Annotated in this window: 56 protein-coding genes (1 of these 56 cut by a window edge); 34 read left to right on the top strand and 22 right to left on the bottom strand. The window is 72.4% G+C overall.

Annotated features, from left to right (window positions below; all coding sequences use genetic code 11):
* Positions 1-926 carry the start of an ATP-binding protein gene (locus ACIHIX_RS32425; protein WP_399962441.1) on the bottom strand. The gene continues 1,027 nt to the left of window position 1, outside the view, so only the first 926 of its 1,953 coding nucleotides appear in the window; its start codon is at positions 924-926; its stop codon lies off the left edge, out of view.
* Positions 927-1,463: 537 nt separating this feature from the next.
* Here ACIHIX_RS32425 and mscL point away from each other — a divergent pair.
* The 4 genes from mscL to ACIHIX_RS32405 all read left to right on the top strand — a co-directional run bounded on the left by mscL (position 1,464) and on the right by ACIHIX_RS32405 (position 4,648).
* Positions 1,464-1,910 carry a large conductance mechanosensitive channel protein MscL gene (mscL, locus tag ACIHIX_RS32420; RefSeq protein WP_399962439.1) on the top strand — a complete coding sequence of 149 codons (447 nt, stop codon included), beginning with the start codon at positions 1,464-1,466 and terminating at the stop codon, positions 1,908-1,910.
* Positions 1,911-2,004: 94 nt separating this feature from the next.
* Positions 2,005-2,154: a hypothetical protein gene (locus ACIHIX_RS32415; RefSeq protein WP_399962437.1), complete on the top strand. Its 150-nt coding sequence runs from the start codon at positions 2,005-2,007 to the stop codon at positions 2,152-2,154.
* 104 nt (positions 2,155-2,258) lie between these two features.
* Positions 2,259-3,023, top strand: a complete 765-nt coding sequence (locus tag ACIHIX_RS32410; protein WP_399962434.1) for an esterase/lipase family protein — start codon at positions 2,259-2,261, stop codon at positions 3,021-3,023.
* 302 nt (positions 3,024-3,325) lie between these two features.
* Positions 3,326-4,648, top strand: a complete 1,323-nt coding sequence (locus ACIHIX_RS32405; RefSeq protein ID WP_399962432.1) for a lipase family protein — start codon at positions 3,326-3,328, stop codon at positions 4,646-4,648.
* Between the two features lie 23 nt (positions 4,649-4,671).
* On the opposite strand, the gene ACIHIX_RS32400 is transcribed toward ACIHIX_RS32405, so the two are convergent.
* Positions 4,672-5,601 carry an ornithine cyclodeaminase family protein gene (locus ACIHIX_RS32400; protein ID WP_399962430.1) on the bottom strand — a complete coding sequence of 310 codons (930 nt, stop codon included), beginning with the start codon at positions 5,599-5,601 and terminating at the stop codon, positions 4,672-4,674.
* On the bottom strand, positions 5,598-6,359 hold the full coding sequence (locus ACIHIX_RS32395) for an IclR family transcriptional regulator (protein ID WP_399962428.1): 762 nt from the start codon (positions 6,357-6,359) through the stop codon (positions 5,598-5,600). The genes ACIHIX_RS32400 and ACIHIX_RS32395 overlap by 4 nt, the downstream gene beginning before the upstream one ends.
* Positions 6,360-6,496: 137 nt before the next feature.
* Here ACIHIX_RS32395 and ACIHIX_RS32390 point away from each other — a divergent pair, with 137 nt between their 5' ends.
* Entirely contained in the window at positions 6,497-7,819 is a 1,323-nt protein-coding gene (locus ACIHIX_RS32390) for an amidohydrolase family protein (protein WP_399962426.1), read from the top strand.
* On the top strand, positions 7,816-8,883 hold the full coding sequence (locus ACIHIX_RS32385; RefSeq protein WP_399962424.1) for a dipeptidase: 1,068 nt from the start codon (positions 7,816-7,818) through the stop codon (positions 8,881-8,883). The genes ACIHIX_RS32390 and ACIHIX_RS32385 overlap by 4 nt, the downstream gene beginning before the upstream one ends.
* A gap of 16 nt (positions 8,884-8,899) precedes the next feature.
* Here ACIHIX_RS32385 and ACIHIX_RS32380 read toward each other — a convergent pair whose 3' ends face one another.
* Together ACIHIX_RS32380 and ACIHIX_RS32375 are read right to left on the bottom strand one after the other, a co-directional pair.
* Positions 8,900-10,432 carry a LuxR C-terminal-related transcriptional regulator gene (locus tag ACIHIX_RS32380; protein ID WP_399962421.1) on the bottom strand — a complete coding sequence of 511 codons (1,533 nt, stop codon included), beginning with the start codon at positions 10,430-10,432 and terminating at the stop codon, positions 8,900-8,902.
* Between the two features lie 149 nt (positions 10,433-10,581).
* Positions 10,582-11,154, bottom strand: a complete 573-nt coding sequence (locus tag ACIHIX_RS32375) for a hypothetical protein (protein ID WP_399962419.1) — start codon at positions 11,152-11,154, stop codon at positions 10,582-10,584.
* Between the two features lie 192 nt (positions 11,155-11,346).
* On the opposite strand from ACIHIX_RS32375, the gene ACIHIX_RS32370 reads away from it, so the two are divergent.
* The 4 genes from ACIHIX_RS32370 to ACIHIX_RS32355 all read left to right on the top strand — a co-directional run bounded on the left by ACIHIX_RS32370 (position 11,347) and on the right by ACIHIX_RS32355 (position 14,384).
* On the top strand, positions 11,347-12,999 hold the full coding sequence (locus ACIHIX_RS32370; protein WP_399962545.1) for a SulP family inorganic anion transporter: 1,653 nt from the start codon (positions 11,347-11,349) through the stop codon (positions 12,997-12,999).
* Entirely contained in the window at positions 12,996-13,403 is a 408-nt protein-coding gene (locus ACIHIX_RS32365; RefSeq protein WP_399962417.1) for a pyridoxamine 5'-phosphate oxidase family protein, read from the top strand. The genes ACIHIX_RS32370 and ACIHIX_RS32365 overlap by 4 nt, the downstream gene beginning before the upstream one ends.
* A gap of 3 nt (positions 13,404-13,406) precedes the next feature.
* A complete protein-coding gene (locus ACIHIX_RS32360; RefSeq protein WP_399962415.1) occupies positions 13,407-13,832 on the top strand; it encodes an ATP-binding protein in 426 nt (141 codons plus the stop codon).
* Between the two features lie 201 nt (positions 13,833-14,033).
* The gene (locus ACIHIX_RS32355) at positions 14,034-14,384 is read left to right on the top strand and encodes a metalloregulator ArsR/SmtB family transcription factor (protein ID WP_329342876.1); all 351 of its coding nucleotides are present in this window, start codon (positions 14,034-14,036) and stop codon (positions 14,382-14,384) included.
* Between the two features lie 95 nt (positions 14,385-14,479).
* On the opposite strand, the gene ACIHIX_RS32350 is transcribed toward ACIHIX_RS32355, so the two are convergent.
* The gene (locus tag ACIHIX_RS32350; protein ID WP_399962413.1) at positions 14,480-14,683 is read right to left on the bottom strand and encodes a hypothetical protein; all 204 of its coding nucleotides are present in this window, start codon (positions 14,681-14,683) and stop codon (positions 14,480-14,482) included.
* Positions 14,684-14,899: 216 nt separating this feature from the next.
* Between ACIHIX_RS32350 and ACIHIX_RS32345 the strand changes: the two genes are divergently transcribed.
* Positions 14,900-15,808 (top strand): UTP--glucose-1-phosphate uridylyltransferase, encoded by a 909-nt coding sequence (locus tag ACIHIX_RS32345; RefSeq protein ID WP_399962411.1) that lies wholly within the window; start codon positions 14,900-14,902, stop codon positions 15,806-15,808.
* An 18-nt stretch (positions 15,809-15,826) separates the two neighbouring features.
* Here ACIHIX_RS32345 and ACIHIX_RS32340 read toward each other — a convergent pair whose 3' ends face one another.
* A complete protein-coding gene (locus ACIHIX_RS32340) occupies positions 15,827-16,291 on the bottom strand; it encodes a winged helix-turn-helix transcriptional regulator (RefSeq protein WP_399962410.1) in 465 nt (154 codons plus the stop codon).
* Positions 16,292-16,384: 93 nt separating this feature from the next.
* On the opposite strand from ACIHIX_RS32340, the gene ACIHIX_RS32335 reads away from it, so the two are divergent.
* Together ACIHIX_RS32335 and ACIHIX_RS32330 are read left to right on the top strand one after the other, a co-directional pair.
* Positions 16,385-16,885: a PaaI family thioesterase gene (locus ACIHIX_RS32335; RefSeq protein ID WP_399962408.1), complete on the top strand. Its 501-nt coding sequence runs from the start codon at positions 16,385-16,387 to the stop codon at positions 16,883-16,885.
* A gap of 98 nt (positions 16,886-16,983) precedes the next feature.
* Positions 16,984-17,451 carry a hypothetical protein gene (locus ACIHIX_RS32330; RefSeq protein WP_399962406.1) on the top strand — a complete coding sequence of 156 codons (468 nt, stop codon included), beginning with the start codon at positions 16,984-16,986 and terminating at the stop codon, positions 17,449-17,451.
* Here the strand turns inward: ACIHIX_RS32330 and ACIHIX_RS32325 are convergent.
* Positions 17,433-18,644: an MFS transporter gene (locus tag ACIHIX_RS32325; protein WP_399962404.1), complete on the bottom strand. Its 1,212-nt coding sequence runs from the start codon at positions 18,642-18,644 to the stop codon at positions 17,433-17,435. The genes ACIHIX_RS32330 and ACIHIX_RS32325 overlap by 19 nt on opposite strands.
* Positions 18,645-18,995: 351 nt before the next feature.
* On the opposite strand from ACIHIX_RS32325, the gene ACIHIX_RS32320 reads away from it, so the two are divergent.
* Complete coding sequence (locus tag ACIHIX_RS32320; RefSeq protein WP_399962402.1) at positions 18,996-19,676, top strand: hypothetical protein; 681 nt, start codon at positions 18,996-18,998, stop codon at positions 19,674-19,676.
* Here the strand turns inward: ACIHIX_RS32320 and ACIHIX_RS32315 are convergent.
* The 4 genes from ACIHIX_RS32315 to ACIHIX_RS32300 form a co-directional block, all read right to left on the bottom strand.
* Positions 19,666-21,399, bottom strand: coding sequence for an Ig-like domain repeat protein (locus ACIHIX_RS32315; RefSeq protein ID WP_399962400.1), 1,734 nt, complete (start codon positions 21,397-21,399; stop codon positions 19,666-19,668). The genes ACIHIX_RS32320 and ACIHIX_RS32315 overlap by 11 nt on opposite strands.
* A gap of 160 nt (positions 21,400-21,559) precedes the next feature.
* Positions 21,560-22,828: a hypothetical protein gene (locus tag ACIHIX_RS32310; RefSeq protein WP_399962398.1), complete on the bottom strand. Its 1,269-nt coding sequence runs from the start codon at positions 22,826-22,828 to the stop codon at positions 21,560-21,562.
* Entirely contained in the window at positions 22,815-23,618 is an 804-nt protein-coding gene (locus ACIHIX_RS32305) for a delta-60 repeat domain-containing protein (RefSeq protein WP_399962396.1), read from the bottom strand. Before ACIHIX_RS32305 ends, ACIHIX_RS32310 begins: the two co-directional genes overlap by 14 nt.
* 281 nt (positions 23,619-23,899) lie before the next feature.
* Positions 23,900-24,649 carry a VOC family protein gene (locus ACIHIX_RS32300; protein WP_399962394.1) on the bottom strand — a complete coding sequence of 250 codons (750 nt, stop codon included), beginning with the start codon at positions 24,647-24,649 and terminating at the stop codon, positions 23,900-23,902.
* 408 nt (positions 24,650-25,057) lie between these two features.
* Here ACIHIX_RS32300 and ACIHIX_RS32295 point away from each other — a divergent pair, with 408 nt between their 5' ends.
* The 13 genes from ACIHIX_RS32295 to ACIHIX_RS32235 all read left to right on the top strand — a co-directional run bounded on the left by ACIHIX_RS32295 (position 25,058) and on the right by ACIHIX_RS32235 (position 35,774).
* Positions 25,058-25,834, top strand: coding sequence for an ABC transporter permease (locus tag ACIHIX_RS32295; protein WP_399962543.1), 777 nt, complete (start codon positions 25,058-25,060; stop codon positions 25,832-25,834).
* Positions 25,835-25,890: 56 nt separating this feature from the next.
* A complete protein-coding gene (locus tag ACIHIX_RS32290) occupies positions 25,891-26,943 on the top strand; it encodes a glycine betaine ABC transporter substrate-binding protein (protein WP_399962392.1) in 1,053 nt (350 codons plus the stop codon).
* Complete coding sequence (locus tag ACIHIX_RS32285; RefSeq protein WP_399962390.1) at positions 26,930-27,745, top strand: ABC transporter ATP-binding protein; 816 nt, start codon at positions 26,930-26,932, stop codon at positions 27,743-27,745. Before ACIHIX_RS32290 ends, ACIHIX_RS32285 begins: the two co-directional genes overlap by 14 nt.
* 36 nt (positions 27,746-27,781) lie before the next feature.
* Positions 27,782-28,663 (top strand): TauD/TfdA dioxygenase family protein, encoded by an 882-nt coding sequence (locus ACIHIX_RS32280; RefSeq protein ID WP_399962388.1) that lies wholly within the window; start codon positions 27,782-27,784, stop codon positions 28,661-28,663.
* 22 nt (positions 28,664-28,685) lie between these two features.
* Positions 28,686-28,949 (top strand): hypothetical protein, encoded by a 264-nt coding sequence (locus ACIHIX_RS32275; protein WP_399962386.1) that lies wholly within the window; start codon positions 28,686-28,688, stop codon positions 28,947-28,949.
* Positions 28,950-29,231: 282 nt separating this feature from the next.
* Positions 29,232-30,341: an LLM class flavin-dependent oxidoreductase gene (locus tag ACIHIX_RS32270; RefSeq protein ID WP_399962384.1), complete on the top strand. Its 1,110-nt coding sequence runs from the start codon at positions 29,232-29,234 to the stop codon at positions 30,339-30,341.
* A complete protein-coding gene (locus tag ACIHIX_RS32265) occupies positions 30,338-31,738 on the top strand; it encodes an NtaA/DmoA family FMN-dependent monooxygenase (RefSeq protein ID WP_399962382.1) in 1,401 nt (466 codons plus the stop codon). The genes ACIHIX_RS32270 and ACIHIX_RS32265 overlap by 4 nt, the downstream gene beginning before the upstream one ends.
* 31 nt (positions 31,739-31,769) lie before the next feature.
* On the top strand, positions 31,770-32,594 hold the full coding sequence (locus ACIHIX_RS32260) for a DUF1684 domain-containing protein (RefSeq protein WP_399962380.1): 825 nt from the start codon (positions 31,770-31,772) through the stop codon (positions 32,592-32,594).
* A 125-nt stretch (positions 32,595-32,719) separates the two neighbouring features.
* Positions 32,720-33,808 carry an LLM class flavin-dependent oxidoreductase gene (locus ACIHIX_RS32255; protein WP_399962378.1) on the top strand — a complete coding sequence of 363 codons (1,089 nt, stop codon included), beginning with the start codon at positions 32,720-32,722 and terminating at the stop codon, positions 33,806-33,808.
* Positions 33,798-34,019 carry a hypothetical protein gene (locus tag ACIHIX_RS32250; protein ID WP_399962376.1) on the top strand — a complete coding sequence of 74 codons (222 nt, stop codon included), beginning with the start codon at positions 33,798-33,800 and terminating at the stop codon, positions 34,017-34,019. The genes ACIHIX_RS32255 and ACIHIX_RS32250 overlap by 11 nt, the downstream gene beginning before the upstream one ends.
* A 3-nt stretch (positions 34,020-34,022) precedes the next feature.
* The gene (locus ACIHIX_RS32245; protein ID WP_399962375.1) at positions 34,023-34,193 is read left to right on the top strand and encodes a phosphotransferase; all 171 of its coding nucleotides are present in this window, start codon (positions 34,023-34,025) and stop codon (positions 34,191-34,193) included.
* A gap of 48 nt (positions 34,194-34,241) precedes the next feature.
* Positions 34,242-35,087, top strand: a complete 846-nt coding sequence (locus ACIHIX_RS32240) for an alpha/beta hydrolase (protein ID WP_399962373.1) — start codon at positions 34,242-34,244, stop codon at positions 35,085-35,087.
* A gap of 156 nt (positions 35,088-35,243) precedes the next feature.
* Positions 35,244-35,774: a hypothetical protein gene (locus ACIHIX_RS32235; RefSeq protein WP_399962371.1), complete on the top strand. Its 531-nt coding sequence runs from the start codon at positions 35,244-35,246 to the stop codon at positions 35,772-35,774.
* Between the two features lie 246 nt (positions 35,775-36,020).
* On the opposite strand, the gene ACIHIX_RS32230 is transcribed toward ACIHIX_RS32235, so the two are convergent.
* The 6 genes from ACIHIX_RS32230 to ACIHIX_RS32205 form a co-directional block, all read right to left on the bottom strand.
* The gene (locus ACIHIX_RS32230) at positions 36,021-36,455 is read right to left on the bottom strand and encodes a VOC family protein (RefSeq protein ID WP_399962369.1); all 435 of its coding nucleotides are present in this window, start codon (positions 36,453-36,455) and stop codon (positions 36,021-36,023) included.
* 25 nt (positions 36,456-36,480) lie between these two features.
* Positions 36,481-36,753: a PqqD family protein gene (locus tag ACIHIX_RS32225; protein ID WP_399962367.1), complete on the bottom strand. Its 273-nt coding sequence runs from the start codon at positions 36,751-36,753 to the stop codon at positions 36,481-36,483.
* A complete protein-coding gene (locus ACIHIX_RS32220) occupies positions 36,740-37,699 on the bottom strand; it encodes a hypothetical protein (RefSeq protein ID WP_399962365.1) in 960 nt (319 codons plus the stop codon). The genes ACIHIX_RS32225 and ACIHIX_RS32220 overlap by 14 nt, the downstream gene beginning before the upstream one ends.
* Positions 37,692-37,919 carry a hypothetical protein gene (locus ACIHIX_RS32215; RefSeq protein WP_399962363.1) on the bottom strand — a complete coding sequence of 76 codons (228 nt, stop codon included), beginning with the start codon at positions 37,917-37,919 and terminating at the stop codon, positions 37,692-37,694. Before ACIHIX_RS32215 ends, ACIHIX_RS32220 begins: the two co-directional genes overlap by 8 nt.
* Positions 37,920-38,038: 119 nt before the next feature.
* The gene (locus tag ACIHIX_RS32210; RefSeq protein ID WP_399962361.1) at positions 38,039-38,200 is read right to left on the bottom strand and encodes a hypothetical protein; all 162 of its coding nucleotides are present in this window, start codon (positions 38,198-38,200) and stop codon (positions 38,039-38,041) included.
* A gap of 178 nt (positions 38,201-38,378) precedes the next feature.
* Entirely contained in the window at positions 38,379-39,536 is a 1,158-nt protein-coding gene (locus ACIHIX_RS32205; RefSeq protein WP_399962359.1) for an aromatic acid exporter family protein, read from the bottom strand.
* Positions 39,537-39,714: 178 nt separating this feature from the next.
* On the opposite strand from ACIHIX_RS32205, the gene ACIHIX_RS32200 reads away from it, so the two are divergent.
* A complete protein-coding gene (locus ACIHIX_RS32200) occupies positions 39,715-40,635 on the top strand; it encodes a glycoside hydrolase family 16 protein (protein ID WP_399962357.1) in 921 nt (306 codons plus the stop codon).
* 4 nt (positions 40,636-40,639) lie between these two features.
* Here the strand turns inward: ACIHIX_RS32200 and ACIHIX_RS32195 are convergent, their stop codons facing one another.
* Positions 40,640-41,095 (bottom strand): Lrp/AsnC family transcriptional regulator, encoded by a 456-nt coding sequence (locus ACIHIX_RS32195; protein WP_399962355.1) that lies wholly within the window; start codon positions 41,093-41,095, stop codon positions 40,640-40,642.
* Between the two features lie 79 nt (positions 41,096-41,174).
* On the opposite strand from ACIHIX_RS32195, the gene ACIHIX_RS32190 reads away from it, so the two are divergent.
* Positions 41,175-42,245, top strand: a complete 1,071-nt coding sequence (locus tag ACIHIX_RS32190) for a Glu/Leu/Phe/Val dehydrogenase dimerization domain-containing protein (RefSeq protein WP_399962353.1) — start codon at positions 41,175-41,177, stop codon at positions 42,243-42,245.
* 17 nt (positions 42,246-42,262) lie between these two features.
* On the opposite strand, the gene ACIHIX_RS32185 is transcribed toward ACIHIX_RS32190, so the two are convergent.
* From ACIHIX_RS32185 to ACIHIX_RS32175, 3 genes are all read right to left on the bottom strand, one after another.
* Complete coding sequence (locus ACIHIX_RS32185; RefSeq protein WP_399962351.1) at positions 42,263-43,516, bottom strand: sulfite oxidase; 1,254 nt, start codon at positions 43,514-43,516, stop codon at positions 42,263-42,265.
* 298 nt (positions 43,517-43,814) lie between these two features.
* Positions 43,815-44,303 (bottom strand): DUF5709 domain-containing protein, encoded by a 489-nt coding sequence (locus ACIHIX_RS32180; protein WP_399962349.1) that lies wholly within the window; start codon positions 44,301-44,303, stop codon positions 43,815-43,817.
* Entirely contained in the window at positions 44,293-45,600 is a 1,308-nt protein-coding gene (locus tag ACIHIX_RS32175) for an MFS transporter (protein WP_399962347.1), read from the bottom strand. The genes ACIHIX_RS32180 and ACIHIX_RS32175 overlap by 11 nt, the downstream gene beginning before the upstream one ends.
* Positions 45,601-45,698: 98 nt before the next feature.
* On the opposite strand from ACIHIX_RS32175, the gene ACIHIX_RS32170 reads away from it, so the two are divergent.
* The 5 genes from ACIHIX_RS32170 to ACIHIX_RS32150 all read left to right on the top strand — a co-directional run bounded on the left by ACIHIX_RS32170 (position 45,699) and on the right by ACIHIX_RS32150 (position 55,624).
* Positions 45,699-46,784: a DUF5937 family protein gene (locus ACIHIX_RS32170; RefSeq protein ID WP_399962346.1), complete on the top strand. Its 1,086-nt coding sequence runs from the start codon at positions 45,699-45,701 to the stop codon at positions 46,782-46,784.
* Between the two features lie 200 nt (positions 46,785-46,984).
* Positions 46,985-49,009 carry a DUF1996 domain-containing protein gene (locus ACIHIX_RS32165; RefSeq protein WP_399962541.1) on the top strand — a complete coding sequence of 675 codons (2,025 nt, stop codon included), beginning with the start codon at positions 46,985-46,987 and terminating at the stop codon, positions 49,007-49,009.
* 87 nt (positions 49,010-49,096) lie between these two features.
* The gene (locus ACIHIX_RS32160) at positions 49,097-49,588 is read left to right on the top strand and encodes a hypothetical protein (protein WP_399962344.1); all 492 of its coding nucleotides are present in this window, start codon (positions 49,097-49,099) and stop codon (positions 49,586-49,588) included.
* 265 nt (positions 49,589-49,853) lie between these two features.
* On the top strand, positions 49,854-50,720 hold the full coding sequence (locus ACIHIX_RS32155; RefSeq protein WP_399962342.1) for a DUF4132 domain-containing protein: 867 nt from the start codon (positions 49,854-49,856) through the stop codon (positions 50,718-50,720).
* Positions 50,717-55,624: a DNA-binding protein gene (locus ACIHIX_RS32150; RefSeq protein WP_399962340.1), complete on the top strand. Its 4,908-nt coding sequence runs from the start codon at positions 50,717-50,719 to the stop codon at positions 55,622-55,624. The genes ACIHIX_RS32155 and ACIHIX_RS32150 overlap by 4 nt, the downstream gene beginning before the upstream one ends.
* Positions 55,625-55,708 lie beyond the last annotated feature (84 nt).

Raw genomic sequence — 55,708 nt, 5'->3', positions numbered from 1 at the left:
AAGGGCACCTGGTCCGGGGCCACGCCCCCGCCGGCGCACACGAACGCGGCCGCCTCCTCGGTGAAGGGGCCCAGCAGGACGCTGGCGCGCCGCCAGACGGCACGCTCCTTCTCCTCGCACAGCGCGTAGTCGGCCCGCACGGCCGCTCGCAGTGAACGGTGGCGTGGCACCGTCCGACCGCTCGCGGTCAGCCGGCACTGGTTGCGCAGCACCAGGTCGGGCAGGTCGGCCAGCGAGCTGACGCTCAGCTGCTGTGCGGCCAGTTCGACGGCGAGCGGCACTCCCTCCAGAACCGAGCACACCTGCTCGACGAGCTCCAGGTCCGCCTTTGCGGGACGGAATCCCGCCACCACGGCACGCGCCCGGTCCACGAACAACTCGGCCGCGGGGGACGGGCGTTCGGCATCGCGGGGTGTACGGCAGTCCAACGGCGCCAGGCGGAGGACCCGTTCCTCCCCCACGCCCAGCGGGCGGCGGCATGTCACCAGCACACGCAGCGTCGGCAGGGCCATCAGCAGCCGCTGCACCAGACCCACGCACTCCAGGTGCACCGGGTCTACGTCGTCCAGGACCAACAGAGTCGTCAGGGGCGGCAGACCGGCGGCCACGTCGAAGACGTCCGTCGACCGTGACGCCGGTGCCCCGCCCGCCAGTTCCGCGAGGACGCGGCGGCCGAGGCCTCCGGGGACGGCCGCCCCCTGTCCCTTCCAGCGCACCCGGACCACGCGCTGCCACGGGCCCTCGCCCATGACCGCTGCGGACAGCCGGCTCTTGCCCACACCTGCCAAACCGGTCACGCTGACCAGCCGGTGCCCGGCCATGAGCTCCCGCAGTTCCGCGAGCTCCCTGTTCCGGCCGACCAGAGGGCCGCTGTCCGCATCGCTGGACTTGGTCGGGCCGGTCCGGCCGACGACAGATGTCCGCACTTTCACATCTCCCCGTAACGCTCTTGGCATGCAATGGAATACCGGCGCGACAGCACGGGACCGCCCAGAGAAGAACCGTCACTGCTGCCGTATCACGGCCACTCCAACGCGCCCTTGACACGCCGAGTAGCGCCGAAGAGCGCCGATTCACACCCCGCAACGAACGATCGAACGCCCATGCTTTCCATCCCTCCCAAGATGGGTGTGCGGTACTACGTACAGGGGTCGGCGGGAATTCACACGGCTACGTGTACGGACTTCCCGTCACCTGGGCCGGACTTCGTCGAGAATTCTCCAGACTCATCGGACACAGTGCACAAATCCTGCCCGGCTGTTCGGCCGGTCAAATCCGATGGCGCCAGGATCCGTATACGTACGGCGGGGCGAATTTCTTTCTCGTGGAGCGGATTTCGCTCTTTTCACTTGAACGAGTGAGGCGGTTGGACGGCGGAGAAGTGGAGCGGCACCATTACCGCCGTCGGCCGTCCGGCCGACAGGTCCCTGGTGTCCCGGCACACCTCATATCAGGAGTATTCAGTGTTCAAGGGGTTTCGCTCGTTCCTGCTGCGCGGCAACGTGGTCGACCTGGCGGTCGGCATCGTCATCGGTGCCGCGTTCACCGCCGTCGTCACCGGTTTCGTCACCGCGTTCCTCACGCCGCTGATCGGAGTGGCGACCGGCGCGGTCGGTGACTTCAGCAAGCAGGAATTCACCGTCGCGGGCACCTCATTCCCCTACGGTGCCTTCCTGAACGCCCTGATCAGTTTTGTCCTGGTCGCCGCCGTGATCTATTTCGCCGTCGTGCTCCCCGTGGGCCGACTCCAGGAGCGTTTCAACCCGGTCAAGGATGTGCCGGTCACCAAGGTCGACTGCCCGGACTGCCTGAGCACCGTGCCCGCGGCGGCCGTCAAGTGCGCCTACTGCACCGCCGACCTCGCCGGCCGCCCCGGCTTCCCCGTGCAGGCGACCGCGTCCGTCGGCTGACCCGGCCTCGCCCCGCGCGTGCGGCTCGCGCCGAGGCCCAACTGTCCCGCCCCCCGGCTGTCGGGGCGGGACAGTCCCGTCTCCGGGCGGTTCGGTGTCCAGGCGGCGGTACTGCCCGCCGCCGTGGCCGCGCACGTACTCCACCAAGGCGCTGTCCAGCGAGTACGAGGGCCGCCGCGAGCCCTCCCGCGGACGCGACCAGGTACGACGCCCACACGCCCTGCCGCGCTCCCTGACCGGCTGAGGCCGAAGGTGCGTCCGGCGACTGGTGATTCCGCCGATGTCCACCGTCTCCCGCCCCACGACATTGGTCGGGTCAAACACCCGCACCCTCGTTGGGAGGGCTCCATGAGCCGTCGTTCAGCACGTCGACTTACCGGCGCCGCAGCGGCCGTGACCGCCGTGCTCGCCCTGTTCTCCTCGGCGACCTCGGCCGGCGCGGCCGACGCGAATGACCGCACGAGCGGCATCGCCACCGCCACCGCCTCCACCAGGTCGGCCGAGGCCACCACCGGGACCCTGTCGACCAGCACACCGGTCGTCTTCGTGCACGGCTACACGGGCAGCGCGTCCAACTGGGTCACCGCCATGAGCGTCTTCCGGCTCAACGGCTGGTCCAGCTCGAACCTGTTCGCCTACGAGTACAACTCCTACGGCAACAACATCACCAACGCGCGGGGCCTGGCGACCTTCGTCGACAACGTCAAGTCACAGACCGGCGCGAGCAAGGTCGCCCTCGTCAACCACTCCATGGGCGGCCTGGTCAGCCAGTACTACCTGAAGGTCCTGGGCGGCAACACCAGCGTCAGCCACCTCGCCTCGATCGCCGGCGCCAACCACGGGACCACGTACGCCAGCGCCTGTCTGGTCTACACGACCTGCCAGCAGATGTACCCCGGTTCCTCGTTCATCGCCCAGATCACCTCGGGCGACGAGACGCCGGGGAGCACGAAGTACGCCACCTGGTACTCGCCGTGCGACGGCGTCATCATCCCGTACACCAGCACGCGCCTGGACGGCGCCACCAACAACCCCGTGGCCTGCCAGACCCACATCGGCTTCCTCACCGACACCTCGGTGCTCGGCGACATCGCCGACTTCGTCGCCTCCTGACCAAGGGGAACGGTCCGTCGACGGCACACCCCACAGGTGCCGCCGGCGGGCCGGCGGCGTTCCAGGAGCGGGCAGCGGGCATGCCGCGCGCCCCGAAGCGGCCGCATATTACTGAACCGTAACCTACCGGCGGGTACCCCGGGTAACCCGCTCGGCGCTACCGTCCTGACACCTCGTCTAAGAACGGCAACCGGAACAGCGGTGGGACGACCGCCTCCGCGCGCCCGCACCCCGCCCGACCGGCCCGTCAAGCGCCCGAGCCGCACATGAAGCTCGGCCTCCCCCAGCTCCGGAGGTCCCTCATGCCCGCACCCGTACGCCTCGCCGCCGTGGCCGTCACGGCCGCCGCCTGCCTCGGCGCCTCGACCGTCCCGGCCCTGGCCGCCGACGGCGGGGCCGTGGTCTCCCGCGGCGTCACCATCCCCACCTTCTACAACCCGCCCACCACGCTGCCCGACGCCAACGGCGCGCTCGTGCGCAGCGAACCGCTGCCGCTGGCGCTGAGCCTGCCCGGCGTCGACGGCCCGCTGCCCGGCACGGCCACCCGGCTGATGTACCGGTCCACGGACTCCAACGGCCGCCCCATGGCGGTGACCGGCGCCTACATCGAGCCCTCCGCGGCCTGGCGGGGCACCGGCCCCCGGCCACTGGTCGCCCTGGCTCCGGGAACCATGGGACAGGGCGACCAGTGCGCCGCCTCCCTCGGCCTCGAACACCCCCTCCAGCTCAACGGGGAGACCGTTTCCGTCGGTTACGAGGACCTGGCGATCTACCGTCTGCTCGCCAGAGGTATCGCCGTCGTGGTCACCGACTACGCCGGCCTCGGCGCCACGGACCGGCTGCACACGTACGTCAACCGGGTCGACGAGGCCCATGCCGTCCTGGACGCCGTCCGTGCCGCCCGCGCGCTTCCCGGCACCTCGCTCACCAGCGCCTCGCGCGTGGCCCTGTTCGGCTACAGCCAGGGCGGTGGCGCCACCGCGGCGGCCGCCGAGGTCCGCTCCGCCTACGCCCCCGACGTGGTCCTCGCCGGCACCTACGCGGGCGCACCGCCCGCCGATCTGACCGAGGTCACCAAGGCCATCGACGGCAGCGACCTCGCCGGTGCCCTGGGCTGGTCCGTCAACGGTTTCCTGCAGTCCGACCCGGCGCTGAAGCCGATCGCCGACGCCCACCTCAACGCGGCCGGCCGCGCGGCGCTGGACGACCTGTCCACCATGTGCGTGGGGGACGCGCTGTTCGCGTACAACTCGGCGCACAGCACCGCCTGGACGACCGACGGCAGGACCATCAGCGACGTCATCGCGGCCGAGCCCGCCCTCCAGGCCTTCCTCGACGAGCAGCGCATCGGCACGACCCGTCCGAGCGGGCCGGTCCGACTGGCGACGGGCACGAGCGACGACCTGGTGCCGCACGCACAGGCCCGTCAACTCGCCGTCGACTGGTGTCGGTTGGGCGGCAACGTGACCTACAAGCCCGTGATCCTGCCGAACGTGGGCCGCTCCCTCCTCAACCACTTCGCTCCCCTGCTCACCGACCAGGGCGACGCGATCTCCTGGCTGACCGACCGCCTCGACGGCAAGCCGGTGACATCGGCCTGTGGTCTGCTGCCGTTGCAGCCCTGACCGGCGGTGACGGGCCGGGCCACCTATCCGGCGGCCCGGCCCGTCACCGCGCTGTGCACGACGTACGCGGCCGCCACGTCCAGGGCCGCGTGCCCGGTGGACTTGAAGACGGTGAGCTGGTCGGCGGTGCGTCGGCCGGGGGCCGAGCCGTCGAGGACCGCGCCCAGGAGGGTGACGGCGCGGTCCGCCGGCAGGTCCTGGAGCTCGTGGGCACCGGAGGGCGGCGGGGTGCCGGCCGCTCCCGGCCACTCGGCGAAGAGCGTCGCGTCCCGGACGGTGGCGGCGTCGAGCTCATGCCCCTGGGAGGCGCCGACCGAGCTGACATGGGTGCCCGGTGCCAGCCAGTCGCGCCGGACGACAGGGCGGGTGGTGCCGGTGCAGCAGTACACGGTCGCCGCCTGCCGTACGGCGTCCTCGATGCCGTCGGCCGCGCGGCCGGCGGGGTGCAGTGCGGCCGTGGCGCGGGCGGCCTCGGAGTCGCGGCCCGCCACGGTGACGGGTTCGTCAGGCCTCAGCGCGGCCAACAGGCCGACCTGGGCACGCGCCTGGACCCCGGTGCCGACGACCACGACGGGGCCGGGGCGGGCCAGGGCCAGGGCGCTGTGCGTGGCGGACGCGGCGGTGCGCCAGGCCGTGATGGGCTCGGCGTCCAGCACCGCCAGGGGCCGGCCGTCCTCGGCGTCGAAGAGGGCGACGATGCCGCGGTGGGTGCTGCGGCCGGGGTGCCCGGGATCGGCGAAGACCGTCACCAGTTTCGCGGCGAGGCCCTGTCCGGGAACGTACCCGGGCATGGCACCCAGCAGCCCGTACGGGGTGAAGGCCGCCGTGCGCGGCGGCGCGGACGCCCGGTCCTGCGCCACGGCGACGAGCGCGTCCGCCACGGCGGCCATCAGTCGGTGCGGGTCGAGGGCCGCGAGCGTGGCGGCCCCGTCGAGAACCAGAACTTCCGTCATACGGCGGCCTCCGCGCCCGTCCGGGCGAGCAGCCCGCCCAGTGTGTCGACCGCCGAGCCGAGTGCCTCACGCACCGGGCGCAGGTGCTCGTCGTCGATCTCGGCGGCGGGCCCGACGACGGTGAGTGCGCACACGGGCGCTCCGGGGGCCGGTACGACGGCTCGGCTGACGGACGCGACGAACTGGTCGTTGCGCCCTCGCTCGACGGCGAACCCGTCGGCCTCGACCCGCTCGATGTCGGCGAGCAGACCGGCGTCACCGTCGAGCGGATGCCCTTGCGCCCGGGCGGCGTCCAGGTAGGGCCCGCGCGCCTCGGGTGCGAGCGCGGCGACCAAGGCGAGCGGGCCGGCGAAGCGGTGGGCGGGCAGCCGGTCGCCGAGCAGGGTGCTGATCATCGCCAGGCGCTCCGGCCGGACCACGTCCACCACCCGTGAGCCGTCGCCCTCCAGCACCTGGAGGTTGGCCATCAGGCCGGTGTGCGCGGCGAGTTGCTCCAGGACCGGACGGGCCAGCGAGGTCAGCGAGTTGTGGGCGGCCCGGGCGGACAGGAGCAGCACGGCCGTGCCGGGCAGATAGCGGTCGTCGGCGCGCAGCACCCAGCCGCGGCGGACCAGGTCCACCAGGATCCGGTAGGCGGTGGCCCGGTGCAGCCCGACCTCGTCGGCGAGGTCGGTGAGCCGTGGCGGTCCGGGCGCCCGGCCGACCGCCTCGATCAGGTCCAGCGCTTTGTCCACGGCCGTACGTGGCGCCTGTGCCATCGAATCCCTTCCGAACGCTGTGGGCGGAGCCTCGCGGCGGGGCGTGTCGCTCGCCGGGATCCGGAGGTAGGGTACCGCTTGTTTCACAGGTCGAGAAGCTTGTTACTTAGAGCGCAACAGATCAGGGAGTGGTGAGCTTGACGAGCGACAGGGCCGGGGCGGCGACGCCGTACGCACCGCCGGAGACGGGAGCAGTCGTCGTCTACCGGGGAGCCACCCTGTTCGACGGCACCGGCAGCCCGCCCCGCCCGGGGACGTCGATCGTGGTCGACGGCAGCGTGATCCGGGCCGTCGTGGACGACACGGACGCCGCCGCCTCCGTGGCGGGCGCCGAAGTCGTCGACCTCACGGGCCGGTTCGTCACCCCCGGGCTCGTCGACTCGCACCAGCACCTCGCCACGCCGCCCGACCGTCCGGCCGCCGAAGCGGTCCTGCGCCGTCTCGTGCACAGCGGGGTCACCGCCGTACGGGACATGGCCGACGACCTGCGTCAGATCGGCGATCTCGCGCGGGCCGCCCGGGTCGGCGAGATCGCCGCTCCCGACCTCCACTACGCGGCGCTCATGGCGGGCCCAGGCTTCTTCGAGGACCCCCGCACCCACCAGGTCACCCAGGGCGCGGTGCCCGGCGAGGTCCCCTGGATGCAGGCCGTCACCACCGCGAGCGACCTGCCCCTGGCGGTGGCCCTGGCCCGCGGCACCTCCGCGGCCGCCATCAAGGTGTACGCCGACCTGGAGGCGCCCCTCGTCGCCGCGATCACCGCGGAGGCACACCGTCAGGGCATCCCGGTCTGGGCACACGCCGCGGTGTTTCCCGCCACCCCCGGGGAGGTCGTCGCGGCCGGTGTGGACAGCGTCTCGCATGTGACGCTGCTCGCCCACGAGGCGGCGACGGCACCCTTGACGTCGTACAAGGACAAACCGCCCGTCGATCACGCGAGCCTGGTCACCGGCGAGGACGAGCGGCTCGAGAAGCTCTTCGCCCGGATGCGGGAGCAGGGCGTCGTCCTGGACGCGACCGCCGGGTTGTACGCCTCCCGCGAGTTCGCGAGCGACGACCCAAAGGCGGCCGAACGGGCGGCCCGCAACACGGAGTTGGCGATCGCCCTGACGGCACAGGCCCACCGCGCGGGCGTGGAGCTGGCCACCGGCACGGACTACGAGACGCCGCCGGAGGAACCGTTCCCCGCGCTGTACGAGGAACTCGCCTTCCTGGTACGCCGGTGCGGCATCCCGGCGGCCGACGTGCTGCGCTCGGCGACCTTCGTGGGCGCTCACAGCGCCGGCGCCGACCATCTCACCGGCAGCGTGGAGCCGGGCAAGCTGGCCGACCTCGCGGTCTTCGCGCGCGACCCGCTGGCCGACATCGACCACCTGCGCACCATCACCCTGACCGTCAAGCGGGGGCACCGCTTCCCGCGTACCGCCTACACCGACGACCGCACCCGGGAGAACCGTTGACCACCACGCCTCTGATCGTCAACGCGCTCGGCCAGCTCGACAACCCCAACGCACCACGCTCCCTGGCCGCCGCGGGCGACCTCAACGCGAGCGGCGAGCAGATCACCGTCGACTCCCGGACGTTGACCGAGGCACGCGCCTCCGGTCTGACCGCGGTCAACATCACCCTGGGCTACGTGATGGGCGATCTCCCGCCCTACGAGCACACGTTGCACGAGATCGACGTATGGGACCGGGTCGTGGCCGAGCACCCCGACGACCTCCTGAAGGTCACCACGGCCGCCGACATCCACACCGCGCACCGCGACGGCCGGATCGGTGTCATCTACGGTTTCCAGAACGCGGAGGCGGTCGGGGACGACGCCGACCGGGTCGCCGTCTTCGCCCAACGCGGCGTACGGGTGGTCCAGTTGACGTACAACCAGGCCAATCAGCTCGGCGGCGGTTCGATGGCACCCGGCACCACGCCGCTGACCGCCCTGGGGCACGAGGTGGTCGACGCCCTCAACGACCACCATCTGATGGTCGACCTCTCGCACAGCGGCGAGCGGACCTGCCTCGACGCCGCCGCGTACTCGCGCGTTCCGGTGTCGATCAACCACACCGGCTGCCGGGCGCTGACCGATCTGCCGCGCAACAAGACGGACGAGGAGCTGCGGCTGGTCGCCTCCCGGGGCGGGTTCGTCGGCATCTACTTCATGCCGTTCCTCGACGCCGGCGGCCACGCGAGCGCCGCCGACGTCGTCGAGCACCTCGTGCACGCCGTGGACGTCTGCGGCGAGGACCACGTCGGCATCGGTACCGACGGTCCGGTCACCGCCATCGACGACCTCGACGCGTACCGGCACCGTCTCGCGGAGCATGTGGCGCGCCGCCAGGAAGCGGGCGTGTCCGCGGCCGGGGAACGGGCGGACACCTTCCCCTTCGTCGTCGACCTGCGCGGCGTCGAGCAGTTCCGCGAGCTGATGCGCCTGCTGGAACAGCGCGGCTTCTCCTCCGGCCGCATCGAGAAGATCATGGGCCGCAACTTCGTGGACTACGCGGAACGCGTGTGGCAGGCCTGAGCGGAGCCGTACCGCTTCAACGGTCGACGTTGGCCAGCAGATGGGCGAGCCCGGTGCGCGATCGGACGCCGAGCTGCGCGAACACGTTGCGCAGGTGGTACTCGACGGTCCTGATGCTGATCGATAGTTGGGCCGCGATCTCCTTGTTGGTCGCTCCGCTCGCCACATCCCGTGCGATCCGCACCTGTTGGGGGGTGAGCGAGGACAGCAGCCCCGCCTCCCCGGCCCCGGACACCTCACCCGCCGCCCGCAGTTCGGCGCCGGCGCGCTTGCCCCACATCGCGGCACCGCAGCGCTCGAACCCGAGGAGCGCGTCGCGCAGTTGCGCACGCGCCTCGATGGGACGCCTTCGACGCCGTAACCACATCCCGAAGGCCAGATGGGTGCGGGCGTGCTCGAAGGGGCCGGGCGCCCGCTCATGACGGGCGAGCGCGGCGCGGTACAGCACCTCGCTCCGCTCGGGCGGTGCGACAAGCGCACGGCACCGCTCCAGTTGAGCCGGAGCCTGCGGGTCGGCACCGAGTTCCGCCCATACGGCGAACAGGTCGATCATCTCCGTCGCGTCGACGGCACGATCGGACAGGACGCAGGCCTCGACGAAGCAGGGCACGGCGAGGAACCAGAGCCCGAAGTGCCCCTGCCGCGCTCCGGGTTGCACCAGCGGAGCCAGCCGGGCGGCGGCCCGCTCCACCTTGCCCGACCCCAGTTCCGCCCGCGCCTGCGCCCACTCCGCGAGAAACGCGGCCTGGGCCAGCCCGTGCGACTGCGCGACGGCCATGACCTCCGCGGCCTGTTTCCGTACGGCGGCCAGGTCACCCGCGATCGACACGACGAGGGCGCGTACGGCCGACAGGTCGGCGACCGCATTGCGCTGCCCCAACTGCCGGGCGAGCAGCAGTCCTTCCTCGGCGTGGGCGCGGGCCTGATGGTGGCGGCCCTCCCTCAACTCGGCGTAGGCGAGGTGCGCGAGGATGTCCGGCACGGCGGCCGGCACGCGCGCGGACCGCGCGGAGGCGAGGGCTAGGCTCAAGTACCGCCGTGCGGTGGGGAGTCGGCCGAGCAGCAGCGCCACGCTTCCGGCGTCGCGGAACTCGTGCGCCTGCGCGCGAGGCGTGAGCCGGTGCAGCCGGGGTCCGAGCAAGGCCGCGGCGCGCCGGAAGTCCGCCTCCACCACCGCGCCCATCCCGATGCAACGGGCCCGCCAGTCGGCGTCGGGACACCCCTCCGCACAGAGCGCCCGCCCTGATGCGGCTCCACAGACCGAGCACGGCCCCGGCATCAGGATCCGGCGGTAACCTTCACGATCACCGGCCGCCCACGCTGCCGAGGCCGCCGCGATCCACGCGCCGCGGGCCGAGAACGGATCGGCCTCCCGCAGTCCGGCAGCGGCGCGGAGCAGGGCCGAACAGGCGTCCGCCACGGGGCCGTCGCGGAGCAGCGCGTAGCCGTCCGCGAGGGCGCGGCGGGAGGCGGGAGCGATCGCGGGCGCGGGCTCGGTGGCGGGCACAGGCGCGGAGGAGGCGCCGTGGGACTCGTCGTTCACACGCATCACCACTTCCTGGTCGTCAGCCGGGAAGTGACCGCCGGGAGGGAGCGGGGGACGGCTACGACTTCATCTGTCTCCGGGGTCACTTGAGAGGTCGCTGTTGAAAGAATGTCCAACAACGGCCCGGCCGTCGACAGTTGGCGCAGCAGGGCTCAGGTCCGCGGGTCCTCTGCTGGTTCTTCTGCTGGTTCTGCCGTAGAAGCCCGCTTCGTCGCTTCCACCGGTTTCGTGGGGAACAGCAGTGCCGTGGCGGCCCTGGAATGCAGGTCGTCCAGCGTCTTGATCTGCCGCTCGGCCCTGCGCAGCAGTTCCTCCAGGCGGTCGGCGTCCAGGCGTGCGTCCTGCGCCGAGGCGGCGAGCAGCCTCCGCCACAGGGCCGCCTTGCCCTGCGCCCCCAGCCGGAGGGCTTCCAACTCGACCAGCACCGCGAGCCCGGAGCGGCGCACCAGCCGACCGTTGGGCTTGACCCGTCCGGCCTTCTCACCGAGCCACGCTCCGTACACCTTGTAGCGCCGGACGGGAACGTCGAGGTCACCGAGGAGACGCACCAGCGCCTGCCGGTCCCGCGCGATCTCCTTGCGCAGGTTCTCCAACGCCTCACCGAAGGGCGACTCCCGATGCTCCCGGGCCGCACGCCGAGCGAGCTCGACACCGGCGGTCGCGCCGGCCAGATGATCGTTGAGATAGACGACCAGCACTCCGAGTGCCCGCGCCGGGGCGGGCAAGCACCCGTACCACCTCCTCACCCGGCCCCTTACTTGATGCTTAATTGCAAAACTTCGCAATTGATTAGATGCTGTGCTCGCTGTGTCCGCAGGTAGCCACGGGGTGGGCTTCACAGGGGGAGGTAGGGGCGCGTGTCCGTTTCGCTGTACCGGATCAAGGCGTTGCTGCCCGGCCGTGCCGACCTCGTCGAGATGCGACGCGATCCACGGCGGGATCTGCTGGCCGGGCTGACCGTGGCGATCGTGGCGCTGCCGCTCGCCCTCGGTTTCGGGGTGTCCTCCGGTCTGGGCGCGGCGGCGGGGCTGGCGACCGCGGTGGTCGCGGGCGCGCTCGCGGCCGTCTTCGGCGGTTCGAACCTCCAGGTGTCGGGGCCGACCGGTGCCATGACGGTGGTGCTCGTGCCCATCGTGGGTGCCTACGGTCCGACGGGCGTCCTCACCGTGGGGCTGATGGCCGGCGTGCTGCTCGTCGCGCTCGCCGCGCTGAGGGCCGGCCGTTACATGCGGTACGTGCCCGCCCCGGTCGTCGAGGGCTTCACGCTCGGGATCGCCTGTGTGATCGGTCTTCAGCAGATCCCCAACGCGCTCGGCGTGCCCAAGCCCGAGGGCGACCGGGTGCTGGTGGTGGCCTGGCGGGCGGCCGAGGCGTTCGTGAGGAGCCCGAACTGGACGGCGGTCGGTCTCGCCGTCGCGGTCACGGTGGTCATGCTGGCCGGCACCCGCTGGCGGCCCAGCCTCCCCTTCTCCCTCCTCGCGGTCGTCGCCGCCACGGCCGTCGCCCAGCTCTTCGCTCTGGAAGCGGCCACCCCCATCGGCGACCTGCCCGCCGGCCTGCCCGCCCCCTCCCTCGCCTTCCTGGAACCGGGCTCGCTGAGCACCCTGTTCGCCCCGGCCATGGCGGTCGCGGCGCTGGCCGCACTGGAATCACTGCTGTCCGCCTCGGTGGCGGACGGCATGACGGTGGGGCACCGCCACGATCCCGACCGCGAGCTGTTCGGCCAGGGCCTCGCCAACATCGCCGCCCCGCTGTTCGGCGGGGTCCCGGCGACCGGCGCCATCGCGCGCACCGCCGTCAACGTCCGCACCGGCGCCGGCTCCCGCCTCGCCGCCCTCACCCACGCCGCCGTCCTCGCCGCGATCGTCTTCGCGGCAGCGCCCCTCGTGTCGAGGATCCCCCTCGCCGCGCTCGCCGGCGTCCTGCTGGCCACCGCGATCCGCATGGTCGAGACCGGCTCCCTCAGAGCGATGGCCAAGGCCACCCGCTCCGACGCGCTGATCCTCGTGCTGACCGCCGTGGCCACGCTGGCGCTCGATCTCGTGTACGCCGTGATCATCGGCCTGGCCGTCGCGGGCGTCCTCGCCCTGCGTGCCGTGGCCAAGCAGGCCCGCTTCGACCAGGTGCCGCTGGACCAGGGCGACCACAGCGCCGAGGAGCACGCCCTGCTGGCGGAGCACATCGTGGCGTACCGCATCGACGGCCCGCTGTTCTTCGCCGCCGCTCATCGCTTCCTGTTGGAGCTCACCGACGTGGCCGACGTCCGGGTCGTCATCCTGCGCATGTCCCGGATCTCGACCATGGACGCCACCGGCGCCCTGCTCCTGAAGGACGCGGTGGAGAAACTGCGGCGGCGCGGCATCCTCGTCCTGGCCTCCGCCATCCGCCCCGGCCAGCGCCAAGTGCTCGACTCCGTGGGCGCGTTGGAGCTGCTGCGGCACGAGGGCCGGGAGTACGCCAACACGCCCGAGGCGATCCGCGCCGCCCGCGACCACCTCCACACCGCAGGCCTCCTGCCCGCCCTCCCCTCGTCCCCGCCCCCGACCGCCGGCCAGGAGGCCGCCCGATGAACACCCCTCCCGTCCAGCCCCGCATGGTCGAGGTCTCCGGCCCCGAGGCCCTGTGGCTGCTGGAAGGCAGCAGCCTGGGCCGACTGGTGTACGCACACCGGGAGTTGACCGCCGTACGCCCCGCCCGGCATGTGTGGGAGTACGGCCGACTCGTCATCCGCACACCGGCCCCGCCCGCGGCGGTGGCCGCCGCGGCGACCTATCACGTGGACGAGATCCGCGCCGTGCACGGCACCGGCTGGACGGTCACCGTCACCGGGCCGGCCGAGGTGATCACCGACCCCGACGAGGCCGCCCACCACCACCGGACCCTGCCCGGCTGGACGCACGGCCCGCACGACACACTCCTGCGCCTGCGCCCCAGGACGGTCACCGGCTACCGCCTCGTCCGCGGGGAGGTGTGAGAGGTGTCCACGCGGTGGGAAACGCTGCCGTACCGGCATGTGCTCACGCTGCCGACCGAACCGGCCGCCGTACGGACCGTCCGGGAGACGGCCGAGCAGGTACTGGTCGAGTGGGGCATAGGGCTGCGCCACCGCGCCGTCGACCCCGCGCTGCTGATCCTCGCCGAGCTGGTCACCAACAGCGTCCGCCATGCCGCGGCCCTCTCCCCCACGGTGACCGTGATCTACGCCGCAGGCCCGGACTGTCTGGCCTTCGCCGTGCATGACCGCCACCCCTACCAGCCGTCGCTGTACGCGCCGCCCGCGGGAACCGGAGGCGGCGGCCTCGGCACCGTGATGGAGCTGGTCCTCGGCCTCGGCGGCACCGCGGTGGTGCGCGCGGACGCCGACAGCCAGGGCAAGAGCGTCTGGATCACCCTGCCCTTGTGACGCCCTCTCACCAGACATGTCAAGTTGCTAATCTTGGCAATTCAGGAGTTCATCACCTTGGGCCCGGTTCCCGGGAGCGGGTTCGGTGCCGCCGTTCACGCACGCGAGGATGGGTCACATGTTCTTGACGAGTGGATGGACGCGAGGGGACGAGGTCCGGCCGACCGGGCCGTGCTCCCGCGGCGGGGAGGCGACGGCAGAGTGAGTACGCCGCTGTACCAACTGAAGGCCGAGTTCTTCAAGACACTCGGTCACCCGGCCCGCATCCGGGTCCTGGAGCTGCTGAGCGAGCGTGAGCACGCGGTGGCCGAGATGCTGCCCGAGGTGGGTATCGAACCCGCCCATCTCTCCCAGCAGCTGGCCGTGTTGCGGCGGGCCAACCTGGTCGTGACCCGCAAGGAGGGCTCGACCGTCTACTACTCGCTGACCAGCCCCCATGTCGCGGAGCTGCTCCGCGTGGCCCGCACCATCCTCTCCGGCGTCCTGACCGGCCAGGCCGAACTCCTGGCCGACCTCCAGGCGGCCCAGCAGGAGGTCAAGCCGCCGTCGTGACGAGCAACATGCCAAGTGGGCGGACCGCAGGGGCGTGCGGTCCTCCCACGTCACCTTCCGCATGATCGTCCAGGCCGGTCGCCGCGACAGGCCGGTCACCCCTCGTCGAGGTCCGTCGCCACGTCGTCGAGGCCGTCGACGTACAGACCGTGGCCGCGCGCCACACGCACCGCGTCGTCCACCTCGTCCTGGGCCACCGCCACGGCGTACGCGTCATCGGCCTCCCGCGCCGCCGCGAGGGCCGCGAGAGCCTGGCGCACCCGTTCCCGCAGCGCCTCGGCGAACACGGACCCGTCCATCCCGCCCCTCCCGATGACGATTCCCGTTGACGACGACCGCACCCGGCGCACCTGCTGAATCGAAGAACCCTTCAAGAGTAGGTGCGTGGGTGCGCGGTGGTCAGCGGGCGGGAGAGGAGATTCCGACTCCGTTCGGCGAGGGTACGGCGACCGTTGATAGCGTCGGTACGTGCCGTGCCTCTCGGCGCGGTGTGCCGCTCGACCGGGAGAAGCGTGATGTCCCCGACGATCCGCCGGGCTGTGATCCCGGCCGCCGGACTCGGTTCCCGGCTGCTGCCGCTGACGAAGGCGACGCCGAAGGAGATGCTCCCGGTCGGCGACAAGCCGGTCATCGAACACACCGTGCGCGAACTGGTGGACTCCGGCATCACCGACATCACCATCGTCGTCTCCGGCGGCAAGAGCCTCATCCAGGACCACTTCCGCCCCAACCCGGCCCTCGTCGAGCAGCTCCGCGAGGACGGCAAGACGGCGTACGCGGAGGCGGTGGAGGAGGTCGCGGAGCTGGCACGCCGGGGCCACATCACCTACCTCGACCAGTACGGCCCGTACGGCAACGGCACCCCGGTGCTGAACGCCGCGCGGTCCTTCGGCGACGAGCCGGTGCTGGTGCTGTGGCCGGACGACGTCTTCGTGGCCGAGGTCCCCCGCGCCCAGCAGCTGATCCGGGCGTACGAGCAGACCGGCTGCCCGGTGCTGGCCCTCCTGCCGATGGACCCCGGCGAGTCGCAGCGCTACGGCGTGCCGATCGTCAAGGAGGACCTGGGCGGCGGCCAGCTGCGGATCACCGGGCTGGTCGAGAAGCCCGAACCCGCCGCCGCCCCGTCGTCGTACGCGGCGATCGGCGGCTATGTCGTCACCCCCGGCATCATCGACGAACTGCGGGAGCAGACCCGCCGCTGGTACGAGCACCGGACCGGCGAGATCTATCTGACCGACGCCATCAACGCCTACGCCGCCACCCGGGCCGTGTACGGGCAGGTCATCGAGGGCCGCTGGTACGACACCGGCAACCCGGCCGACTACCTGGTCGCCCAGATGGCGTTCGCCCTCGCCCACCCGGAGTACGGACCACTGCTGCGCAGCCTGGTCACCGGCCTGGAGGACGAGCCTCGACGCACGTGACGGCCTCGGGCGCCTCGGTCACCTCGGCCTCGCCCCCGGCCCCGGCTCGACCGTCACGTCCCTGGGCGTCAACGCGCCGTGCTCACCGGTGCATTCGACTACGGCCCGGACCGGCGATCCGCACGCGGTGTGCCGCATGTCCAGGACCGGTCCGGCCGGGTCCGGGGTGTGCGTCTCGCCCCACTGGCGCAGGGCCACGAGCACCGGCCACAGGTCCCAGCCCTTGCGGGTCAGCCGGTACTCGTTGCGGGAGCGGCTGCCGGGCTCACGGTAGGGGACGGTCGCGAGGATGCCCGCCTCGGTCAGCTTGCGGAGCCGGTCGCTGAGGACGGCTTCCGACAGGCCGATGTGCTGACGGAACTCGTCGAACCGGCGCACGCCGTTGGCGGCGTCGCGCACGATCAGCAGCGTCCACTTCTCCCCGACCAGGTCGAGGGTGCGCTGCACGGAACAGTTCTCGGTGCTGAATGCGAGCCAGTCCACCGGGTCATGATAGCGAGCTGACTTCGGCATTGACAGTCAGGTGCGGGCACGGCTAGCTTCGCCGTACAAAGTCAGCTGGGAGGCCGCAGGCGCATGGGACGCACACGTACGTACACATGGGACGACCCGCTGGTCACGGCCGGTGCCGTGGGCCGCTCGTCCGGTCTGGACTTCCTGCGTGACGTCCTGCACGCCAGGCTTCCGGCGGCGCCGATCTCGGCCACCCTCGACTTCACGCTCGACGAGGTGAGCGAGGGGCGCGCGGTCTTCTCGCTCGTTCCGGGCGAGGAGCACTACAACCCGATCGGCAGTGTGCACGGCGGCGTCTACGCCACCCTCCTGGACTCGGCGCTGGGCTGCGCCGTGCAGTCCACGCTGCCTGCCGGCATGGGCTACACCTCGCTGGACCTGAGCGTGAAGTTCCTCAAGCGGGTCTCGGTGGACACCGGGCCGGTGCGGGCCATCGGCACGATCGTCCACCGCGGGCGGCAGACCGCGCTCGCCGAGGCCACGCTGGTCGACGCCGAGGACCGCGTGTTGGCGCACGCGACCAGCTCGTGCATGCTCTTCCCGCTGCCGCCCACGCCCGCCTGAGCCGACGGCACGCTGGGCCGTTCGAGTGGTGAGCGCGGCCCGCCGGTCGTAGCGTCGGAACCGGGACATCCGTCGGCCAGCGGCAGCGGGGATCGGCCATGCACATACGCGCACTCACCACGACGGTCACGCTCTTCGCGGTGGCCACCCTCGCCACCGCCGCGGGCACACCGCCCGCGGCCCGGTCCGCGCCGGCCCCGGTCGCGCAGGCCGTCCAGCAGCGCACCGCTGTTCCGGTCCTCGTCGACTGTCTCTGGCACCCGCAGGTGCGGCCGGCCGACTTCATGCTGGCCTGCGGTGACGGCAACAGCCGACTGGCCTCGCTGCACTGGTCGCGGTGGGACGCGGACGCGGCGCGGGCCAAGGGCGTGAACTGGGTCAACGACTGCAAGCCGTACTGCGCGGCAGGGCACTTCCACGCCTATCCGGTGACCGTACGGCTCGACCGGCCGCAGCCCTGGAAGAAGCAGCCGCAGGTGGCGCACTACTCCCGGATCACGCTCGAGTACCCGGCCGCCCGGCCGCAGCAGTTCGGCCCGACCGTGTCCTATCCGCTCTGGGACTGAGCGGCGGCGGTCTGCTCGGGCTGGGCGCCCGTGATCACCTCGGAACGGCTGCCGCCCCGGTCCATGCGGCCGCCCATGAACGCCAGGCCCAGTCCGGCCACGCCCAGCGCGGCGCCGACCAGAGCCGGTGAGGACCAGCCCCAGCCCGCGGAGATCGCGAGGCCGCCGAGCCAGGCGCCGCCCGCGTTGGCGAGGTTGAAGGCGGAGTGGTTGGAGGCCGCCGCCATGGTGGGCGCGTCCTTCGCCTTGGCCATGAGCAGCATCTGGACGGGCGTGGTGATCAGGGCGCCCATCGCGCCGATGAAGGTGATCGTCAGCAGGGCGGGCACGGTGCTGTGGACGGTGAAGTAGAACGCCACCAGCGCCGAGGAGAGCAGGGCGAGCCCCGCGTACAGCGTCGGGCGCAGCGCGCGGTCCGTGAGCGGGCCCGCGACGAGCGTGCCCAGGGTCATGCCCACGCCGTAGAGCGCGAGGACCAGCGTGGTCGAGGAGTCGGACAGGCCCGTGAGGTGCGTCAGCATGGGCACCAGATAGCTGTAGACGGCGAAGAATCCGCCGAATCCCACCACGGCCGTGGCCAGGCCGATCATCACCTGCTTGTTGCCCATCGCCCGCAGCTCGCGGCCGACGCCGGACTGCTGGCCCCGGGGCTGATGGGGGACGAAGACGGCCAGCGCGACCAGGGCGACCAGGCCGATGACGGCCACCGCGACATAGGCGGACCGCCAGCCCAGCTGCTGTCCGAGGGCCGTGCCGGCCGGGACGCCGACGATGTTGGCGATGGTCAGACCGAGGAACATCTTGGAGACCGCGCGGGCGGCCCGGTCGGAGGCGACCAGGCGGGAGGCGACGACCGCGCCGACGCCGAACAGCGCGCCGTGGGGCAGACCGGCCAGGAAGCGCGCGGCGAACAGCAGCCCGAAGGTGGGGGCGAGCGCGGATGCGACGTTGCCGACGACGAACAGCCCGGACAGGAGCAGCAGCAGCCTCTTGTGCGGGATGCACGCGCCGATGCCCGTCAGCACGGGGGCACCGACGACGACACCCAGCGCGTAGGCGGAGACGATGTTGCCCGCTTGCGGCACGGAGACGCCGACTCCGTCCGCGATCTGGGGCAGCAGCCCCATCGTGGCGAATTCCGTCGTACCGATGCCGAAAGCGACAACAGCCAGGGCCAGGAGAGCCAGTGGCATGGCGCAGGAGAACCTTTCGAAGGTGGTGCAGAAGTACGAGGGGCGGGTCGAGGCCGTGCGGAAGCGGCTTCCCTCACCCGGCATCGTCGCCCGGCGCCCCCCAGGGCATGGTGAGCCCGTAACAAGTGCAGCAGCGCGGCGGAGCCGGGCATTCCAAGATCCCGCACCGCTTTCCATGACTCATGTCACACCCGCGTCGCCCGCGCCCGGCCCACGCGCCCTCCCGTGCCTCCGTGCGCCCGCTCGCTCGGCCGGTTTTCGACCGTTGATCGAGCATTCGTTCGGCGCACTGGGTATTTGTCCCGCGTCGGCGCAAGCAGGTGCGGGAGGCAGGCGCAGGGGGCTGAGACTGTGGCACGCCCGTCATGGACGTCCGATCCGGTCGAGGAACAGCGTCGTCGAAAGCGGGACGTGGTGCGCCGGCTGCGCGCCCAGGGCCGGTACGGGCCCAGGTTCCGCGATGTGCTGCCCTCGTTCACGGTCCTCGCGGCTGCGGTGTGTGCGGCCGTGGCCGGACTCGTCATCGGATTCCGCACCGCCGGGGCCGTCGTCCCCGTCGTCGGCGTCGTGCTGTCGGCGCTCGTCCTCACGGTCGCGATCCGGCGGCGTCGTCCCGGCGCGCGGCGTCGACGCGGCCACTACACGCCGCAGGAACTGGTCGAACTCGACATCCAGGGACTGGCTCTGGCCGTGGCGCGGATGCTGCGCCGGGACCAGTGGAAGGTACGGCTGTTACCGGCGCCGGACCGGCCTCGGCTGTGCGCCCGGCATCCGGACGGGCGCCGCCTCGACGTGGCCTTCCGTCCGGTGGCGGAACCCCTCCCCGACGAGGCCCTGCCCCACCCCCGGGCCCACCGGGAGAACCCGGACTCGTTCCTCCACCTGGTCGTGCACCGGGGCACGTTCCGGGCCCGCGACGTGCGGTGGGCACGGCGTGAGGGCCGGACCGTCCTGCTGGACGGCCCGGCCCTGGAACGCTGGGCGCAGGGAGCACCCCTCGACAGACTGCTGTCCGAAGACGTCAGCGGGTGACGTACACCGTCGCCGACGCAGTAGAGGCGGCGTGCAGGTCGTCGCCGGGCCAGCTCACCTTGTACGTGGTCTCCCGGCGGGTGCGCGGGATGTCGTTGATCGTGAACGTGCCGTCCGCGGCGACCGTCACCGACGACAGCGTGCCGGTGCCGAGCCGGTCGGTGCGTTCGACCTTCAGCACCGCACGGTCCGGCAGCGCCTTGCCCTGGGCGGTGAAGGTGCCGGTGATCTCCAGGCCCGTGCTGATCGACGCTTCGGCCGGGGCGGTGAGCGCGATCGAGGTGGGGGCCTTGCCGACGCTCACCGTGTGGGTGACGTCGGTGGCCGGGCGATGGGTGAGGTCCCCGAGGTAGGAGACCGTGTAGGTGGCGTCGCCGAGCCGGTCGGGCTCGTCGAGGACGGTGTAGGAGCCGTCGTCCTTGACGGTGAAGGTGCCCAGGTCGTGGACGCCGTCGGCGTCCGTGCGGGTCGCCTTGACCTTCAGCGGCTCGGCGGGCGCCGGGCCGTCGTACTCCAGCCGGCCGCGCACCGACAGGGGTTCGCCCGCGACGGCCTGGGCGGGGCTGTGGGTCAGCGTGGCGTTCAGGCGTACGTCGTACTGGACCGCCGGGGGCTGGATGACGTGCAGCCAGAACTGGTTGCCTGCCGCGTTCGTGGTGACCGTGAACAGGCGGGAGCCGTCGGCTGACCATTCCGTGCCGCGCGGCGCCACCCGGTCGCCGTCGAGGCTGCCCTCGAAGGCGAACTCCAGCGGGGCGGTGGAGTCGGCCGGGTCGGCGGGCTGCACCAGCAGGTCGGGGGTGGCGCCGGTGGCCGCGGCGCCGCGCGCGATGTACTTGCCGTCGCCGCTGAAGGCGACCCCGGCGGCGGTGGCCCCGTCCGGCAGGGCGGCGTAGCCGGTGGCCGCGTCGGACAGGTCCGTGGTGTTCAACAGCCTTGTGCCGGCGGCCGAGTCGGCGACGGCGACCTTGCTGCCGTCGGCGGAGAACGCCATGTCCTTGAGATTCAGGGCGCCTTGGCCGTCGGCGTCGGCGAAGCGGCGGGCCGCGTTTCTCACCAGGGTGCCGCCGCTGGTGTCGTACACCGTCAGAAAGGGGTTGGTCGCCTGCGAGTTGAGCGGCTGGCCCAGCAACATCCGGTCGCCGGGGCCCGCTTCCAGCTGGAGCTTGCCGTAGTCCTGCCAGTTGGTGCGCGGGGACGTGTTGTCGGCGGGGACGTAGGAGTCCAGATAGGTCAGTGTCGAGTCGCACTGCGCGGTGTAGTACGAGTACGGCGTGGTGAAGTACACCGTGCCGCCGGAGAAGGCGAGGCTGCGGCCGCAGGTGTCGGTGGAGACGTACAGGCCGTTGGACTGGTAGGTGCTGGTGTCGTAGCGCCAGATGACCTCACGGCCGCCGACGTAGAGGGTGGAGCTGTCGGCGTTCAGGGCCAGTCCTGAGATGTGCTGCTGGGTGCTGATCGTGGTGATCCGCTCGCCCTGGAAGGAGTAGACGGCGATGAGGCCGGGGTTGGAGTAGGTGCCCAGGTTGCTGTCGGCGACGTAGACCCGCTCGTGCACGGAGTCCACGGCCATCGCCGAGTACGAGGTGATCGGCAGCTTGGCCACCGCGTCGGAGGCCGCCGCGTGGGCCGCGGGCGCGGCGGCGACGGTCAGGCCGGTTCCGGCGAGAGCGGCGGCGAGAGCGGTGGCCGCGAGGCGTCTGGGACGGTGAGCGCTGTTCAATTGTGCCCCCCACAGGCTTCGTTGGGCCTCACCGGGAACGGTGAGGCCCGTGTGTCTCCCATGTAACAGGGGTGAAGATCCCGTGATCAAGGGGGCGCGGCGGGACGGGCCGGGCCCCGCACGTCGTCGTGCGGGGCCCGGGGTGTGGGTGGGGTGCGGGTCAGGGGCAGCTGATGCGGATGTCGCCCGGGTCCGTCGTGCAGGTGTCCGTGTTGTAGCCGCCGTTGGCGGTGTCGTTGCCGGAGACGTTGTCGACGGTGTTGAGGTTGTCGGCGCCGTAGTTGCCCGTCAGGTTGTCGTTGCCGGGGCCCCCGTTGAGGGTGTCGTCGCCGAACGAGCCGTCGAGGCGGTCGTTGCCGTAGCCGCCCAGGACGGTGTCGTTGCCGTAGCTCGCGTTGACGGTGTCGTCGCCGCCGAGGGCGCAGATCACGTCATTGCTGTAGGTGCCGGTGAGGCTGTCGTTGCCGCTGGTGCCGATGCGGGTGCAGCCGCGGGCGTTGTTGATTGTGGTCGTCGCCGTTGCGGTGTTGTTGCCGGTGCTCGGGTCGCTCTGGCCGCCGCTGACCGTGGCCCGGTCGGTGAGGGTGCCGGTGGCGCGGGGTTCGGCGGCGATCGTCACCGTGGCCGTGGCGCCGGGAGCGAGGGTGCCGAGGGCGCAGGTCGCGCCGGTGGCGGTGAGGGTGCAGGTGCCCGAGCCGGTGGTCGCGGACACGGCCGAGGCGGCGACACCGCTGAAGGTGTCGGTCAGCGAGACGCCGGTGGCGGAGGTCGTGGTGCTGTTGTTGGTCACGCGCACCGTGTAGGCGGGGCGGTCGCCGATACTGGCCGTGGTGGGGCCGGACTTCGTCACGGACAGGTCCACGCCGGTCGGTGGCGGCGGGGCGCTGCCGCCGCCTTCGAAGCGGGCCAGGGCGAAGTCGCTGTTCGGTCCGCCCTGTCCGGCGGCGACGATCTTTCCGTCCGACTGGAGGGCCACACCGTAGGCCGCGTCGCTCGCGCCGAAGTCGGCGGTGGCCACGCCGGCGGTGCCGAAACCGGTGTCCTGGCTGCCGTCGGGGTTGTAGCGCAGGACGGCGAAGTCGGCGCCGGGCCCGTTGCTGCCGGCGATGACGATCCGGCCGTCGCCCGGCTGGAGCTTCACGTCCGAGGCGCCGCCACCACCGGAGGTGAGCACCTTGCCGTCGCCGTCGAAGCCGGTGTCCAGGGCGCCGCCCGGGGTGTACCGGGCCAGGGCGAACCGGCCGCCGCTGCCTCCGGCGGCGACGATCCTGCCGTCGGGCTGCACCGCGAGCCCCTCCACGGAGTCGTAGTCGCCGAGGTCGGTGCGTTCGATGCCGTCGCCGCTGAAGCTGGAGTCCAGGGCGCCGCTCGCCGTGTAGCGCAGGAGGACGAAGTCGAAGCGGGTCGTGCCGACCTCACCGCCGACCACGATCCTGCCGTCGGGCTGGAGCGCCAGGGCGCGGCCGTCGCCGCCCTCCTCCTGCGACTCCGGGTGCCGGGTCGGTGCTCACCTGGCCGTCGCCGCCGCCGAAACTCGCGTCCGGAGTGCCGTCGGCGTTGTAGCGGGCCAGCGCCACCTGGCCACCGCTGGTACCGGCGGCCACGATCCTGCCGTCGGGCTGCACCGCCACGTCCCGGGCCTCGTCGGGGCCGCCGAAGTCGGTGAACACCCTGCCGTCGCCGCCGCCGAAGCCGGTGTCCAGCGTCCCGTCGGGGTTGTAGCGGGCCACCGTGAACCAGCAGCAGTTCTCGTATCCCCGCCAACTGCTGCCCACCACGACGATCTTGCCGTCGGACTGGATCACCAGGGCCTGGGCCTCACTCCACTGGAGGTCGGGATCCATGTTGTTGACGGCGGTCGTGACCTTGCCGTCGCCGCCGCCGAAACTCGCGTCCGGGGTGCCGTCGGGGTTGTGGCGGGTCAGCGCGAAGTCGCTCTCGCCCAGCGAGTAGTCGGCGGAGGAGCCGACCGAGACGATCTTCCCGTCGGACTGCACCGCCACGTCATTGGCATGGTCCTCGTCGGCCAGGCTGGTGAGCGCCTTGCCGTCGCCGCTGAAGGTGGGGTCCAGGCCGCCGGGAGCCGCGGCCGCGGTGCCGGGGAGGGTCAGGACAAGGGCCAGGACGGTCGCCGCCAGCGTCCCGGCCCGGGCTGCCAGGGACCGGCTGCGGCGCTCGCCGCGTCTCCGCCGCGGCGGTCGCACATGAGGTGTGAGCATGCGCGACAGCCTTCCGCCGCCCGCCACCGAACCGGGGGCCACCACAAGCGGGGTTGCCCTCACCGGGCGCAGGAATCCATCCGAGCGGGTGAGCGGACGGCGCGTCCGGCCTTACGGTGGCCTCCTGCGCACCCACACCAAACACCGAAGCTGGAGCGGAGTCACGGGCTCGCGCGTGCGCAGGGCCCTGCGCCGGAGTGAGGGCGCTCCATCCTGGTCCTCCCAGCCGGGTCTTCTGATCGAGTCCTCCAGCCGGGTCCTCTAGTCGGTCCCCTCATCGGCTAGTCGGTCCCCTCATCGGCGAGGACGCAGAACTCATGGCCCTCCGGGTCGATCAGGCACGTCCACGGCACGTCTCCCTGGCCGATGTCGAGGTCGGCGGCGCCGAGGGTGCGCAGCCGGGACACCTCCGTCTCCTTGTCGTCGCCGGGGTGGGGCAGCAGGTCGAGATGGAGGCGGTCCGGCACGGTCTTGGGGTCGGGTGTGCGGAGGAACTCCAGGTAGGGGCCGGTGCCCTTGGCGGAGCGCAACGAGGCGTGGTCGTCGGCCACCTCGTGCACGGTCCAGTCCGTCGCCTCGCCCCAGAACCCGGCCATGGCCCGCGGATCCGCGCAGTCGACCACCACCGCGGCGATCGGCCCGGTGTCCCGGTAGATCTCCCGGGGTTCCAGCACGCAGAACTCATTGCCCTCCGGATCGGCGAGGACCGTCCACGGCACGTCGCCCTGGCCCACGTCGGCGGGCGTCGCGCCGAGCGCCGCCAGGCGCGCGATGAGTTCCTCCTGATGAGCGGCCGAGGTGGTGGCGAGATCGAGGTGCACACGGTTCTTCGTCGCCGGCTTGGGTTCCGGGACGGGTACGACGTCGATGCCGAGGACGACCGGGTCGGGCCAGACGAGTCCCCCTGCGGGTCCGACGTAGACGGTCTCTCCCGCGCCGTACGCGCTCCAGCCGAGCGCCGCCGCCCAGAACCGGCCGACCTCCGCGGCGTCGAGGGCCTTCACGTTCACCATCACGGGTCGCAGCGCCATGTCGGCGATCCTATGCGGCACCCTGCGTTCCAGAGGGTGGGACGCCTGTTGGAGCGACGCGGTTGCTGCGGTACAACTGTGCCCATGATCTCCGAGCCCCTGGTGCGACGCCTGGTCATCGACCTGTGCCGACGCGCGGGCTCCTGTTGTCTTTGATCCCGGCTCCCTGACGCGCCCTTTCCCGCGGTGACCCGTCCCGCGTGAGGGTGGTCGACGCGCCCGTACGCGGGTGCGTCCTGTCTTCGCTCGCCATTACTCCCGCCCGGGGCCGACCGCCCATGTCCGCTCGACGCGGACCCACCGCGCCCCGGCGTCCCTGGAGGACGCCCCGTGTCCACAACATCCGTCCAGGACAAAGTTCCTGACGTCACATCAGCTCCCGCGTCCACGACTCGTGCGTGGGCTCGGCTGCGCCCCGTCGCGCTGCCGCTCGCCTCTCTCCTCGTCTTCCTCGGCCTGTGGCAACTGCTCGCGGCGAGCGGGACCTGGAGCGAGACGCTGGTGCCGCCCCCGGCGAAGGTGTGGGACGCGTTCATCGACGTCTCCACCACCCACGACGGTGTACGCGGCTACAACGGCACCACCCTCATAGAGCACCTGGGCATCAGCCTGCGGCGCATCGCGCTCGGCGCCGGGATCGGCATCGTCGCCGGTGTGGTCCTCGGGCTGCTCATGGGCACCGTCGGCTGGCTGCGCTCGCTCTTCGAACCCTGGATCACCTTCCTGCGCACGCTGCCGCCGCTGGCGTACTTCTCGCTGCTCATCATCTGGCTGGGCATCGACGAACAGCCGAAGATCACGCTGCTGGCCGTGGCCGCGTTCCCGCCGGTGGCGGTGTCCACCACCACGGCCGTCGCCGCGGTACCGAAGCAACTGATCGAGGCCGCACGGGCGTTGGGCGGATCACGGTGGGACGTGGTCAGGGACGTCGTCGTCCCCTCCGCGCTGCCGGAGACGCTCACCGGCGTCCGGCTCGCCGTGGGTGTGGCCTACTCGTCCCTGGTCGCGGCCGAGCTGGTCAACGGACTGCCCGGCATCGGCGGCATGGTCAAGGACGCCGCCAACTACAACAACACCCCCGTCGTGCTCGTCGGCATCATCGCCATCGGCGTCTCCGGGCTGATCATCGACGGCCTGCTGCTACGGCTGGAGCGCTCGGTCGTGCCGTGGCGCGGACGCGCATAGATCCCCCTCGCACGCCTCGCACGGAACCTGTCCCCTCGCACAGAAACGGCACCACCATGTCCCCTCTCCCCCAAGGCCCCTCCCGTCGCCTCCTCCTCGCCGGCGCCCTCGCCGCCGTGTCCGCCGCCGTCACCGGCTGCTCCGCCGACAGCGAAGCCTCGACGTCCGGCGGGTCCAAGCAGTTGCGCATCGGCTACTTCGCCTTCCCCAGCGGCGACTTGCTCGTGAAGAACAGAAAGCTGCTGGAGAAGGAGCTGCCGGGGTACACGATCAAGTGGATCAAGTTCGACTCCGGCGCCAGCGTCAACCAGGCCTTCATCGGCAAGTCCCTCGACATCGCCGCGCTCGGCTCCAGCCCCTTCGCCCGCGGTGTCTCCGGCAGCTCGCCCATCCCCTACAAGGTGGCGTGGATCCTCGACGTCGCCGGCGAGAACGAGGCCCTCGTGGCCCGCAAGGACACCGGGATCACGGACGTCGCCGGGCTCAAGGGCAAGAAGATAGCCACCCCCTTCGCCTCGACCTCCCACTACAGCCTGCTGGCGGCGCTGAAGGCGGCCGGTCTCGCCGCGTCCGACGTGCAGCTCATCGACCTCCAGCCGCAGCCGATCCTCGCCGCCTGGGAACGCGGCGACATCGACGCCGCCTACGTCTGGCTTCCGACGCTCGACGAGCTGCGCAAGACCGGCGTCCAGCTCACCAGCAGCAAGGAGATCGGCGCCGCGGGCAAGCCGACCCTCGATCTGGCCGTCGTCTCCGACGAGTTGATCGGCCGGGACCCGAAGGCCATCGCCGGGTGGCGCAGAGCGCAGGCCGAGGCGCTGCGCCTGCTCACATCGGATCCGGACGGAGCGGTCAAGGCCGTCGCCGCCGAGATCAACATCAGCGAGGCCGACGCCAAGGCACAGCTGGCGCAAGGGGTCTTCCTCACCCCGGAGCAGGTCGTCTCCGCCGACTGGCTGGGCACCGACAGCGGCCCGGGCAAGCTGCTCACCTACGTCACCGACACCGCGGCCTTCCTCGCCGACCAGAAGCAGATCGACGCGGCGCCGTCCGAGGCCACCGTCCGCAAGGCCTTCTATCTGGAAGGGCTCTCCGATGTCGTCAAGTGAGCTCACCGCCGAGCCGGTCGTCGACGCGGAGGGCGCCGGTTCCGTCCGTCTCGACCACGTCACTCACCGGTACGGTCACGGCAGCGAGGCGTTCACCGCGGTCGGTCCGGTCGATCTCACCGTCCCCGCCGGGGAGTTCCTGGTCCTCGTGGGCGCGTCCGGATGCGGCAAGAGCACCCTGCTGCGGCTGATCGCCGGGTTCGAGCAACCCACGCACGGTGCGGTGCGCGTGTCCGGCGCCGAGCCCCGGCCCGGTGTCTCGGCCGGAGTGGTCTTCCAGACGCCGCGGCTGTTCCCGTGGCGGACCGTGCGGGGCAACATCGACCTGGCGCTGCGGTACGCGGGCGTGGAACGGGCCCAATGGCCGGAGCGACGGGCCGAGTTGCTGGCCCGCGTCGGTCTGGAGGGCACCGAGCGGCGGCGCGTCTGGGAGATCTCCGGCGGACAGCAGCAGCGCGTCGCCATCGCCCGCGCGCTGGCCGCCGAGAACCCGCTGCTCCTGCTGGACGAGCCGTTCGCCGCGCTGGACGCGCTGACCCGTGAGCGGCTCCAGGAGGACGTGCGCCGGGTGACCCAACGCACCGGGCGGACCGCGGTGTTCGTCACGCACTCGGCCGAGGAGGCGGTGTTCCTCGGCTCCCGCATCGTGGTGCTGACCAAGAGCCCCGGAACCGTGGCCCTGGACCTGCCGATCACCCTGCCGCGCGGCGACGTCGACGCCGAAGAGCTGCGCGAATCCGCCGAGTTCGCCGAGCTGCGCGCGCAGGTGTCCCACGCCGTCAAGGCCGCGGCGGCGGCCTGAACCTCGTACCCACCATCCAGGGAAGGAAATCGACCCGTGAGCATTCTCAGCGAACGACCCTCCGTGACCGCGCAGTTGCCCCTCGCCCCGCTCGGCCCGAACTTCGGTGCCGAGATCCACGGCCTCGACCTCGCCCGCCTCGACGACGACCAGGTCCTCGCCCTGCGCGAGGCGCTGGTGGCGTACAAGGTGCTGTTCGTGCGCGGCCAGCAGGGTCTCGACGACGCGGCCCAGATCGAGTTCGGCCGACGGCTGGGCGAGGTCACCGTCGGGCATCCCGTGCACGACTCCGGTGACGTGGCCCCCGAGGTGTACGCGCTGGACAGCCAGGACAACGGGTTCGCCGACGTGTGGCACACGGACGTGACGTTCGTGCGGCGGCCCCCGGCGATCTCCGTGCTGCGGGCCGTGGTGCTGCCGCCGACCGGCGGCGACACCAACTGGGCGGACAGCCAGCTCGCCTACGAGTCCCTGTCGCCGGGGCTGCGGGCCCACGTCGACACGCTGACGGCCGTCCACGACGGCAGCCGCGAGTTCGGCTACTACCTGGCCCAGCACCGGCAGGGCCGGGGCAATCTGTGGGAGGGCGAGGTGTTCACCGCGCTGACGCCGGTGGAGCACCCGGTGGTGCGGGTGCACCCGGAGAGCGGCCGCAAGGGCCTGTTCGTGAACCCCGGCTTCACCTCGCACATCGTGGGCGTCTCGGAGCACGAGAGCCGCGGTCTCCTCGACATCCTGTACGCCCACCTCACCAAGCCGGAACACGTCGTACGGCATCGCTGGCGGACCGGTGACGTCGCGCTGTGGGACAACCGCAGCACGGCCCACTACGCCAACCGCGACTACGGGGACCAGCACCGGGTGATGCACCGGATCACGTTGCGGGGCGACACCCCGCTCGGCCCGACCGGTGCCTGACCGACACCGGTAATCTCCCCGCGTGGAGATCGTGATCGAGACCGCGTGCCGCATCTGCGGGCAGGACGACGGCGAAGCGCTGTTCGACGAGTACGGCGTTCCCCAGTACGTCATCTGCTTCTGCTGCGGCAACGAGTCCGGCATCGGCGACGACTCCCTGACCCAGGTCCGTGACCTGCGCGGCTACTGGATCGGGCACGGCGCGGCTTGGTACGAGCCGAAGCGGAAGCCGGCCGACTGGGACCTGCTCGCGCAGATCGCGAACATCCCGGCCGCATGGCGTTGAGACGCCCTTGACATCCGCGGGGGCGGCCGACGTACGTTGAACTCGCGAATACCTGACGGGTGGAGGCCCTCGATGCACGTTCCTGGCGCGGCACCGCACGGTGTCTGCACGGGTGCGTGGCTGATCACCCGGCGGCATGTCGACTACTGCCGCACCTCCTCCGCGGTCTGTCCTTCCGTACACGTCTGACCCCCGCCGGCCTGCCTCGCCGGCCGTCTCGTCGTGGCCCCGCGCTGTCCGCCGCAGGGCCACGAGTCCACGTGTCCTCGGAAGGAACGCCCCTTGTCCCGCCCTGCCCTGCATCTCGCCGTCGAGCTCGACGGCGACGGCGCTCACCCCGCGGCCTGGCGCCGCGCCGCCCACTCGCCCGACCAGCTGCTCACCCCGCGCCGTGTGGCCCAGGTGGCGGCCGTCGCGGAGAACGCCGGGTTCACCCTGATCACCCTCGACGACGGTGTCCTGCCGCCCGGGGCCGGGCCGAACCCGGTGGGCCGGATCGGCGCGGTGGAGCGGGCGGCCTTCGTCGCCGCGTCCACGAGCAGTATCGGCATCGCGCCCGTCGTGCCGCTCACCTACGCCGAACCCTTCCATGTCTCCAGCCAGTTGGCGTCCCTGGACCACATCTCCGCGGGCCGCGCCGGGTGGGTGGTGACCGAGGAGGATCGGTCCGAGGCGGCGCGCGCCTGGGGACGCCCGCTCGTCGACGGTGCCGACGCGCGGGCCCGGGAGTCCCGGGACGGGGTGGACGTGGCCCGGGCGCTGTGGGACTCGTGGGAGGACGACGCGGTCATCCGGTCCGTGGCCACCAGCCGCTATCTCGACCGCGACCGGCTCCACTACATCGACTTCACCGGGGAGACGTACGCCGTCAAGGGCCCGGCGATCGTGCCGCGTCCGCCGCAGGGGCAGCTCGTCGTCCTGGGACGGCCGGACCGGGTGCCCGCGGCGCAGCTCGACGTCGGTCTCGTCACCGGCCGCGATCTGGCGGCCGTCGCCGCGGCAGCCGCCGACGCCGGTACGCCCCGGGTGTTCGCCGAGGTCGAGGTGGCGCTCGACACGCCGGACGCCACCGCCGCCGCACGCGTCGCCGACCTGGAGGCGCATGCCCCGTGGTCAGACCGGGGTCGGCTGCGGCACATCGGTTCCGCCGAACAACTGGTCGCCCTGCTGGGTGAGTTGGGCCGTCACGTGGACGGCGTACGGCTGCACCCGCTGGTCCTGGACGAGGATCTGCCCGTTCTCTCCCGCCTCGTGCTGCCCGCCCTCTCCGAGCGGCGCCTGGTCACCCGCCCGCTGCCGGGAGCCTCCCTGCGCACGGCCCTGGGGCTGGCCCGCCCCGCCAACCGCTTCGCCGCCGCATCGGCCCAGTCGGCCCAGGAGGACGCCCGATGACCCGCACCGACCCCCTCGACGTCCCCCGGCCGCACGCCCAGCTCCACCTCGGCGTGTTCTTCCAGGGCGTCAACCACTGGACCATCTGGTCGGCCCCCGACAGCGGCTCCCAGATCGACCCCGCCTCCTTCCGCAAGGTCGCCCGAACCGCCGAACGCGGCCTGTTCGACGCCTTCTTCCTCGGCGAGGGGCTGCGGCTGCGCGAGGTCGACGGCAAGATCCACGACCTCGACGTCGCGGGACGCCCCGACGCCCTGACCCAACTCGCCGCGCTGGCCGCCGTGACCCGCCGTATCGGGCTGGTCTCCACCTCCAACTCCACCTTCAACGAACCCGCCGACCTCGCCCGCCGCCTCTCCGGTCTCGACCTGCTCTCCGAGGGCCGCGCCGGCTGGAACGTGGTGACCACCGACAACGCCTGGACCGGCGCCAACTTCCGCCGCGGCGGCTACCTCGACCACGCCGACCGCTACCGGCGCGCCGAGGAGTTCCTCACCGTGGCCCGCGCCCTCTGGGATGCCTGGGCCGACGAAGCCGCCGCCGGCACACAGGGCGCGTCCGCGTGGTCCGCGCCCGGTGCCGTACGCCAAGTCCGCCACCGTGGACCGCAGTTCGACGTCGATCTCGCCCCGACCCTGCCGCGCAGCACCCAGGGACACCCGGTGATCTTCCAGGCCGGCGACTCCGGCGAGGGACGTGACTTCGCCGCCCGCAACGCCGATGTCATCTTCTCCGCGCACGGCAACGACTTCGACGACGCGCTGGCCTTCGCCCAGGACATCCGCACCCGGCTGCGCGCCGTCGGACGGCCCGACGACGATCTGCGGATCCTGCCCGGCACCGAGATCATCATCGGCGCCACCGAGGCGGAGGCCCAGGAGAAGAAGCGCTGGATCAGGCTCCAACAGGTCACCCCCGCCACGGCGTTGGGAATCGCCTCGCTGCTGTGGGGCATCGACCTGTCCGACCGCGACGCCGATGGCCCGCTGCCCACCGAGGACCCGGTCGTCGGCGAGAACGACGGCTCCTTCGGCGCCCGGCGCATCGCCGACCCGCGGGCGGTCGTCGCCGAGTGGCGGGCCAAGGCGGAGGCACACGGCTGGACGCTGCGCGAGACCGTGATCGCGCTCGGACCGCAGCGCGGGCACGTCGGCACCCCGTCCGCGCTGGCCGACAAGTTCGCCCACTTCGTACGGCACGGCGCGATCGACGGCTTCAACGTCACGCCGTACCTCATCCCCGACGGCCTCGACGACATCGTCGACCTGCTCGTACCGGAACTTCAGGAACGCGGCCTCTACCGCACCGAGTACACCGGCACGACGCTCCGCGACCACCTGGGCCTGCGCGAGCCCCTCACCCACCGGTCCGCCCCCGACCGGCGCCAGGCCGGCTGACCGAACGCCCCGCACCCCAGAAGGAGAACTCATGACCATCGAGGCGACCGCCACCGACCTCCAGGCCTTCACCGAGGGCTGGCTGGAGTGGTACCGCGCCCAGGAGGCCCGGCTCGCCGCCCCGCACGGGTTCCTGGCCATCACCGGCCTGCACTGGCTCGACGACCGGCCGCAGCGCTTCCCCGACGCGCCCGGCGCCTGGCGCACCGGCCCCGAGGGCGTCGTCGTCACCCTCGACGAGGGTGAGGAACTGGTCGTCGACGGCACTCCGGTGCGCGGCGAGCACCGCTTCGGCGTGCTGCCCGAGCGCGGCGGCGTCGACGCGGTGTGGGGCGACGCCGTCATCGAGGTCGCCAAGCGCGGCGGCAACGACATCGTCCGCCCCCGGCACCCGGACGCCGAACTGCGCACGGCCTTCACCGGCACCCCGGCCTACGCCCCCGACCCGCGCTGGGTCGTGCGGGGCCGCTACCTCCCCTTCGACGTGCCGCGTCCGACGACCGTGGGAGCCGCGGTGGAGGGCCTTGAGCACGTGTACGACGCCCCGGGCCGGATCGAGTTCGAGCTGGAGGGGCGTGAACTGTCCCTGACCGCGTTCCCCGGGCATGCCGAGGGCACTCTGTCCGTGCTGTTCACCGACACCACGTCCGGCGTCACCACCTACGCCGCCAACCGCGCCCTGACCGTGGGGCCGCCCGCCGCGGACGGCACGGTGGTCCTGGACTTCAACCGGGCCGCGAACCTTCCCTGCGCCTACACGGACCTCGCCACCTGCCCGCTGCCGCCCGCCGAGAACCGGCTGCCGGTGGCGATCGAGGCGGGACTGAAGATCCCGCGCGAGCGCGGCGGCGCCTGATCCGGTCGTCCGGCCCGGCGGTAGTCCCTGCGGTCGTCCTGTCCGTCGGCGCCCCCGGGCCGTCCGGCACCCGTCGTTGCCTCCTTGCCCTCGTCGAGACCACCAAGAATCGAGGACCGCCGCCCATGCCCACCCCCGCCCTCACCTCACTGGCCTTCCTCACCCCGGGCAACTTCGCCGACGACGACCCGCACACCGGTCTGGAGGAGACGCTCGCTCTGTTCGAGTACGGCGAGCGGCTCGGCTTCGACGGGGCCTGGATCCGCCAGCGCCACCTGGAACACGGCGTCGGCTCGGCCGCCGTGTTCCTCGCCGCGGCCGGACAGCGCACCAAGCACATCGAGCTGGGCAGCGCCGTCATCCCCATCGGCTACGAGAACCCCTTCCGTCTCGCCGAGGACCTCGCCCTGGCCGACGTCCTGTCGCGCGGGCGGCTCCAGGTCGGCTTCAGCACCGGGATGCCGCACGCCGACCTGCTCGGGGACCTCGTGCACGACGGGGACTGGCGACGCCTCGACCTGTCGTACGGCAGGATCGCCCGTGTCCTCACCCACCTGGGCGGCGACTATCTCGGCGGCCCGGACACGGTCATCCACTCGCCGGGCAACGTCCAGCGCCCGCGGCTTCAGCCGCACAACCCGGGACTGGCCCGGCGCATCTGGTACGGCGGCGGGAGCCTGCGTTCGGCGCGGTGGGCGGCGGAGCAGGGACTGAGCCTGCTGACCGGCAACATCGTCACCGGCGAGGGCACGGACGACTTCACCACGGCCCAGCTGAACCTGCTGGCCGAGTACCGGCGCACCCCGGCGGCCCGGGACGCGGACCGTCCGGTGCGGGTGGCACTGGGCCGGGTGATCGTGCCCTTCGACAGCGCCGACGCGGCGGGGCGGGCCCGCTACCGCGCCTACGCGGCGAGCCGCCACGAACGGACCCTGGCGCCGCAGGGCCCGAAGCGGACGTTGTTCGCCCCGGACGTGGTCGGAATCGCCGACCAGATCCTCGAACAGCTGACCGCAGATCCCGTCCTCGGTGAGGTCTCGGAGCTGCGGCTGGAGCTGCCGTACGAGTTCCACCGGGAGGAGTACGAGCAGATCCTGCACGACGTACGGCAGCTGATCGCCCCGGAGCTGGGGTGGCGGGCCGCCTCGACAGCGGTGCCGGCGACGGTCCGAACTCATCGCCAGGCCCCCTGGCGTGCCGCGGATGCCGGATGATCAGGGGGTGCGTCCGCTCAAGCACGGCTACACCAACCGCACCGTCACCGATGGCGCCGTCGTGGCGAAGACCTACGAAGGGCCGGGCGCCGAACTCCGGTTACGGGGCGAGCACCGACTGCTGACCCGACTTCAGGGGCGGTTGCCCGTGCCGCCGGTACGGGCGGTCGACGCGCGGACCCTGACGCTCGGCAGTGACTTCGGCCCGTAGAACGTGCTGCTCGATCCCGGCACCTTCGCCGTCACCGCGGTCGTCGACTGGGAGTTCGCCCACGTCGGCGATCCGGTCGAGGATCTGGCGTGCTGCGCGGACGCGGAGCCGGGCGGTCGGGGGGAACGCCTGTGGCGGGAGCGCACCACGCTGACCGGTGGCCGGCGCGAGTGAGCGGTAAATCCTTTGAGGCGGCTGGTGATCCTTCCTAGGTTGGCCCGCGTGACGTTCCAGGTGCCTTATCAGTCGCTGCCGGTCGATCAGTCGGACGTCCGCTACGTCCACGGTCCCGACTCGGTGGTCCAGGCCGGCGTGCCGGCCGGCGAGACGGTCGCGTTCGACTGGCAGGACAGTGCGGTCTACCCGGGCACGACCCGCAGGTTCTGGGTTCATGTGCCCGCCCGGTACGACCCCGCGCAGCCCGCGTCGCTGATGGTGTTCCAGGACGGGTGGTGGTACCTGGACCCCGAGGGAGAGGTCCGTGGCGGGATCGTCCTGGACAACCTCGTCCACAGCGGCGACATCCCGGTCACCATCGGCGTCTTCGTCGACCCCGGTGTCTTCCCCGGCGCCGAGCATCCCAAGAACCGCAACACCGAGTACGACGCGTTCGACGACCGGTACGTCGGATTCCTGCTGGACGAGATCATCCCGGAGGTGACCCGGCGCCACACCATCGCCGAGGACCCCGACCGTTGGGGCATCTGCGGCGGCAGCAGCGGCGGCAACTGCGCCTTCACCGCGGCGTGGCTGCGCCCGGACCGGTTCCGCCGCGTCATCGGCTGCCTGTCGAGCTTCCCGCAGATGCCGGGCGGCAACCCCTACCCCGAACTGATCCCCGGCGTGCCGCGCAAACCGCTGCGCGTCTTCCTCCAGGCGGGCCATCGCGACCTGCGCTGGAACGAACCCGAGGGCAACTGGCTCGCCGACAACCTGCGCGTCGCCGCCGCACTCGCGGAGGCCGGATACGACTTCCGCCTCGTCCTGGGCGACGGCGGCCACAGCCCCAACCACGGCGGAGTCCTGCTCCCCGACGCCCTGCGCTGGCTGTGGCGATCGGACCACTGACGACGACCGGCGTCATCGCTCCGCCCGCTCCCCGGACAGCACCACAGTGCCGGTCCACGGTGACCGGACGCCCCGATCGGATCAGCTCCGCTCGATGCCGCGGGGGGACCGCGCCTTGACTGGGCTCGACGGCGCGGCGCACAGGTGGGAGGCGCGATGGCGTGGACGGCGCGTCTGGAGCGCCTGCGTGGCCGTGCCGAGCAGCGGTTCCCCGTCGTGAGCGAACTGACGGGCCGCTTGCTGACCGCGAACCTGCTGGACGCCGGGACCAGGCTCGCGGCTCAGGCGTTCCTGGCCGCGGTGCCGCTGCTGTTCGCGCTCGCCGCCTTCGCCCCGCTCGGCGTGCGCGAGCAGTTACGGGAGTCGCTGCGCGCCATGTTCGGTCTGACCGGCCTGTCGGATCTCGAACTCCAGCAGGTGCTGGGCCAGTCCGTCGACGACAGTCTGCGCGAGACCACCGGCGCCCTCGGTCTGGTGGTGGCGCTGGTCTCCGCCACCAGTTTCAGCAGGGCCATGGCCCGGGTCAGCGAGCGGGCCTGTCGGCTGCCGAAGGCGGGGACCAGGGTCGCGGCGTGGCGCTGGCTGGTGTGGCTGCTCGTGCTGATGCTGGTCGTCCTGCTCCAGAGCCCCCTGCGCACCGGCTTCGGCGTGGGTGGATGGCTGGTATCCCGCTCTACTTCCTGGTGAGCACGGGCGTGTGGCTGTGGACGCAGCGTCTGCTCCTGGCCGGGCGCGTGCCGTGGCCCCGCTGCTGCCAGGAGCGGTGCTGGCCTCGGCCGCGACCAGCGCCCTGGGCCTGACCGCCCGCCTCTACATGCCCGGCGCGCTCAACCGCACCCTGGAGGATTACGGTGCGCTCGGCTGGCGGGGGAACCGCCACTCGACCGGTTCCTGTGGCGCGACGGCTCCCCTCCTGGCCGTCCGTGAGGGTGCTCAGTCGAGGCAGAACTCGTTGCCCTCGACGTCCTGCATGGTGATGCAGGACTCGTTGACGCCATCGGCGCGCAGCAGTCGGACGCGCACCGCGCCGAGCGCGACCAGCCGTGCGCACTCGGCCTCCAGCACGGCCAGGCGCTCCTCCCCCACGAGGCCGGTGCCCACCCGTACGTCGAGATGCACCCGGTTCTTGACGACCTTTCCCTCGGGAACGCGCTGGAAGTACAGGCGCGGGCCCACCCCGGAGGGATCACTGCAGGCGAACCACGTGTCGCGGTCCTCCGGGGCCTGGGCATCGTTGAAGTCGTCCCAGCCGGCGAACCCCGCCGGCGGCGGTGGTGGCACGTACCCCAGCACCTCGCACCAGAAGCGGGCGACGCGTTCGGGCGACGCGCAGTCGAAGGTGATCTGGACCTGCTTGATCGTTGACATCGGCGCACCATAGCAAGGGGCCAGGTCATTCGATCCAGCCGTACGACAGGAGCTCCTCCACCAAGCGTGCCACCGGCTCTTCCGCCTCCTGCGGTGGGCAGGAAGCGGCCTGCGCGAGGATCGTCCGGAGGTCCTCACGGGTGCGGGGCTCGCGCAGGGCTTCGAGGAGGATGCGGGCGGACGCGTTGACGCGGGCGGCCGTGAAAGTGCGGTCGTCGACCACGCGGCCGGTGCCGTCGGGTTCGGTCTGCAGATGGAGGGAGTCCACCAGGCGGAGTCGGGTGTCAGCGGGTGACAAGGCGGGCCTCCGTGGAGATGAAGTCGAAGTGCATGCCGTCGAGGCCGTTGCCGACGCCGAGATGGACTCCGGCCGCGCCCTCGTTGAGGAGGCAGTTCAGGCTCCAGTCGACGTGGACGGGGTCGAGGAGTCCGGTGCCGATGGCGACCTCGGTCACCGCGCCCCGGTACTGGGGGCCGCTGGTGGCGTCGATGCCGTCGGCCCAGGGACCGAAGCCGTCGACGAAGTGGTTGCCCTCGATGGTGACGTAGAGCGGGCACGCCTTGCGCATGTCCTCGGCGATTTCCTTGGCGAGGTCGAAACGGCCCGCTCGCTCGCCTCTCAGTTCGCGGTGTTTGGCCACCAGTACGGAATCTACGCGCAGCGTCCCGGAGACGGTGAGTTCGCTGTCGACCCGGCCCGCCAGGTCGGTGGGCGACATCGCCACCTCGAAATAGTTGCCGATCGTGGAGTGCTCGTCGGGGAGGAGTTCCGTGCGGGTGCGGCTGGAGAGTTGGAGGACTTCGGGGAGGCGCAGGGTGAGGTCCGTTCCCGGTCCGTGCAGGCCGATCTCCTCGTGGGCCAGCAACAGCCGTGCGATGACTTTCCGGTTGGCCGCCACCGCGCTGGTGAGATCGATCTGCGCGAATTTCTCGACGGCGTATTTCGCCACGTCGAGGTCGCCGGAGAAGGAGGCCAGGGACATCCACAGCACGCTGCTCTCGGCGAGGATGTCCCGCAGGTCGAGGCGGGACGGCAGTCTGCCGTAGTCGAGGGGGACGGCGACGGCGCGCGGCGGCGGCCGGTCGCGGCCGCAGAGCACCGCGTCGAAGGTGGCGGCGGGCAGTCCCCGCTCCGCCAGCCACTCGGCCAACTCCGGTTCGTCGGTGAGGAATCCGGCGGCCCGGTCGCCGAACACGGCGCGGAGGTTGGCCTCGACGCCGTCCCTCAGTCCCGCTTCACGCATCGACGGCCTCCCGGGTCCGCTCGCGGTCGTCCGGTACCAGTGCGGCCAGACAGGGGCAGGAGGGGATGTCGCCGAGGTGGTTCTTCAGGATCGTCCCCGCCGCGCGCCGCACCCCGCTGTCGCCGGGGCCGGCGCCGCCACCGTCCGGCATCTGCAGGGCGCGGCCGTACATGTCGCCGTCGCTCGCGACACCCTCCGCCACCCAGATTCGTCTCGGCATTCTTCGGTCCTCACCGTCGGCACGCGCTCGTGTGGAGAGCTCGTGCGAAGAGCTCATGTGGGGAGAAAGGGGCGGACTGGGCCGACGCCAGGGGTACTGGCGTCGGCCCTCCGGGAAGGTCAGATGCCGTTGTAGATGATCGCCATGATCGGCTTGGGGGCCTGGTTCTCCAGGCCCATTCCGGACACTCCCTGGTCGTCGTCGAGGGCACCGAGAAGGGTGACCCTGGGGGCTTCCATGTTTCCCACCATCAGCGGTTCGGTGAGGACGATCTGCGTCACTTCTCTACCTCCGGGTGAGCCGGTTCGTACGGCCGGATCAATTTCCGTCCGTGCCACCAGAGTTGGGGGTGCGGGATGTACGGACAACGGGGGCTGGATTCAATTGACCATCGTTGTCCACCGCTTTGCCGGAGTATCTCCGGCGTTTGACGGCAGCCCGATGAACCGGCTACCGGCCTCACACCCGTTTCACACCCAGATGGTCGGCCAAGCGCTGTGCCTGGGCCAGCAGCGTTCCGTACGTGACCAGCGCGTCGGGGTCGTCCGGTGCGGCGCCCGGGAGCTGTTGGCGCAGGGTGTCCAGGGTGCGTCGCAGATCCGCGGCGGCTTCGTCCAGTGCCGTGACGGCCCTCTCGTCGGGGCCGTGCGCGGCGAACCGGTACCGGCCGTAGAGGTGGACGGCGCGTGCCGTGTCACGGAGGAAGTCGGCGTAGGCGCCGGTGACGCCCGCGGCCGGCTCGGCCGTCGTGCTCTCGGCCACCTCCCGCACAGTGCGGGTCACGCCCGCCGTATGGACGGCGACGTGGTCCAGCACGGCCAGCGCGTCGTCGTACGTCGTGCCGTGCGGGGCGGCGCCGCTGCGGCGGGAGCGCAGGAGATTGCCCCTGAGGCTCTCCTCGCTCCAGCCGATCGCCGACCTCGCCTGGTCGACCAGGCGTCCCAGACGCAGGGCGCGCTCGTGCCACCGGCCGGCCTCGTGACCGTCCCACGCGGCGTCGGTGAGCCCGTCCGCGACCGCGTCGAGGATGTCCCGCGCCTCGTCGGCGGCCTCCGCCAGGGCGGCACGCGTGTCCCGCAGGTACGTCGGGGGCCTGACCAACGCGTTGACCGCCACCCCGACCACGGCGCCGAACACCGCCTCGCTCAGCCGCGCCGCCGCCCCGCTGAGCGTGACCGGGCCGCTCGTCAGGACGAACAGCGCCCCGGTCGCGCCGAAGACGCCCTGGCTCCCCAGCCGCCGCCACTGTCCCAGCAGCAGCACCACCGGCAGGACGAGGGCCATCGTGACCATCGCGTCCCCCAGCAGCATCGCCGTGGCGGTCGCCACCACCGTGCCGACGGCGATCGCCGCGAGCTGCTGCAAGCCGTGCGCGACCGACCGGTACACCGTCGACTCCACCAGCGCGACCGCCACCCAGGGCGCCACGAACGCCATCGGGGCCGCCAGCCACCAGCCCGCCACGGCCCACGCCACCCAGGCCGCCAGCGCCGCCTTGCAGGCCTGCGCGACCATGTCCCGTTCCCGTCCCGGGCCCGCCCACGCCCGCCGTACGGCCTGTGCCGCGGCCCCGGTTCGCCACCTGACCGCCCGGAACGTCCTGCCGATCCACTCCATGGCACACCAAGTGCCACGTCTGGCACGAGACGCACCTTCGGGATCCCGCGGACGGCGGCACGGCGGAGTGCGGGGGTCCGGTTCCGGGGCCGGTGCGGGGGTGGCTCCGGCACGGGCCCGCGCGCGAGGATGCTTCCTCGGGCCTTTGAGAGCCGGTGAGCATCGAGGGAGCCTCGGGATGGGTTCACACGCGGCGCGGCACCACCACAAAAAGGGACTTCTGATCTCCTGCGCGGTCGTGCTGACCGCGGCCGGACTGCTGGGGCTCCCCCGCGCGGACGGGGCGCCCGCGGCGGACGGGGCCGCCGACGCCTGCCGCACCACGAGCGTGCACCTGCCCCGTGGTGACTGCGGGCCCTTCTGGCAGGTGCTCGCCGAGGACTTCAACGGCGACGAAGTGCCGCTGGGCGCGTTCAGCGACTGCGAGCACCACGTCGACACGTCCGCGGCCTACTGCGGGGGTCTGAGCGGCACGTACCGCGACAACTGGTGGGCGTATCCGACCGGTTGGCGCGACACCGCCAACAGCCGGGACCGGGACGTGGTCGGGGTCTACCACCCCGAGGACACCGTGAGCGTCGGCCCCGCCGCCGACGGCGACGGGCGGATGACCATCCGCATGTGGCGGCCCGCCGACGGCGGTCCCGTGCACGCCGCCGCGGTGGTTCCGCGGGCCGTGATGGAGATGGCGTACGGCAAGTACAGCGCGCGCATCAAGGTGACGAAGGCGGCTCCCGGCTACAAGTCCGCCTGGCTGCACTACGGCGGCGGCTGCGAGATGGACCATCCCGAGGGCGAGTGGACCGGGTCGCTGACGGCCTTCCATCATCCCTGCGGTGGCGGAGAGCAGGGCTCCTTCCCGGGCGCTGACGACTGGACCGAGTGGCACACCGTCTCCACGGAGTGGACGCCGGGACACGTCCGCTTCTTCGTCGACGGCCGGCAGATCGGGCAGGACACCCGCGAGGTCCCCGACCAGCCCCTGTCCTGGGTGCTGCAGAACGAGAGCGCGCTGGAAGGCCCCGGGGCGGCGCCGGGCAGCAGCTCACAGCTCGACATCACCTGGGTCGCGGCGTACGCGTACGACTGGACGGCGTAGCGGCTCACGGCAGCGGATCGAGCACCGGGTTGGTCAGGTGCTGGTAGATGATCGAGGTGCGGAAGCCGACGATCTCGCGGCGGTCGGTGAACTGGTCCAGGAGGAAGGCGTGCAGGTGGTCGATGTCCTGGGCGGTGACATGGACGAGGAAGTCGTCGCTGCCGGCCATGGTGTAGACGGAGACGACCTCCGGGAGCCGGGTCACCGACTGCTCGAACGCGGCCACGACATCGCGGCGCAGCGGCCGGATCTGCGTGGCGACCATCGCCTGGACCGGCCGGTTGAGCGCGCGCAGCGAGACCTGCGCGCGGAACCCCTCGATGACGCCGCGCCGCTGGAGCAGCCGGGTGCGCTCCAGACAGGTGGAGGGCGCGATGCCGACCTTCTCGGCGAGCGCGCGGTTGGAGAGCCGGCCGTCCACCTGCAGATGGTGCACGATCGCCGAATCAACTTCGTCCATGGCTGCCTCCACACGTCGCATTCCGAATTTCCTTCGGCCGAGGGCCGGTTGGGCCGTGCACGACCCTAGCTTCGGCTCCATGAGCGAAGCATTCACCCATGAAGAGGTCGTCGTCCGCCGCGGTGCCCGTTCCGGGCTGCCGATCATCGTCGCCCTCCATTCACGGACCCTGGGACCGGCCGTCGGCGGATGCCGGATGCGCCGTTACGACACCTGGCGGGACGGACTCGCCGACGCCCTGCGGCTGTCGGAGGCCATGACCTACAAAGCGGCCGTGGCCGGCCTGGACTTCGGCGGCGGCAAGAGCGTGATCGCCCTCGACCGGGACACCGACCTCACCCCGGACCTGCGCGAGGCCGCGCTCGAAGACCTCGGTGAACTGGTCGCCTCCTGGCAGGGGGCGTACCGGACCGGTCCCGACATCGGCACCGGGCCACGGGACATGATGGTCCTGAAGCGGTTCACGCCGTACGCGTACTGCGCGCCCGAGGAGCACGGCGGGACCGGCGACTCCGGCGCCCCCACCGCCACCGGGGTACTGGCCGCCCTGCACGCCGGTGCCCGGCATGTCTTCGGCGACGCCTCCTGCGCCGGCCGCACGGTGGTCGTCAGCGGCTTCGGATCGGTCGGGGGCGGCGTCGCGGCCGGGCTGTCCGCCGAGGGGGCGCGGGTGCTGGTGTCGGACGTGGCGCCGGCCCGCAAGGACGCCGCGCTGGCCGCCGGGTTCGGCTGGGTCGAGCCGGAGGAGGCGCTGACCGTGCCGGCCGACATCCTCGTGCCGGCGGCCGTGGGCGGGGTCCTGAGCGAGCAGAGCGTGCCCCGGCTCGCCGCGGCCCTGGTCGTCGGCCCCGCGAACAACCAGCTCGCCGAGGAGTCCGTCGCCGACACCCTCGCCCGGCACGGTGTCGTCTGGATCCCGGACTACGTCGCGAGCGCGGGCGGCATCGTCTACACGCTCGCCCGGGAATCGGACCGCTGCGGCCACGAGGCCGCGTACCGGCGCGTGGAAGAGATCGGCGACACCGTCAGTCACGTCCTCGAACTGGCCCGCTCGACGGGCGTGACCCCGCTACGGGCCGCCCGGGAGCTCGCCGAGGCCCGCCTGGCGAAGACGGGCGCGGCGAACTCCCCGGCCTCTGCGGGGCGTTGACCGGGGGGCCGGGGACGTCACGCGACGGTCACCGGATGCCGGACCACGGCGTCGAAGAGATAGCCCTGGGTGTTCGCCGCGGCCGTGTCCGGCTGGGTGCGGCCCGCGCTGTCCGTGGCGCGGGCGAGCAGGCTGTACGAGCCCGGCGCCGGCGGACGCCAGTCGGTGGACCAGCGGACCCAGCCGTCGCGGTGGGCGGTGTCGTGCAGCCGCGCCCGCCGCCACCGCGTCCCGCCGTCCGTGCTGACGTCGACCCGGACGATGCCGCCGGCCCCGGACCAGGAGCGGCCCGTCAGCCGGTGCTCCTGTCCGGCGGCGAGACCGGCGCCCCAGGCGAGTTCCCAGGCGCTCTTGACGGTCTGCCGGGTCAGCGGGGCGCTGCCGCCCGGCGGGTAGGCGTCGCCGAACAGCCGGTAGAAGTCGGTGTTCCAGGGCGAGTACAGCGGCTGCGCCGACACCTCGATGTCGCCGACCCACTTGATCGAGGCGATCCCGATCCAGGAGGGCACCAGGACCCGTACGGGATGGCCGTGGTCGTACGGCAGTGGCTCGCCGTTCATCTCGTACGCCAACAGCACGTCGTCCAACGCCTTGGACACCGGCAGGGGGCGGCGGACCCGGCCCAGGTTGGTTCCGTCGGCGGTCACGTAGTCGGCGTCCAGGCCACGCGGCAGCACGTCGACGGCGGCGCGGCTCAGCCCGGCGCGGTGGAGTACGTCGGCCAGGCGCGCACCGCGCCATCGGGCGGTGCCGATCGCGCCCAGGGTCCAGGCGGTGCCGGTGACGCTCTGGCCCTGCTGGGTGGTGAAGAGGCTGCGCCCGTTGCCCGCGCACTCCACGAACGCCGTGCGGGTGACGGCGGGCAGCCGCTTCAGGTCGTCGAGGGTGAACTCCGCGCCGCGGCCGTGCGCCAGCCCGTCGCCGTGCACGGTCAGGGTCCAGTCGGCGGCGTCGAGGACCGGGGTGGAGGTGTGGTTGCGGACGAAGAAGCGCTCGACGGGCGTGTGATAGCCGGTCTCCGCCAGCGCGGCGAACCGGGTCTCCGCGTTGGTGCCGCGCACGGTGAACCACTCGTCCGGCAGCGGTTTGACGATCCCCGGTGAAGTCGCGGCCGTGGCAGGGGTGTTGAGCCCGGCGGGGACGGCGAGGGCACCGCCGGCCGCGGCGAGCAGCCGCAGCATGTCCCGCCGCGAGACGCCGTCCGCGCGGGCCTCGCCGGCCAGCCACTGCCGGAGTCTGCGACGGTCGTAGGCGGTTTCGGGTGTGCGCATGGAGGTGTGCCCTTTCACGGGAACGGTCAGGACGGAAGCAGGAGCGCGACAGAAGACAAGGCATGACGAAGTGCCAACCGGCCTGTTCGGCCAGGTCGTTACGCGGGGAAGATCAACAACAGCCGAGCGAGAGAAGCGCGCGGGACCGCTGAACGGCGGGGCGGCGTCGGCTGAGGATCATGCGAGCCATCGTACGAGGAAACCGACGGCCTCGTCTCGGACTTCGGCTCCGACTTCGGCTCCGGCTCCGGCTCCGGCTTCGGCTTCGGCTTCGGCTTACGCTCCGGTGTCTTCCTGCTCAGTCGTCCTGGTCGTCCGGCGACGGCAGCCGGTCCTCCCGTACGACGTGCATGGCCGCCTCCTCGGCGCCCGCCGCGCCGCCGTCGATGCCCTCGTCCTCGGCGACCAGTCCCTTGGTGGTGTCCTCGCGCACGCCCTCGTCGGGCGCCAGCAGCCGGCCGGCGCGGTCTTCCCCGGCCTCCGGGTCGAGTGGTTCGCCCTCGCCCTCCGGTACGTCGCCGATCCCGTCCCCGGCCGGTTCCGTCACCTCGGGGACCTCCTGGCGCAGCCGGTCGTCCAGGGACTCCCCCTCCCGCTGCTCGGCCGCCGTGGTGCCCGGCTTCGTCACCCCGAGCGGCTTCTCCGGCGGCGAGTAGCCCTCGTCCAGCATGTCGTCGTAGGTGCGCTCGTCCACCGCGTCCTGGAGATCCAGCGCGGCGGCGTCCGCCTGTTCCTCGTTGCCGCCCGTGGGCTGGTGAACGTCGTCCGCCGTGTACTCATCGCTCATGATCGCCTCCGGGACGTGCTGGGTCTTTCCGTCTGCGGGGAGTACCGAGTACCCAGTGCGCCACACCTGCTCCGCGACGGGAGACCACCGTGTGGTCCTTCTCGGTGGCGACGGCGGTGGCGGACAGCAGGGTCGCCGTGGCGAGGCCGCCCCACAGAGCGGTCGGGCCGTGCGGGGCCAGGGCGGTGATGACGGCCGGGGAGACCGCGAGGCCGAGGCCGGTGGAGAGTTCGAAGCGGGCGAGGGTGCGCCCCAGGGCGTGCTCGGGGGCGAGAACGGTCACCAGCGCGGTGGCGCTGCCCGCGTAGACGATCTCGCCGAGCGTGCAGAGCACGGAGACCGCGGCGACGGCGGGGGCGCCCCAGCCGTGGCCCAGCGAGGTGGCCGCGAGGAAGCCCAGGTAGGACACGGTGAGGAGCACGCCCGCCAGCGCCAGCACGGTACGCCGGGAGTAGCGGGACAGCAGGACGGTCACGGGGACCTGGAGCGTGACCACCAGCACCGTGTTGGCGACGAAGACGGCCGCCGGCCACACCGGGGAGGCGTGCAGCTGGGTCACCAGGACCAGGGGCAGCGCGATCTCGGGGACGTTGAGGCAGAAGACGTAGATCACGTTGGCGGCCAGCAGGGCGCGCATTCGGGGCCTGGGCCCCGCGGAGTCCGCCCGGGTCGGTGCCCGGCCTCGGGCCGCGGCCGGACGGGCGTGCAGGTGGACCGACCAGGCCAGGGCCGCCGCGATCAGATAGGCGAGCCCGGTGACCGCCGCCAGCGACCGCAGTGCGGTGGTGCCGCCCGCCAGGCAGGCGGTGGCGATGAGCGCGCCCACACCCAGGCCGGCGTTGCGCAGGGCGCGGCCCGCCGCGAGAGCGGCGTCGCGGTCCCGGCCCTGGGCGACGGTGGCCACGAGCGCGGCGTGGGCGGCCGGCCAGGACTGGTTGCCGACGCCGAGGAAGAGCGCCGCCGCGGCGAAGGACTGGACGTGCCCCGCCGGGGTCGCCAGCAGCAGCGCCACGCCCAGTACCCGTACCAGCATCGACGCCGCCACGACCGTGCTGCGCGCACCCCGGTCCAGCCATCGGCCCACCGCGGGCAGGCACCCCAGGCCCACGACGATGCCGACCGTCATGGCGACGCCGGTGGCCGGCGCGGACAGCCTCAGCACGGTCACCCCGTACAGCAGCAGAAAAGGCCGCAACAGGCCGGTGCCGAGGGCGTCCACGGCGAGTGCGACGGCGTAGCGGGGGCCGCCGGAGGCACGGACGAGGGCGCGGGGGCGGATCTTGGGGGTCGTTGCCATGGAGTGAAAGGTGCGGCCAAACGCCCGATGGGCCATGTCGGTTGACGGATACCGTCAACCGACGCCGTCACCGCCCGGCCGACCGGTGAGAATGAGGGGTGACGTTGAGGATCGACATCAGCGGGCTGCCCTCCCCACGGCTGCGGTTCGCCGCCTCGCCGCTGGCCGAACTGACCGCGATGCTGCATGTGCTGGCCGAGCCCGGCCATCATCCGCAGTTCGCCGACTGGGCCGGTGAGGTCTGGGCCGGGCTGCGGCCGGAGCTCGCCGAGCGGCTCAGGGAGGCGGAGTTCCTCTGGCGTTCCTCACAGGCCGACTTCCTGATCCCCGCCCGGCCCGGGCCGACCCTCGCCGAGGAGCTGGACGGCGTCGACCTGATCGACGACGAGACTTATGTGACCGCCGCGCTCGTCACCACCTGCGGGAGCAGCCGGGTCCGTTTCCCCGGCGTCTCACCGCTCACCGACCCGACGGCGCGTGAGCGGGCCCTGGACGTCGCACAGGCCCGCGGCGCTCTACAAGAGGCGTTCGCGGAACGGCTGCTCGCGGACCCGGCCGCGGTCCGGGCACGGGTGCGCCACACCCTTGAGGAGTGCGCCGAGGCGTTCTTCGACGGCGCCTGGGCGGGTGTCGCCGTACAACTCGCCGCCGACCTGCGGCTCAAGAACGAACTGCTCAGGCGTCAGGGCGTCGAAGCGGCACTCGCCTCGGTCTCCGGCGCGATCACCCTGGCGCCGGACGGCGACTGCATCATCGTGGACAAGGTGCAGGACAAGGCGACCACCGCCCGCGAGGGCGGGGTCACCTTCATCCCCAGCGTCTTCGGCCGTCCGCACCTGGTGGCGGTCCACGCGCCCGGGTGGCATCCGGTGGTGCAGTACCCCGTCGCCGCCCCGGGTCCGGCCGAGCCCGTCTCCCTGGAGACGGTCACCCTCCGGCTGGAGGCACTCGCGCATCCGGTACGGCTGCGGCTGCTGCGCACGCTGGCCCGCGGCCCGCACACCACCAGCGAGCTGGCCCACTTCTGGGACCTGTCACGCCCGGAGGTCTCCCGCCACCTCGCCGTCCTGCGCCGCGCGGGCCTGCTCACGGCCCGCCGACAGGGCCGCTATGTCCGCCACACCCTCAGCCTGCCCGACCTGACGGCCCTGGGCACCGATCTGCTGGCGGCGGTACTGCGCTGACCATGCTGAACACCCCGCGTCGCGTATGAGGGTGCTGTGAATTCCCGAGGCGGTTGAACACAGGTCGCTCCGCATCCGTATGGGGCTGGGGGATTTTCATGCCCGGGACGGACGACACGCGCAGGAGTACTTCCGTGGGACGCAGTAAGCGCAGACGACCGACAGGTGCACGGCGGGCGACCTTCGCCGCCGTGGCTCTCATGCTGGGAGGTGGCGGCCTGGTGGCCGCGAACGTGTACGCCTCCGCCACCGAGGACACCTCTCCGACGACCCTGTCGTCCGACGACGGTTGGGGAGCGGGCACGATCGACTGCCCTGACGTGGGCGACGCGCTGACCAGCGTCCCCGAAGACGCGAGGGCGGACGTCGACAAGGAACTCGCCCAGCTGGACCAGCAGACGGCGCAGGCCTACCAGGCGTTGCAGAACCAGGCGGTCCAGGGCCGTGAAGCCGCCCAGAGCCAGATCGTGGATCCGCTCTCCGAGAGCCGGGCCTCGACGATCGAGCGCATAGCCGCCGCCCTCGACCGCACGGGTGAACGCCCCGAAGGTCTGGACAAGTTGGCCACGTGCACGCTGCGCGAGCCCGAAGCCCAGGCCACCGGTGGGGAGAACGGGGACCAAGCGGACCAGGAGGGTCAGACGGGCCAAGAGGGTCAGGGCGACCAAGGCGGCGGCCAGGACGACCAGGCCGGTCAACAGCAGGGCAACGGAGGTCAGTCCGGCAACGGGCCCGTCGCCGCCGACTACGCCGACATCACCACCGCACCGCCCGCCGCGCAGGCCCCGAACCCCGGCGCCGACGCCTCCAGCGGCACCTTCGTCACCAGCTGCGGGGTGAACGCCAACGGCCTGTTCAACTCGGACAACGTGATCGTGGCGCCCGGCGTCTCCAACGGCGCCCACCACTTCCACGACTACGTCGGCAACCAGGCCAACAACGCCTTCGCCGACGACAACGAACTGGCCGCCGGCGACACCAGTTGCGTCGACAAGGGCGACAAGTCCTCCTACTACTGGCCCGTCGTGCGTCTGCAGAACGGCACCCAGGAGCAGGACGCGGGCGCCCCGGGCGGCGGCGTCGAGGGCAACGCGGGTGAGATCGTCACGCCCAAGGAGGTCACCCTCACCTTTGTCGGCAGCCCCAACAGCAAGGTCACGGCCATGCCGCGGCTGCTGCGCATCATCACCGGCGACGCCAAGGCGTTCGTCAACGGCACCGCCAACGCCAACGCGTCCTGGAGCTGCACCGGGTTCGAGGACCGCCAGTTGAAGGACAAGTACCCGCTGTGCCCGCAGGGCAGTGACGTGGTCCGGACGTTCAAGTTCCAGAGCTGCTGGGACGGTCGCAACATCGACAGCGCCAACCACCGCACCCATGTGGCCTTCGCCCAGCTCGACGGCGCCTGCCCGGCCGGTTTCCGGGCCATCCCGCAGCTCGTCCAGCGCATCGTCTACGACATCGACGCACCGAGCCTTCAGGACGGCGGCCGCACCACGCCGCTGTTCGCCGTGGACGCCTTCCCCGAGCAACTCCACAAGCCCGTCACCGACCACGGCGACTTCATCAACGTCTTCGACGAGGACCTGATGACCAAGATGGTCGGCTGCATCAACGACGGCCGGCAGTGCGGCGCGGGTGACGCGGGCAACGGCGGCGGCGACAACGGCGGGGGCGCGGAGCCCGGAAACGGCGGGGGCGACAACGGCGACGGCGGCGGCGACACCGGGAACGGCAACGGCTCGGATGACGGCGCCACTCAGGAGCCGGGTTCCGGCGGGGACAACACCACCGCCCCTGCGCCTGGTTCCGGCGGCGACGACAACGGCGGCTCCGATGACAACGGCGGCTCCGGCGACAACGGCGGCTCCGGCGACGAGCCGCAGGAGCAGCCGACCCCGACCGCCGAAGAGCCGACCGCCGAGGAGCCGACCGCTGCCGAGAGCACCGCGCCCGGCGCCGACCAGCCGAAGACGTACACCTCGCCCTCCGCCACCCAGCGGCCCGCCACACAGTCCCCCGAGGACGCCAGCGACCCCGGCGCCTCCCAGACCGTGTCGCCCGGCGTGGTGACGCAGTCTCCGGCGGAGTCCCAGACCGAGCCGCAGGGTGGCGGGGGCAGCCTCGCCGAGACCGGTACCCAGCTGTGGCCCGCCGCGGCGGGAGCGGTGCTCCTGATCTCCGGGTTCGTACTCCTGCGACGCACCAGGCGCCGTTACATGTGAGGTTTCAGTCCTACCAGTGGACGCCGACAGGTCCGGACGCCGATATCCGAGTGCGGGCCGGCCGCGGCAGCCGGCACAGTCGCCGGCATGACCTTGATGGACGTGCTCACCGGCTTCGCCCGCACCGGCCGGATCGGGCCACTGGAGTGCGGAATGCCCCTGACCGAGGCCGAGGACCTCCTCGGTCCGGGGCGTCCGCACCCGGCCATCCGTCTGAAGGGGCCCGACATCGACGGCTACCCGCACACCTGGGGAGGGCTCAACCTGTACGTCACCCGGCGTGCGGTGAGCGGCATCTCGATCAATCTGCGCCCCGGATCGACCGCTCATCTGCCCGAACTCGTCCTGCCCGACGCGCAGTCGTACACGTCCACCGTGGACCGTGAGGAACTGCTCGCGGCGCTGGACGCGGCGGGCTGTGAACGCCACCTCAACGACAGGCTCACCTTCGGCGAGCAGTCCAGCATCCTCACCCGGCCCGCCGACGTGTGCGCGGTCTTCGGCCTCCGCGGCCGGGACGACCAGGTGCCGCACCCGGGCCGCCAGTATCTCCTGGCGATGTACAAGCACACCGCCTGACCGCGCCGGGGGCACTCTCTCTTCACCTGGCTGAAACCGAGCGCCCTTGCGCGGCCCCCGCGGTACGTCGCGGACCCCGCCCGCAGCCCCCGCGCACGCGCTCGTCCCCGCCTCCGCGCTCCTCCGCCGAGCCCTGGAATCCGGCCTGCGCGACCGATTGTCAGTGATCGCCGCTAACGTTCCTCGCATCGTCGCACTGGCGCCGGGATGTCCCCGGTTGAACTGTGCTTTCTTCTTGCTGTCTTGTTGCGGAAGGCGGGGACTCGTGGGTTGGCTCTCGGCGGGTGACGGGTATGAAGTCGCCCTGGTGGACGGGCGGGTGGCGGCGCGTGCCACCTCGGGGCGGGCGGCGGGGCGGCAGTTGAAGTCGCTGCCGCGCGCGCTGCGTGACCACCCGGAGGTGGACCGGCTGCGTCGGTTCGCCGAATGGCTGGATCGGCACGCCACGGCCTGCGTCGCGCAGGTCGACTCCTGGATGGTGTCGTCGCTGCCCGTGCCCACCGGTCTGCTGGCCCGGGTGTGGCCGGACGAGGCCTGGCAGTCCGCGCTGCGGGACATGGCCGTGGTGGGTGACGACCCGGACGAGGTCGGGTTCCTGCGCGGGGCCACCGAGGACGGCGAGCTGCGGGTGGTGAACCTGGACGGCGAGACCGTACGGCTGTCGCCGCGCACGGTGACCCTGCCGCACCCGGTGCTGCTGCCGGACCTGGAGGACATCCGGGAGTTCGCGGCCGAGCTGGGGATCGTCCAGCGCGTCGAGCAGATCCACCGCGCGACCTGGCAGCGGCTCGCCGACCTCGATCCGAAGGCCACCGAGATACGCGAGTTCACCGGCGGCTCCTTCCGCTCCCGCTTCGCCCTCGCCGCCCGCGCGAGCTCGCTGGGCTACCGCGTCTCCGGGGGCTACTCCACGGCCCGGGTGCGCGACGGCGGGCGGACCGTGGAGGCCTCGGTGTGGATCGGGGAGCCGTACTGGGAGGACACGGTGGAGACCGGCAGCCTCACCTGGCAGGACCAGGACGGGCGGGCCCTGCCGTTGCGGGAGGTGGGGCCGGTGGCCTGGTCCGAGGGGATGCGGATGGCCGCGGCGCTGTACGCGGGGCGCGTGATCGAGGAAGGCAAGAGCGCATGAGCGGGGGGACGCAGGTGTCGTACGAGGAACTGCTGTCGGCGGGCGCGGTGTTGCCGCCGGACGTCGAGGGGGCCGGCGAGCGCGCGGTACCGCTGACGGCGCGCACCTACCGTCACCCGGGGCTCGACGACCGTGTGGTGGTGCGGCTGGTCGCCGGTGAACTGGGCGCGGCCGAGGACCTGGCCGCCGGGTTCCTCGGCATGGAACAGGACGCCGAGCCGGCCGTCGTAGGGCTGGGGCTGCGCCAGTCGCTGGGCTTCCCCGAGTGGGTGCTGGTGCACCACCCCGAGGACGGCCACCACGCCCTGGGAGTCGTACCGGATCTGGAGCGCGCGGCCCGGCAGGCGAAGTCCCGGCCGAAGGCCGCCCTGGACGCCTATCTGGAGCTCGGTCAGCGGCTGGCCGCGGCCGTCCCGCACTTCCTGCCCACGTTCTACGAGCAGGCCGGGCGGGTGTTCCTGGCGGAGGAGAACGCCACCTACGCCGCCCAGTTGTTCACCCGCGCACGCAAGGCCGAGGCGGAGCACGGGCTGACGGTGGAGGAGGAGCGCCTGGACGCGGTGTTCCTGGAGTTCGCGCTGGCCGGTGCGCTGCCGGTCAAGGTGCTGTCCGCGTACGGCAAGGAGCTGGCCGCGCGCGTGTCGCCGCAGGAGGCGCTGCGCCGCTTCACCCGGCTGTGTCTGCGCCGTACCGCGGGCGGTCTGCCGCCGTCCGCCCAGATGGCCAACGACCTGCGTCGGCTCGCCCGCGCCGCGGGTCAGGACGCCGACCGCGCGGAGCAGGACTACCTGGCCGAGCTGCTGAGCCTGCCGGCGACGCTGCGCGCGGCGGCCGGTTGGTGGAAGGGGCATCGGACGGCCCTGGTGGCGCTGGCGGAGCGGGAACGGCGGGTGCGCGGCGTGCTGCTGGACATGCTGCCCGCCGGCGCCGACCGCGAGCTGCCCGCGATGTGGCTCCAGGTGCTGGAGGCGTCCGGGGCGACGGCGGGGCTGTGGGACGGTGCGCTGCCCGCGGAGGAGCGGCCGGGCGACGGCACGGCGGGCTGGCTGGAGCGCTTCCTGACGTTCCGTGAGCGGGCCCGGTCCTGGCGCGAGTCCACCCGGATGCCGGAGCTGTATCCGCTGGTGGAGCGGGCGGCGGACCGGCTGCGCGCCGAACTCGGCGCGTCCGATGGCGCGTTGCGGGTACGGCACGACATCGACCTGATCGACCTGCTGCTGTCGCTCGACGTGCCGGTGGCCGCGCCGGGCAAGGGCGAGGATCTGCCGCTGATGGCGTGGGCCATGGGCGAGGGGCAGCGGGAGCTGCTGCTGTTCGGCGCCGACGTCCGGTTCCGGGACGCCTTCCTGCGGGGGGCCGACCGGCTCCAGAACAGCGACCAGGGCCTGCGGGCCATCCGCCTGCTGGCGGCCTCCCCCGGCGGCCGCCCCTGGCTGGCGGAGTGGGTGAGCTCGGTCGTACGGCAGTTCACCGCGGTCGGCCTGCCGGGGCTGCCGAACGCGCTGAACCGGCTGGGCTGGCTGCCCGCCGAGGCGCTGGCGCTGGCCGGGGACGACGTCCGGGCCGCGGTCGGCACGGACCTCGCGCCGGTGCTGGCCCGCACCCTGCGCGCCGGGCTCTTCGACGAACTCGGCTGGCCCGCCTGGGAGGAGGCGACGGCCGCGCTCGTGCCCAAGGACCGGGTGGAGGACGTCATCGTCGCCGACGCCTGGCCCCACCTCGTCGTGGCGGGAGGCGCCCAGGCCCGGGTGATCGGCGCCGAAGGCACCCTGCTCACCCACGACCTGCGGCTGCCCTCGAACGACGTGGCGGGCGACCCTGGCTTCCATCACGTGGACGGCGAACTCCTCGTCTACTGGAACTCCCGCAAGGACGGCCTGCGCGGCTACTGGCACTCCCGGGCCGACCGCGTCGAGTCCCTCCAGGGTTCCCACCGCACCCGGGGCACCGAGATGGACTGGTACCGGGGCGACTTCCCGATCACCCTGCCCCTGCCGGACGGCGGCCGGACCACCGGTCGCGGCGTCCTGCACGCGGGCGACACCACACTGCCCGACGAACGGCCGCTGCTCTTCGACGGTTCCTCGTACTGGGTCTGGCACGCGGACTCCGAGGACCAGGAGGCGCGCGGCTGGTACGAGTACGACCCGGCCACCAACGAACGCGGCCGCATGAGCAGGCCCGCCTTCCTGGCCAACGCGCTGCGTGACGCGCCCGAGGGCAGCGGCTACGCGGGCGGCCGGCTGCGCCCCGCCCCCACCGCCGGACACACCCCGGCCTGCACGCCGGTGAACGGACTGACCGGCCTGCGGGTGGTGGAGCTGCCGGACGGTTCCCGGCGGGCCGAGGATCTCGCCGGACACACCATCACCGTGCCCGCTCAGGCGGGCCGCCCGACCGCGGTCGTCATGTTCCCCGGCGCCGAGCGGGCCACCGCCGTGGTGCGCAACAACTGGCAGCTCGAAGTGGTCGACGCCGACGGTGTCGTGACCGCCTGGGGCAAGACCGACCGCACCCCCGGAGTCTTCGGCGAGGGCACGCTGCTGCTGCCGCCCGTGCAGTACTGGGAGTGCCTGACCGCGCGCGACCCGGAGGGCTCCAGGGCGCTGCGGGCCGTGGAACCGGAGACGGCCGCGGCCCTGCTGGCCGCCGCGGCGGACAACGACGAGAAGGCCCTGCCCGACGCGGTCCGGGCCCTCCTTCCCGTCACGCACGAGGCACTCGTGAAGGGCATCGCCGGAGTCGCGCGCTACGCGGCGGGACAGCAGGCGGTGCTGGACGCGGCGGCGGCCCGGCTCACCCGTGCCCTCGAAGGCGACGTGGAGGACGAGGGACCGGCCGGCCCGGCGGACACCCTGCTCCTGGAGGCGACGAACGGACTGGGCACCTCGCGGGGTTACTGGTGGAACGGCGACTCCGAGGCCGACACCGCCTTCCGCTCCCTGCGGGTCCTGGCCCGGGCCGCCGGGCTCACCGGGGCGGCGCTCCCCGAGCGGGCGGACACCCGGCTCCACCTCGACGGGCACCCGCTGCCCACGGGCCAGCCCGACCTGGAGTCGCTGCTGGAGCGGACGGCTTCCCTGGCCTACCGGGCGGCCTCCGGCACCACCACCGAGCAGCACCGTGAGGTACTGAGCACGCTGCTCGCCGAGTTCGACCGCCTCGGGCTGGTCCCGGCCGCGTCCGCCCGCTGGCGCAAGGTGACCCTGCACGTGCCGGCGGCCCCGCTGCGCACCCCCGCGGGCGACTGGCGCGGCGGCTCGTGGAACGGGCTGCTCCCGCTGGCCGACGGCGCCTTCCTCGCCGTCACCGGACGCCGCTCGCTGGAGGACGACGGCGGCACGTTCAGCGGTTACTTCCACGACCCCGCCGGCCGGTTCGAGACACCCGAGCCTTACCGGGCGCTGTCGTCGACGCCGCTCGGTGAAGACCCGGACGCGGCCTGGCTCGGCGCGTTCCTGGCCGAGCTGGCGGCACGCGGCCCCGCGCCCTGGTTCCCGGCGGCCGCCGAGGAGTTCGCCCGGCTGACCGGGGTGACCGACACGATGGCCCGGCTGGTCGTCGCCGGTCTGCCGGGGGTCGACGGCTACCAGCGGACCTTCCTGAGCACCGAGGCCCGCACCCACATCGGGGTGAAGGTCGCCCCGGCGGCGGTCGCCAAGGACGAGCTGAGGGGCGTCGACGGAGCGGTCCGGGCCGCGGTCGTGGGCGCGCTGCTGCCCGCCGAACCGGCCCGCCTGTGGACCGAGGGACCGGACGTGGCCGCTGCCGCCGCCGTGTGGAACGCCAAGGTCGGCAAGCGGGTGGCCGTGCCCGAGGAACTCCTCAGCGACGCGGTCCGCGCCTTCCGGCACACGTCCTGGCCGGTCCGGCAGGCGCTGCCCGCGCTGCTGGACCCGTCCGCCTCCCCCCAGCTCAGCCGTGACCTGGAGTGGGCGGTCAGCGGCGACCGGGTACGGCCCGTCGGGGACGACAAGGACGGCTTCACGGCGGACACGCTGACCGGATCCGTCGGCCTCGTCTCCTGGCTCGCCCACCGGCTGCCCGCGGGCGACCCGGTCCGGGCCGCGCTGCCCCCGGCGCTCACCGCGCTGCGCGAACGGCTGGCCCACCCCGGGCTGATGCTCGACCTGGGCCGCTACATCAGCCTGCCCGACTTCCGGAAGACCGCGGGCACCCCCACGGAGACCGGCCCGGGCTTCGAACGGTACGGCGCGGTCGTCCTCGCCACCCATGACGACCAGCCCGCCCCGGGCCTGCGCGTCGACCTCCTCGACGAGGCCGGCCAGGACCCGTACCTGCCCGCCGTCCGCGTCGACGACCAGCGCCCCTACGCCGCCGAAGTCGCTCTGCGCCTGGTCCGCGACCGGGAGTTCGCGGCCCTCCTCGCCGACCCCGGCGAGCCGATCGCGGGCACCCGGGACAAGGACGGCACGTGGTGGCCGCAGGACCCGAGCCGCTCGGTTCCCGAGCTGGTGACGGAGGCCGCCAAGGAGTACGGCCTCGGCGAGGACGCCGCCACGCTCTATCTGATGCTGCTCGCCATGCCCGACCCGACCGACCGGATGACGGCCCGCTGGACGGGCTGGAAGCCGGCCCGGCTGAAGGCGGCGCGCGCCGAGCTGGCCGCCGGCGACCTCGTGGTCGAGGCCACCCGGACCCGGGCCGGACGGTCCCTGTTCCTGCCGGGCGGGTGGGCCGAGCAGTCGGCGCCGCGCGTTCCGCTGGAGCGCTGGAAGCTGCCGCTGTTCGGCGAGACGACCGCCGAGCACACGCCGTTCGGCCTCATCGTGCCGCTGACACCGGCCGCGGCCCTCTACCGCCGGGCCTGGCAGCGCGTCCAGGACGGTGACGCTCCCCGGTTCGAGGAGCTGAAGAAGGCGCGGCGGTCACGCCGCCGCTGACCTGGCACCCCACGGGGCGCCGCCGCGCCGCGGCGGCCCCCCCGAACCCCCCCCCCCCACCCCCCCCCCCCCCCCCCAACGACC

The sequence above is a fragment of the Streptomyces sp. NPDC051913 genome (assembly GCF_044593635.1).
Lineage (GTDB): Bacteria > Actinomycetota > Actinomycetes > Streptomycetales > Streptomycetaceae > Streptomyces.
The sequence above is the reverse complement of the archived record's forward strand: the minus strand, read 5'-3'. Positions and strand labels throughout refer to the sequence as shown.

Bases quoted from the DNA above. Each gene is read 5' to 3' on its own strand.
- ACIHIX_RS32410 (WP_399962434.1), top strand. From the start codon at position 2,259: ATGAGCCGTCGTTCAGCACGTCGACTTACCGGCGCCGCAGCGGCCGTG.
- ACIHIX_RS32405 (WP_399962432.1), top strand. From the start codon at position 3,326: ATGCCCGCACCCGTACGCCTCGCCGCCGTGGCCGTCACGGCCGCCGCC.
- ACIHIX_RS32400 (WP_399962430.1), bottom strand. From the start codon at position 5,601: ATGACGGAAGTTCTGGTTCTCGACGGGGCCGCCACGCTCGCGGCCCTC.
- ACIHIX_RS32395 (WP_399962428.1), bottom strand. From the start codon at position 6,359: ATGGCACAGGCGCCACGTACGGCCGTGGACAAAGCGCTGGACCTGATC.
- ACIHIX_RS32380 (WP_399962421.1), bottom strand. From the start codon at position 10,432: ATGCGTGTGAACGACGAGTCCCACGGCGCCTCCTCCGCGCCTGTGCCC.
- ACIHIX_RS32370 (WP_399962545.1), top strand. From the start codon at position 11,347: ATGCGACGCGATCCACGGCGGGATCTGCTGGCCGGGCTGACCGTGGCG.
- ACIHIX_RS32365 (WP_399962417.1), top strand. From the start codon at position 12,996: ATGAACACCCCTCCCGTCCAGCCCCGCATGGTCGAGGTCTCCGGCCCC.
- ACIHIX_RS32350 (WP_399962413.1), bottom strand. From the start codon at position 14,683: ATGGACGGGTCCGTGTTCGCCGAGGCGCTGCGGGAACGGGTGCGCCAG.
- ACIHIX_RS32345 (WP_399962411.1), top strand. From the start codon at position 14,900: ATGTCCCCGACGATCCGCCGGGCTGTGATCCCGGCCGCCGGACTCGGT.
- ACIHIX_RS32335 (WP_399962408.1), top strand. From the start codon at position 16,385: ATGGGACGCACACGTACGTACACATGGGACGACCCGCTGGTCACGGCC.
- ACIHIX_RS32330 (WP_399962406.1), top strand. From the start codon at position 16,984: ATGCACATACGCGCACTCACCACGACGGTCACGCTCTTCGCGGTGGCC.
- ACIHIX_RS32325 (WP_399962404.1), bottom strand. From the start codon at position 18,644: ATGCCACTGGCTCTCCTGGCCCTGGCTGTTGTCGCTTTCGGCATCGGT.
- ACIHIX_RS32305 (WP_399962396.1), bottom strand. From the start codon at position 23,618: ATGCTCACACCTCATGTGCGACCGCCGCGGCGGAGACGCGGCGAGCGC.
- ACIHIX_RS32300 (WP_399962394.1), bottom strand. From the start codon at position 24,649: ATGGCGCTGCGACCCGTGATGGTGAACGTGAAGGCCCTCGACGCCGCG.
- ACIHIX_RS32290 (WP_399962392.1), top strand. From the start codon at position 25,891: ATGTCCCCTCTCCCCCAAGGCCCCTCCCGTCGCCTCCTCCTCGCCGGC.
- ACIHIX_RS32285 (WP_399962390.1), top strand. From the start codon at position 26,930: ATGTCGTCAAGTGAGCTCACCGCCGAGCCGGTCGTCGACGCGGAGGGC.
- ACIHIX_RS32265 (WP_399962382.1), top strand. From the start codon at position 30,338: ATGACCCGCACCGACCCCCTCGACGTCCCCCGGCCGCACGCCCAGCTC.
- ACIHIX_RS32260 (WP_399962380.1), top strand. From the start codon at position 31,770: ATGACCATCGAGGCGACCGCCACCGACCTCCAGGCCTTCACCGAGGGC.
- ACIHIX_RS32255 (WP_399962378.1), top strand. From the start codon at position 32,720: ATGCCCACCCCCGCCCTCACCTCACTGGCCTTCCTCACCCCGGGCAAC.
- ACIHIX_RS32250 (WP_399962376.1), top strand. From the start codon at position 33,798: ATGCCGGATGATCAGGGGGTGCGTCCGCTCAAGCACGGCTACACCAAC.
- ACIHIX_RS32235 (WP_399962371.1), top strand. From the start codon at position 35,244: ATGGCGTGGACGGCGCGTCTGGAGCGCCTGCGTGGCCGTGCCGAGCAG.
- ACIHIX_RS32230 (WP_399962369.1), bottom strand. From the start codon at position 36,455: ATGTCAACGATCAAGCAGGTCCAGATCACCTTCGACTGCGCGTCGCCC.
- ACIHIX_RS32220 (WP_399962365.1), bottom strand. From the start codon at position 37,699: ATGCGTGAAGCGGGACTGAGGGACGGCGTCGAGGCCAACCTCCGCGCC.
- ACIHIX_RS32215 (WP_399962363.1), bottom strand. From the start codon at position 37,919: ATGCCGAGACGAATCTGGGTGGCGGAGGGTGTCGCGAGCGACGGCGAC.
- ACIHIX_RS32205 (WP_399962359.1), bottom strand. From the start codon at position 39,536: ATGGAGTGGATCGGCAGGACGTTCCGGGCGGTCAGGTGGCGAACCGGG.
- ACIHIX_RS32200 (WP_399962357.1), top strand. From the start codon at position 39,715: ATGGGTTCACACGCGGCGCGGCACCACCACAAAAAGGGACTTCTGATC.
- ACIHIX_RS32195 (WP_399962355.1), bottom strand. From the start codon at position 41,095: ATGGACGAAGTTGATTCGGCGATCGTGCACCATCTGCAGGTGGACGGC.
- ACIHIX_RS32190 (WP_399962353.1), top strand. From the start codon at position 41,175: ATGAGCGAAGCATTCACCCATGAAGAGGTCGTCGTCCGCCGCGGTGCC.
- ACIHIX_RS32185 (WP_399962351.1), bottom strand. From the start codon at position 43,516: ATGCGCACACCCGAAACCGCCTACGACCGTCGCAGACTCCGGCAGTGG.
- ACIHIX_RS32180 (WP_399962349.1), bottom strand. From the start codon at position 44,303: ATGAGCGATGAGTACACGGCGGACGACGTTCACCAGCCCACGGGCGGC.
- ACIHIX_RS32175 (WP_399962347.1), bottom strand. From the start codon at position 45,600: ATGGCAACGACCCCCAAGATCCGCCCCCGCGCCCTCGTCCGTGCCTCC.
- ACIHIX_RS32165 (WP_399962541.1), top strand. From the start codon at position 46,985: ATGCTGGGAGGTGGCGGCCTGGTGGCCGCGAACGTGTACGCCTCCGCC.
- ACIHIX_RS32160 (WP_399962344.1), top strand. From the start codon at position 49,097: ATGACCTTGATGGACGTGCTCACCGGCTTCGCCCGCACCGGCCGGATC.
- ACIHIX_RS32150 (WP_399962340.1), top strand. From the start codon at position 50,717: ATGAGCGGGGGGACGCAGGTGTCGTACGAGGAACTGCTGTCGGCGGGC.